Source organism: Enterobacter sp. BNK-29 (assembly GCF_048684785.1).
In the GTDB taxonomy this organism is placed as follows: domain Bacteria; phylum Pseudomonadota; class Gammaproteobacteria; order Enterobacterales; family Enterobacteriaceae; genus Enterobacter; species Enterobacter cloacae_M.
Window position 1 is genome coordinate 3,027,533 of record NZ_JBLQTU010000001.1, and the last position, 55,806, is coordinate 3,083,338.

General features: G+C 55.8%; 55 protein-coding genes, 1 other RNA gene and 1 pseudogene (2 of these 57 only partly in view). 33 read left to right on the top strand and 24 right to left on the bottom strand.

Features of this window, described 5'->3' with window-relative positions; translation table 11 throughout:
* Positions 1 to 327: the 3' portion of a helix-turn-helix transcriptional regulator gene (locus ACMGGX_RS14425; RefSeq protein ID WP_420298523.1), read on the top strand. 354 nt of this gene lie to the left of the window's left edge; the window shows 327 of its 681 coding nt (coding positions 355-681); its start codon lies beyond the left edge, outside the window; its stop codon occupies positions 325 to 327.
* 145 nt (positions 328 to 472) lie between these two features.
* Here the strand turns inward: ACMGGX_RS14425 and ACMGGX_RS14430 are convergent, their stop codons facing one another.
* Positions 473 to 1,357 (bottom strand): nucleoside-specific channel-forming protein Tsx, encoded by an 885-nt coding sequence (locus ACMGGX_RS14430; RefSeq protein ID WP_025756198.1) that lies wholly within the window; start codon positions 1,355 to 1,357, stop codon positions 473 to 475.
* A 267-nt stretch (positions 1,358 to 1,624) separates the two neighbouring features.
* Positions 1,625 to 2,164, bottom strand: coding sequence for a DUF3251 domain-containing protein (locus tag ACMGGX_RS14435; RefSeq protein ID WP_081248113.1), 540 nt, complete (start codon positions 2,162 to 2,164; stop codon positions 1,625 to 1,627).
* A 152-nt stretch (positions 2,165 to 2,316) separates the two neighbouring features.
* On the opposite strand from ACMGGX_RS14435, the gene nrdR reads away from it, so the two are divergent.
* The 5 genes from nrdR to thiL all read left to right on the top strand — a co-directional run bounded on the left by nrdR (position 2,317) and on the right by thiL (position 5,922).
* Positions 2,317 to 2,766, top strand: a complete 450-nt coding sequence (gene nrdR / locus ACMGGX_RS14440) for a transcriptional regulator NrdR (RefSeq protein ID WP_008503337.1) — start codon at positions 2,317 to 2,319, stop codon at positions 2,764 to 2,766.
* A 4-nt stretch (positions 2,767 to 2,770) separates the two neighbouring features.
* The gene (ribD, locus tag ACMGGX_RS14445) at positions 2,771 to 3,874 is read left to right on the top strand and encodes a bifunctional diaminohydroxyphosphoribosylaminopyrimidine deaminase/5-amino-6-(5-phosphoribosylamino)uracil reductase RibD (protein ID WP_420298524.1); all 1,104 of its coding nucleotides are present in this window, start codon (positions 2,771 to 2,773) and stop codon (positions 3,872 to 3,874) included.
* An 87-nt stretch (positions 3,875 to 3,961) separates the two neighbouring features.
* Complete coding sequence (ribE, locus tag ACMGGX_RS14450) at positions 3,962 to 4,432, top strand: 6,7-dimethyl-8-ribityllumazine synthase (protein WP_006176874.1); 471 nt, start codon at positions 3,962 to 3,964, stop codon at positions 4,430 to 4,432.
* A 21-nt stretch (positions 4,433 to 4,453) separates the two neighbouring features.
* The gene (gene nusB, locus ACMGGX_RS14455; RefSeq protein ID WP_006809908.1) at positions 4,454 to 4,873 is read left to right on the top strand and encodes a transcription antitermination factor NusB; all 420 of its coding nucleotides are present in this window, start codon (positions 4,454 to 4,456) and stop codon (positions 4,871 to 4,873) included.
* A 77-nt stretch (positions 4,874 to 4,950) separates the two neighbouring features.
* The gene (thiL, locus tag ACMGGX_RS14460) at positions 4,951 to 5,922 is read left to right on the top strand and encodes a thiamine-phosphate kinase (RefSeq protein ID WP_420298525.1); all 972 of its coding nucleotides are present in this window, start codon (positions 4,951 to 4,953) and stop codon (positions 5,920 to 5,922) included.
* A gap of 101 nt (positions 5,923 to 6,023) precedes the next feature.
* Here thiL and ACMGGX_RS14465 read toward each other — a convergent pair.
* The 4 genes and pseudogenes from ACMGGX_RS14465 to xseB all read right to left on the bottom strand — a co-directional run bounded on the left by ACMGGX_RS14465 (position 6,024) and on the right by xseB (position 10,090).
* Positions 6,024 to 6,997: pseudogene (locus ACMGGX_RS14465) on the bottom strand (aldo/keto reductase).
* 63 nt (positions 6,998 to 7,060) lie between these two features.
* The gene (gene dxs / locus ACMGGX_RS14470) at positions 7,061 to 8,923 is read right to left on the bottom strand and encodes a 1-deoxy-D-xylulose-5-phosphate synthase (protein WP_126796937.1); all 1,863 of its coding nucleotides are present in this window, start codon (positions 8,921 to 8,923) and stop codon (positions 7,061 to 7,063) included.
* A gap of 24 nt (positions 8,924 to 8,947) precedes the next feature.
* Positions 8,948 to 9,847 (bottom strand): (2E,6E)-farnesyl diphosphate synthase, encoded by a 900-nt coding sequence (gene ispA / locus ACMGGX_RS14475; RefSeq protein WP_008503332.1) that lies wholly within the window; start codon positions 9,845 to 9,847, stop codon positions 8,948 to 8,950.
* Entirely contained in the window at positions 9,848 to 10,090 is a 243-nt protein-coding gene (gene xseB, locus ACMGGX_RS14480) for an exodeoxyribonuclease VII small subunit (protein ID WP_045328337.1), read from the bottom strand. It lies immediately after the preceding gene.
* Between the two features lie 190 nt (positions 10,091 to 10,280).
* Between xseB and thiI the strand changes: the two genes are divergently transcribed.
* Positions 10,281 to 11,729, top strand: a complete 1,449-nt coding sequence (gene thiI / locus ACMGGX_RS14485) for a tRNA uracil 4-sulfurtransferase ThiI (protein WP_045887927.1) — start codon at positions 10,281 to 10,283, stop codon at positions 11,727 to 11,729.
* Positions 11,730 to 11,796: 67 nt separating this feature from the next.
* Here the strand turns inward: thiI and yajL are convergent, their stop codons facing one another.
* The gene (gene yajL / locus ACMGGX_RS14490) at positions 11,797 to 12,396 is read right to left on the bottom strand and encodes a protein deglycase YajL (protein WP_420298526.1); all 600 of its coding nucleotides are present in this window, start codon (positions 12,394 to 12,396) and stop codon (positions 11,797 to 11,799) included.
* Positions 12,359 to 13,270 carry a 2-dehydropantoate 2-reductase gene (gene panE, locus ACMGGX_RS14495; protein WP_023310564.1) on the bottom strand — a complete coding sequence of 304 codons (912 nt, stop codon included), beginning with the start codon at positions 13,268 to 13,270 and terminating at the stop codon, positions 12,359 to 12,361. The genes yajL and panE overlap by 38 nt, the downstream gene beginning before the upstream one ends.
* 121 nt (positions 13,271 to 13,391) lie before the next feature.
* On the opposite strand from panE, the gene ACMGGX_RS14500 reads away from it, so the two are divergent.
* Positions 13,392 to 13,883: a YajQ family cyclic di-GMP-binding protein gene (locus ACMGGX_RS14500; RefSeq protein WP_023334701.1), complete on the top strand. Its 492-nt coding sequence runs from the start codon at positions 13,392 to 13,394 to the stop codon at positions 13,881 to 13,883.
* 31 nt (positions 13,884 to 13,914) lie between these two features.
* Here the strand turns inward: ACMGGX_RS14500 and ACMGGX_RS14505 are convergent, their stop codons facing one another.
* From ACMGGX_RS14505 to ACMGGX_RS14540, 8 genes are all read right to left on the bottom strand, one after another.
* On the bottom strand, positions 13,915 to 15,276 hold the full coding sequence (locus ACMGGX_RS14505; protein ID WP_023310566.1) for an MFS transporter: 1,362 nt from the start codon (positions 15,274 to 15,276) through the stop codon (positions 13,915 to 13,917).
* A 148-nt stretch (positions 15,277 to 15,424) separates the two neighbouring features.
* Positions 15,425 to 16,312, bottom strand: a complete 888-nt coding sequence (cyoE, locus tag ACMGGX_RS14510) for a heme o synthase (RefSeq protein ID WP_013095848.1) — start codon at positions 16,310 to 16,312, stop codon at positions 15,425 to 15,427.
* 11 nt (positions 16,313 to 16,323) lie between these two features.
* Positions 16,324 to 16,650 (bottom strand): cytochrome o ubiquinol oxidase subunit IV, encoded by a 327-nt coding sequence (locus ACMGGX_RS14515; protein ID WP_006176899.1) that lies wholly within the window; start codon positions 16,648 to 16,650, stop codon positions 16,324 to 16,326.
* Positions 16,650 to 17,264 carry a cytochrome o ubiquinol oxidase subunit III gene (locus ACMGGX_RS14520; protein ID WP_023334703.1) on the bottom strand — a complete coding sequence of 205 codons (615 nt, stop codon included), beginning with the start codon at positions 17,262 to 17,264 and terminating at the stop codon, positions 16,650 to 16,652. Before ACMGGX_RS14520 ends, ACMGGX_RS14515 begins: the two co-directional genes overlap by 1 nt.
* On the bottom strand, positions 17,254 to 19,245 hold the full coding sequence (gene cyoB, locus ACMGGX_RS14525; RefSeq protein WP_014168864.1) for a cytochrome o ubiquinol oxidase subunit I: 1,992 nt from the start codon (positions 19,243 to 19,245) through the stop codon (positions 17,254 to 17,256). The genes ACMGGX_RS14520 and cyoB overlap by 11 nt, the downstream gene beginning before the upstream one ends.
* A gap of 16 nt (positions 19,246 to 19,261) precedes the next feature.
* A complete protein-coding gene (cyoA, locus tag ACMGGX_RS14530; protein WP_014882770.1) occupies positions 19,262 to 20,209 on the bottom strand; it encodes a cytochrome o ubiquinol oxidase subunit II in 948 nt (315 codons plus the stop codon).
* A gap of 477 nt (positions 20,210 to 20,686) precedes the next feature.
* Complete coding sequence (gene ampG, locus ACMGGX_RS14535; protein WP_420298527.1) at positions 20,687 to 22,162, bottom strand: muropeptide MFS transporter AmpG; 1,476 nt, start codon at positions 22,160 to 22,162, stop codon at positions 20,687 to 20,689.
* Positions 22,163 to 22,208: 46 nt separating this feature from the next.
* Positions 22,209 to 22,787 (bottom strand): lipoprotein, encoded by a 579-nt coding sequence (locus ACMGGX_RS14540; protein WP_023310568.1) that lies wholly within the window; start codon positions 22,785 to 22,787, stop codon positions 22,209 to 22,211.
* 305 nt (positions 22,788 to 23,092) lie between these two features.
* Here ACMGGX_RS14540 and bolA point away from each other — a divergent pair, with 305 nt between their 5' ends.
* The 11 genes from bolA (at position 23,093) to ACMGGX_RS14595 (ending at position 34,173) form a co-directional block, all read left to right on the top strand.
* The gene (gene bolA, locus ACMGGX_RS14545; protein WP_021241655.1) at positions 23,093 to 23,410 is read left to right on the top strand and encodes a transcriptional regulator BolA; all 318 of its coding nucleotides are present in this window, start codon (positions 23,093 to 23,095) and stop codon (positions 23,408 to 23,410) included.
* 330 nt (positions 23,411 to 23,740) lie between these two features.
* Positions 23,741 to 25,039, top strand: a complete 1,299-nt coding sequence (tig, locus tag ACMGGX_RS14550; RefSeq protein ID WP_023310569.1) for a trigger factor — start codon at positions 23,741 to 23,743, stop codon at positions 25,037 to 25,039.
* Between the two features lie 260 nt (positions 25,040 to 25,299).
* The gene (gene clpP, locus ACMGGX_RS14555) at positions 25,300 to 25,923 is read left to right on the top strand and encodes an ATP-dependent Clp endopeptidase proteolytic subunit ClpP (RefSeq protein WP_010428105.1); all 624 of its coding nucleotides are present in this window, start codon (positions 25,300 to 25,302) and stop codon (positions 25,921 to 25,923) included.
* A gap of 126 nt (positions 25,924 to 26,049) precedes the next feature.
* Positions 26,050 to 27,324 (top strand): ATP-dependent protease ATP-binding subunit ClpX, encoded by a 1,275-nt coding sequence (gene clpX, locus ACMGGX_RS14560; RefSeq protein WP_023310570.1) that lies wholly within the window; start codon positions 26,050 to 26,052, stop codon positions 27,322 to 27,324.
* Between the two features lie 182 nt (positions 27,325 to 27,506).
* Entirely contained in the window at positions 27,507 to 29,861 is a 2,355-nt protein-coding gene (gene lon, locus ACMGGX_RS14565; RefSeq protein WP_126543958.1) for an endopeptidase La, read from the top strand.
* A 210-nt stretch (positions 29,862 to 30,071) separates the two neighbouring features.
* A complete protein-coding gene (hupB, locus tag ACMGGX_RS14570) occupies positions 30,072 to 30,344 on the top strand; it encodes a nucleoid-associated protein HU-beta (protein ID WP_002444653.1) in 273 nt (90 codons plus the stop codon).
* A 212-nt stretch (positions 30,345 to 30,556) separates the two neighbouring features.
* On the top strand, positions 30,557 to 32,428 hold the full coding sequence (ppiD, locus tag ACMGGX_RS14575; protein WP_033144773.1) for a peptidylprolyl isomerase: 1,872 nt from the start codon (positions 30,557 to 30,559) through the stop codon (positions 32,426 to 32,428).
* A gap of 148 nt (positions 32,429 to 32,576) precedes the next feature.
* Complete coding sequence (locus tag ACMGGX_RS14580; protein ID WP_126796944.1) at positions 32,577 to 32,957, top strand: helix-hairpin-helix domain-containing protein; 381 nt, start codon at positions 32,577 to 32,579, stop codon at positions 32,955 to 32,957.
* Positions 32,958 to 33,056: 99 nt separating this feature from the next.
* A complete protein-coding gene (locus ACMGGX_RS14585) occupies positions 33,057 to 33,455 on the top strand; it encodes a YbgC/FadM family acyl-CoA thioesterase (RefSeq protein ID WP_181594501.1) in 399 nt (132 codons plus the stop codon).
* Between the two features lie 48 nt (positions 33,456 to 33,503).
* Positions 33,504 to 33,857, top strand: coding sequence for a type II toxin-antitoxin system RelE/ParE family toxin (locus ACMGGX_RS14590; protein ID WP_181594502.1), 354 nt, complete (start codon positions 33,504 to 33,506; stop codon positions 33,855 to 33,857).
* The gene (locus ACMGGX_RS14595) at positions 33,844 to 34,173 is read left to right on the top strand and encodes an addiction module antidote protein (RefSeq protein WP_181594503.1); all 330 of its coding nucleotides are present in this window, start codon (positions 33,844 to 33,846) and stop codon (positions 34,171 to 34,173) included. The genes ACMGGX_RS14590 and ACMGGX_RS14595 overlap by 14 nt, the downstream gene beginning before the upstream one ends.
* Before the next feature lie 2 nt (positions 34,174 to 34,175).
* Here the strand turns inward: ACMGGX_RS14595 and queC are convergent, their stop codons facing one another.
* Together queC and ACMGGX_RS14605 are read right to left on the bottom strand one after the other, a co-directional pair.
* On the bottom strand, positions 34,176 to 34,871 hold the full coding sequence (gene queC, locus ACMGGX_RS14600; RefSeq protein WP_023310577.1) for a 7-cyano-7-deazaguanine synthase QueC: 696 nt from the start codon (positions 34,869 to 34,871) through the stop codon (positions 34,176 to 34,178).
* Between the two features lie 66 nt (positions 34,872 to 34,937).
* Positions 34,938 to 36,638: an SgrR family transcriptional regulator gene (locus ACMGGX_RS14605; RefSeq protein ID WP_420298528.1), complete on the bottom strand. Its 1,701-nt coding sequence runs from the start codon at positions 36,636 to 36,638 to the stop codon at positions 34,938 to 34,940.
* Positions 36,639 to 36,739: 101 nt separating this feature from the next.
* Between ACMGGX_RS14605 and cof the strand changes: the two genes are divergently transcribed.
* Positions 36,740 to 37,558, top strand: coding sequence for an HMP-PP phosphatase (gene cof / locus ACMGGX_RS14610; protein WP_420298529.1), 819 nt, complete (start codon positions 36,740 to 36,742; stop codon positions 37,556 to 37,558).
* Between the two features lie 40 nt (positions 37,559 to 37,598).
* Here cof and ACMGGX_RS14615 read toward each other — a convergent pair whose 3' ends face one another.
* Positions 37,599 to 38,648: a PLP-dependent cysteine synthase family protein gene (locus ACMGGX_RS14615; RefSeq protein WP_231106094.1), complete on the bottom strand. Its 1,050-nt coding sequence runs from the start codon at positions 38,646 to 38,648 to the stop codon at positions 37,599 to 37,601.
* A gap of 112 nt (positions 38,649 to 38,760) precedes the next feature.
* On the opposite strand from ACMGGX_RS14615, the gene ACMGGX_RS14620 reads away from it, so the two are divergent.
* The 5 genes from ACMGGX_RS14620 (at position 38,761) to amtB (ending at position 44,680) form a co-directional block, all read left to right on the top strand.
* On the top strand, positions 38,761 to 39,219 hold the full coding sequence (locus tag ACMGGX_RS14620) for an Lrp/AsnC family transcriptional regulator (protein WP_023310581.1): 459 nt from the start codon (positions 38,761 to 38,763) through the stop codon (positions 39,217 to 39,219).
* A 30-nt stretch (positions 39,220 to 39,249) separates the two neighbouring features.
* Positions 39,250 to 41,022: a SmdA family multidrug ABC transporter permease/ATP-binding protein gene (locus ACMGGX_RS14625; protein WP_420298530.1), complete on the top strand. Its 1,773-nt coding sequence runs from the start codon at positions 39,250 to 39,252 to the stop codon at positions 41,020 to 41,022.
* Positions 41,015 to 42,796 carry a SmdB family multidrug efflux ABC transporter permease/ATP-binding protein gene (locus tag ACMGGX_RS14630; protein WP_063439857.1) on the top strand — a complete coding sequence of 594 codons (1,782 nt, stop codon included), beginning with the start codon at positions 41,015 to 41,017 and terminating at the stop codon, positions 42,794 to 42,796. Before ACMGGX_RS14625 ends, ACMGGX_RS14630 begins: the two co-directional genes overlap by 8 nt.
* Before the next feature lie 220 nt (positions 42,797 to 43,016).
* On the top strand, positions 43,017 to 43,355 hold the full coding sequence (gene glnK / locus ACMGGX_RS14635) for a P-II family nitrogen regulator (RefSeq protein WP_008503304.1): 339 nt from the start codon (positions 43,017 to 43,019) through the stop codon (positions 43,353 to 43,355).
* A 35-nt stretch (positions 43,356 to 43,390) separates the two neighbouring features.
* Positions 43,391 to 44,680, top strand: coding sequence for an ammonium transporter AmtB (amtB, locus tag ACMGGX_RS14640; protein WP_023310584.1), 1,290 nt, complete (start codon positions 43,391 to 43,393; stop codon positions 44,678 to 44,680).
* A 95-nt stretch (positions 44,681 to 44,775) separates the two neighbouring features.
* Here the strand turns inward: amtB and tesB are convergent, their stop codons facing one another.
* Entirely contained in the window at positions 44,776 to 45,636 is an 861-nt protein-coding gene (tesB, locus tag ACMGGX_RS14645) for an acyl-CoA thioesterase II (protein ID WP_348560682.1), read from the bottom strand.
* A 200-nt stretch (positions 45,637 to 45,836) separates the two neighbouring features.
* Here tesB and ACMGGX_RS14650 point away from each other — a divergent pair, with 200 nt between their 5' ends.
* A complete protein-coding gene (locus tag ACMGGX_RS14650) occupies positions 45,837 to 46,364 on the top strand; it encodes a YbaY family lipoprotein (protein ID WP_008503301.1) in 528 nt (175 codons plus the stop codon).
* 33 nt (positions 46,365 to 46,397) lie between these two features.
* Here ACMGGX_RS14650 and ACMGGX_RS14655 read toward each other — a convergent pair whose 3' ends face one another.
* Positions 46,398 to 46,709 (bottom strand): MGMT family protein, encoded by a 312-nt coding sequence (locus ACMGGX_RS14655; RefSeq protein ID WP_029741631.1) that lies wholly within the window; start codon positions 46,707 to 46,709, stop codon positions 46,398 to 46,400.
* A 170-nt stretch (positions 46,710 to 46,879) separates the two neighbouring features.
* Between ACMGGX_RS14655 and ffs the strand changes: the two genes are divergently transcribed.
* From ffs to ACMGGX_RS14670, 3 genes are all read left to right on the top strand, one after another.
* Positions 46,880 to 46,976: signal recognition particle sRNA small type (gene ffs / locus ACMGGX_RS14660), an RNA gene on the top strand.
* Positions 46,977 to 47,236: 260 nt separating this feature from the next.
* On the top strand, positions 47,237 to 47,488 hold the full coding sequence (locus ACMGGX_RS14665) for a hypothetical protein (RefSeq protein ID WP_029741630.1): 252 nt from the start codon (positions 47,237 to 47,239) through the stop codon (positions 47,486 to 47,488).
* Entirely contained in the window at positions 47,485 to 47,700 is a 216-nt protein-coding gene (locus tag ACMGGX_RS14670; RefSeq protein ID WP_023310588.1) for a hypothetical protein, read from the top strand. The genes ACMGGX_RS14665 and ACMGGX_RS14670 overlap by 4 nt, the downstream gene beginning before the upstream one ends.
* A gap of 81 nt (positions 47,701 to 47,781) precedes the next feature.
* Here the strand turns inward: ACMGGX_RS14670 and ACMGGX_RS14675 are convergent, their stop codons facing one another.
* Entirely contained in the window at positions 47,782 to 49,203 is a 1,422-nt protein-coding gene (locus ACMGGX_RS14675) for a PLP-dependent aminotransferase family protein (protein ID WP_420298531.1), read from the bottom strand.
* Between the two features lie 86 nt (positions 49,204 to 49,289).
* Here ACMGGX_RS14675 and ACMGGX_RS14680 point away from each other — a divergent pair, with 86 nt between their 5' ends.
* The 3 genes from ACMGGX_RS14680 (at position 49,290) to ACMGGX_RS14690 (ending at position 54,241) form a co-directional block, all read left to right on the top strand.
* Positions 49,290 to 49,901, top strand: coding sequence for a YczE/YyaS/YitT family protein (locus tag ACMGGX_RS14680; RefSeq protein WP_047173818.1), 612 nt, complete (start codon positions 49,290 to 49,292; stop codon positions 49,899 to 49,901).
* A 77-nt stretch (positions 49,902 to 49,978) separates the two neighbouring features.
* A complete protein-coding gene (locus ACMGGX_RS14685; RefSeq protein WP_420298532.1) occupies positions 49,979 to 51,049 on the top strand; it encodes a LacI family DNA-binding transcriptional regulator in 1,071 nt (356 codons plus the stop codon).
* 102 nt (positions 51,050 to 51,151) lie between these two features.
* Positions 51,152 to 54,241, top strand: coding sequence for a beta-galactosidase (locus ACMGGX_RS14690; protein WP_420298533.1), 3,090 nt, complete (start codon positions 51,152 to 51,154; stop codon positions 54,239 to 54,241).
* A gap of 39 nt (positions 54,242 to 54,280) precedes the next feature.
* On the opposite strand, the gene ACMGGX_RS14695 is transcribed toward ACMGGX_RS14690, so the two are convergent.
* A complete protein-coding gene (locus tag ACMGGX_RS14695) occupies positions 54,281 to 55,102 on the bottom strand; it encodes a nickel/cobalt efflux protein RcnA (protein WP_420298534.1) in 822 nt (273 codons plus the stop codon).
* Between the two features lie 134 nt (positions 55,103 to 55,236).
* On the opposite strand from ACMGGX_RS14695, the gene ACMGGX_RS14700 reads away from it, so the two are divergent.
* A complete protein-coding gene (locus ACMGGX_RS14700; protein WP_023310594.1) occupies positions 55,237 to 55,509 on the top strand; it encodes a metal-sensing transcriptional repressor in 273 nt (90 codons plus the stop codon).
* On the opposite strand, the gene ACMGGX_RS14705 is transcribed toward ACMGGX_RS14700, so the two are convergent.
* Positions 55,502 to 55,806, bottom strand: the final stretch of a protein-coding gene (locus ACMGGX_RS14705; RefSeq protein ID WP_181594512.1) for an EAL domain-containing protein. Its footprint extends 1,261 nt past the window's final position; the window shows 305 of its 1,566 coding nt (coding positions 1,262-1,566); the start codon falls outside the window, past its right edge; it ends in the stop codon at positions 55,502 to 55,504. The two genes, ACMGGX_RS14700 and ACMGGX_RS14705, sit on opposite strands and share 8 nt — an antisense overlap.

Here is a 55,806-nt window from a genome sequence, read left to right on the forward strand (position 1 = left end):
GAGCAGACGCGGATCTACGCCCCGGATTTTTGCATGCAAAGCCACTCCCGCAGCGATTTTGACAGGATCCATCAGGCGATTTCCGCCCAGCGCGTGCTGGCGCTGCATTACCGTGATGAAGCCGGGCAGCTCTCAAACCGCGAGGTTCAGCCGCTGGGCTTGTTCTTCTGGGGAGAGCGCTGGCTGCTGGCGGCGTGGTGCGAACGGCGCGATGACTATCGCTGTTTCCGGCTCGACCGCTGTCTCAACATTGTGCAGACGGAGAGGCGGTTTAGCGAGAGTGCGGACAGGTCTCTGGCGGATTTTTTGCGGAAGGTTCAGCAGTAAAAAGCCAGCTCTTGAGCTGGTTTTTTTTGCCCGGCGGCGAGGTAAAAGCAAAACGGCAACGTATGTTGCCGTTTTTAGTATTTGTTCCCTCTCCCTGTAGGAGAGGGGCAGGGTGTGGGCATCAGCCCGCACAGTCCCGCACAGGTTAGAAGTTATAACCCACAACCAGGTAACCACCCCAGCCGGTAGAGCGGACGCTGAAGTCGCCGTTGCCGAAGTTCAGGCTCGCGTCGTCGTTCCACTGACCACCGTTGTGCCAGTAACGCGCAACAACAGAGTAGTGCCAGTGATCGTAGTTCAGCGCCAGGATGTGGCTGGAGGCGATGGAGTCGTTGGTGCGCGCTTTCTTACCGTTCAGGTCGCGGAAGTCGTTGTCGCCCAGATCTGAACCCCAGTCAAAGTTGGTGAAGCCGATATAGCTCAGGTTACCGCCCCACAGCTGGGTAATTGGCACAAAGTATTTCACTTTGAAACGGTAGCCATCCCACTCGTTTTCGTTCGCGGCACCGTAGTTCTGCCACTGGTACTTAGCATACACGTTCAGAGACAGGCTCATTGGCAGGCCGGTATCGATGTCCGTACCCAGACCCATATACCAGGTGCTCTGACGACCGGACTTGTTGCGGCCCATGTCGTAGATGTAGTTGTTCGCGAAGTACCACTCTTTGAACGGACCAAACGCCAGGCTGGTACCGGTCAGTTTATCAATAGAGAAGCGAGGTTCAATTTCCATGAACAGTGGGGAACCGTGGTTCCAGATACCTTTCGCGTCGGTGTTACCGCCGAAGAATACCGGTGCATCCATATAGCCGTAGAAATCAAACCAGTCTTTCTTGGCGAACGCTTCGTACTCCAGGTAGGTATCGTTGCGGATCTGAGGCCCGAAACGGGTGTGGTAGCTGCCGACTACGTTAACGCTCTGGTGCCACCAGTCGGAGAGGTATTGTGGTTTATCGTTTTCCGCTGCGTTAACAGTGAAAGAGGAAGAAAGTGCCAGCACGGCGCCAGCTGCGAGTAATGTTTTTTTCATAATCATGCCACTGATTGAAATTCCCTTCCGGGAGTGAAAAATGCGCGAATTGCGTTTCTAAATATTTCGTGTTTCTGCGGTGCCTATTATAGGAATCCCTGCTCACAAAAATATGTGTTGTTTCACATATCTCTCACACGCGTAATCGATTGCGTTCACGTTTGCGTACTTTAAACGGCCGGGATTGTAGCGGCAATCATTTATGTTGCCAATCCATACGAAATGTAAATGTTAGCGGAGTGACATTGCACTCCGCTGAAGGGAGGGTTATTGCGCGGCGGGCTGGATATCGTGAATGCGGATGAAACCTAACCGATCCGGAGTCAGTCCGTTAAGCTGCAGCGGAATGTCAACGTCGCTCGGAGCCAGCACGCTGGCCGGTGCGGTGAACAGCTGACTGTTAACATTCACCTCCTGGTAGCTCTCAGTGGTGCCCTGGATCTGTCCCCATTCGACGGTGCCGCTAAAGGCAGGCAACGGATCGTTGGATTCACCCTGAATGCGTAATGTTGCACGAGTACCATCGGCATTCGCTGCAACATTCACCAGAGACATCTTTAACGTGCCAATCTGGCTGTTCAGGCGCGCGGGCGTGTTGGCTCCCGGCAGCAGATAGACGCCGCTGCTGGACTTCGCATTCAGCGCATTTTGCTGGGTGATCTTCACGGTCTCTTTGTTCAGTTTGTCCATCGCCGCATTGAGCGTGTTCACGCTCTGTTTCATCTGACGGACTTCGGTTTGCTGTGCACAGGCGCTAAGGGTGAAGAGGCTCCCCACCAGCAAAATTTTAAGGTAACGTCTTGTCATTGCGTTTATTTCCTTGAAATAACGGATCGCCTTAATGGTAGCCAGCCTCGACGTGTCAGACATAGATCCTTTGTCTCAAAAAGCTCTTCCTTTGTTGTCAGGCCAGATCAGGGTAAAATGAAAATTAGTTAACCACATAACAGGGATACCGTATGCATTGCCCATTCTGCTCCGCTGTGGATACCAAAGTCATCGACTCTCGTCTTGTGGGCGAAGGGTCATCCGTACGCCGTCGTCGGCAGTGTCTGGTGTGCAACGAGCGTTTCACGACCTTTGAGGTTGCAGAGCTGGTAATGCCGCGCGTGGTGAAAAGCAACGACGTGCGCGAGCCGTTTAACGAAGAGAAACTGCGCAGCGGGATGCTGAAGGCCCTGGAAAAACGCCCTGTCAGCGCGGACGACGTTGAGATGGCGTTAAACCACATAAAATCTTACCTTCGTGGTTTGGGTGAGCGTGAAGTGCCGAGCAAAATGATCGGCAACCTGGTGATGGAGCAGCTGAAAAAGCTCGATAAGGTCGCCTATATCCGCTTCGCCTCGGTCTACCGCAGCTTCGAAGACATCAAAGAGTTTGGCGAAGAGATCGCCCGCTTACAGGATTAAGCTCATGCAGGATGAGATTTACATGGCGAGAGCCATGAAGCTGGCGCAGTGCGGTCGTTTTACCACCCATCCCAACCCGAACGTCGGGTGCGTTATCGTTAAAGATGGCGAGATCGTAGGGGAAGGATTTCACTATCGTGCCGGCGAGCCGCATGCCGAGGTCCATGCGTTGCGCATGGCCGGTGAGAAGGCGCGCGGCGCCACAGCCTACGTCACGCTGGAGCCCTGCAGCCATCACGGACGTACGCCGCCGTGCTGCGAAGCGCTGATCGCGGCGGGCGTTTCACGCGTGGTCGCCTCGATGCAGGACCCGAATCCTCAGGTTGCCGGACGCGGTCTGTATCGCCTGCAGCAGGAAGGCATCGACGTCAGCCATGGGCTGATGATGCAGGACGCGGAAGCGATCAACAAAGGCTTTCTGAAGCGCATGCGCACGGGGTTCCCGTATATTCAGCTCAAGCTGGGCGCCTCGCTGGACGGTCGTACGGCGATGGCAAACGGCGAAAGCCAGTGGGTAACCTCACCACAGGCAAGGCGCGATGTGCAACGTCTGCGCGCGCAAAGCCATGCTATTCTCACCAGCAGTGAAACCGTTCTGGCTGACGATCCGGCCATGACCGTGCGCTGGGACGAGCTGAATGCCGATACTCAGGCGCTGTACCCGCAGGAGAACCTGCGTCAGCCGCTGCGTATTATCATTGATAGCCAGAACCGCGTGACGCCGGAGCACCGTATTGTCCAGCAGCCGGGTGAAACCTGGATTGCCCGCACTAAAGAAGATACACGCGAATGGCCGGAAGGCGTGCGCAGTATTATGGTGCCGGAGCATAACGGTCATCTGGATCTGGTGGTGCTGATGATGCTGCTCGGCAAGCAGCAGGTGAACAGCATATGGGTTGAAGCGGGGCCAACGCTCGCCGGTGCGCTTTTACAGGCCGGGCTGGTGGATGAACTGATTGTTTACGTTGCGCCTAAACTGTTAGGGCACGATGCGCGCGGCCTGTTTGTGCTGCCTGGCCTTGAAAAACTGGTCGACGCACCGCAACTCAAATTCAGCGAGATTCGTCCGGTGGGTCCGGATGTCTGCCTCCATTTAACGACAGCGTAATTGCTCCTGAAATAGGGAAGCAGTGCGCAAAGTATTATGATAAAATCCGCCCCCCTGCGGGGCCAAATGAACCCGTAAAGGAAGAGTATGAACATTATTGAAGCTGCTGTAGCTACCCCGGACGCTCGCGTCGCCATCACCATTGCGCGTTTCAACAACTTCATCAACGACAGCCTGCTGGAAGGTGCGATTGACGCCCTGAAACGTATCGGCCAGGTTAAAGATGACAACATTACCGTTGTTTGGGTTCCAGGCGCTTACGAACTGCCACTGGCGGCGGGCGCGCTGGCGAAAACCGGTAAATACGACGCGGTGATTGCGCTGGGTACCGTTATTCGTGGCGGCACTGCGCACTTCGAATACGTTGCGGGCGGTGCAAGCAACGGTCTGGCACACGTTGCGCAGGATGCTGAAATCCCTGTCGCGTTCGGCGTGCTGACTACCGAAAGTATTGAACAAGCCATCGAACGTGCTGGCACCAAAGCCGGTAACAAAGGTGCAGAAGCTGCACTGACCGCGCTTGAAATGATCAATGTATTGAAAGCCATCAAGGCCTGATTTTTTTGTAAGGGGAATTCCGTGAAACCTGCTGCTCGTCGCCGCGCCCGTGAATGTGCCGTCCAGGCACTTTACTCCTGGCAGTTGTCCCAGAACGACATCGCTGATGTTGAATACCAGTTCCTGTCAGAACAGGACGTGAAAGACGTTGACGTTCTGTACTTCCGTGAACTGCTGTCGGGAGTGGCGACTAATAGCGCGTATCTCGATGGTCTGATGAAGCCTTACCTGTCCCGTCTGCTCGAAGAGCTGGGTCAGGTAGAAAAAGCAGTGTTGCGTATTGCGCTGTTTGAGCTGTCTAAACGTGATGATGTGCCGTACAAAGTGGCCATCAACGAAGCGATCGAACTGGCGAAAACCTTCGGCGCTGAAGACAGCCATAAGTTTGTAAACGGCGTACTTGATAAAGCAGCACCTGCGATCCGTCCCCACAAAAAGTGATCCGCAAACCGGAGTCCTGCATTGCCTGACGGGCAGTGTGGCTCCGGTTTTTTCTTTTATTTGCTGAGGCATAACGTATGGCATGCGGCGAATTCTCCCTGATTGCCCGTTATTTCGACCGTGTCAGAACCTCTCGTCTTGATGTTGAAACCGGCATTGGCGATGACTGTGCACTTCTCAATATTCCCGAAAAACAGACGCTGGCAATCAGCACCGACACCCTGGTGTGCGGCCGTCATTTCTTACCGGATATCGATCCTGCCGATCTGGCGTATAAAGCTCTGGCGGTTAACGTCAGCGATCTGGCGGCGATGGGTGCCGATCCCGCGTGGCTGACGCTGGCTCTGACGCTGCCTGAGGTAGATGAAGCCTGGCTGGAAGCCTTTAGCGATGCGCTGTTTGAGCAGCTTAGATATTACGATATGCAGCTGATTGGCGGCGACACGACTGCCGGTCCGCTGTCGATGACGCTGGCGATCCACGGCTACGTGCCGCTCGGCCGCGCGCTGAAGCGCTCGGGTGCAAAACCGGGCGACTGGATCTACGTAACCGGTACGCCGGGCGACAGCGCGGCCGGGCTGGCGATCCTGCAGAACCGTTTAGCGGTTGAAGACGCTGACGATGCGGCGTATCTGGTGAAACGCCACCTGCGGCCAACGCCGCGTATTTTGCACGGCCAGGCGCTGCGCGAGCGGGCAAGCTCGGCTATCGATCTCTCTGACGGGCTGATCTCGGACCTTGGGCATATCCTGAAGGCCAGCGGCGTCGGCGCGCGCGTTGACCTGGATCTGTTCCCCCTGTCTGAGCAACTGCTTCGCCATGTAGAGCCTGAGCAAGCCTTGCGCTGGGCGCTGGCCGGTGGCGAAGACTACGAACTGTGCTTCACGGTGCCTGAGCTCAACCGTGGAACGCTGGACGTGGCGTTAGCGCATCTCGGCGCGAAATTTACCTGCATCGGTCAGATCATGCCTGAGAGCGAAGGGCTGAAGTTTGTCCGTGAAGGTGCGCCGGTAACGCTCGACTGGAAAGGGTACGATCACTTCGCGTGAGTTTGTGCGCTCTGTATTGCCGGGTGGCGCTGCGCTTACCCGGCCTACAAATAGGGTGCGATCGTAGGCCGGGTAAGGCGAAGCCGCCACCCGGCAACTGTTTACTTAAACCCCACCACCGGATGCTGCTGATACGGCGTCTCCAGCTCGGCAATCTGCTCCGGCGTCAGCGTGATATCCACCGCATTCAGCAGCTCATCCAGCTGTTCTTCCCGCGAGGTTCCAATAATCGGCGACGCGACCCCGCGCTTGCCCAGCAGCCACGCCAGCGCCACCTGGGCGCGGGTTGCACCGGTATCGTCAGCGATCCCGGCTAAACGTTCGGCAATCAGTGCATCGCTGGCTTCTGTACCGGAATAAAGATTTTTTCCTACTTCATCCGATACCAGGCGAGCCGTGGTTTCCCCCATGGGCGGGTCAGGCGGCCGCGCGCCAGCGGGCTCCACGGGATCACCGCCACGCCCTCCTGATGGCACAGCGGCAGCATCTCGCGCTCTTCTTCACGATAGATCAGATTGTAGTGATCCTGCATGGTGACAAAGCGCGCCCAGCCATGCTGCGCCTGGAGATCCAGCGCCTGGGCAAACTGCGACGCGTGCATAGACGACGCGCCGATGTAGCGCGCTTTCCCGGCTTTCACCACGTCATTCAGCGCTTCAAGGGTCTCTTCAATGGGCGTGTTGTAATCCCAGCGGTGGATCTGCAGCAGGTCGACGTAATCCATGTTCAGGCGTCTGAGGCTGTCATCAATGGAGCGCAGGATCTGCGCGCGAGAAAGGCCCTCCGCCAGATCGCCCACCGGGTAGTAGACCTTGGTGGCGACGACGATGTCATCACGACGGGCAAAATCGCGCAGGGCGCGGCCGACAATCTCCTCGCTGCTGCCGTCGGAGTAGCTGTTGGCGGTGTCAAAGAAGTTAATGCCGCCCTCGATGGCGCGTTTGATAATCGGACGGCTGCTCTCTTCCGGCAGCGTCCAGGCGTGGTTTCCCCGATCGGGCTCGCCAAAGGTCATGCATCCCAGACAAAGTCGGGAAACCTTAAGGTCCGTTTTTCCTAATGTTGTGTATTGCACGGTTCCGCTCCTGCTGTTTAAACACCAGGTTTAAGCATAGCAGGAGCGGAAAGGGGGAAGGGGTCAGTCCAGCCAGGCGCGGATTTTGGCTTCGATACCGGCGGCGTCCAGGCCAATAGCCGCACGGGCTTCATCCTGGGTACCCTGAGGAATGAAATGATCCGGCAGGCCGAGGTTCAGCACCGGCACGGCTTTACGGTTCGCCATCAGCACCTCGTTCACGCCGCTGCCCGCGCCGCCCATGATGGCGTTTTCTTCCAGCGTGACCAGCACGCCATGCGTCTCAGCCATACTCAGGATCAGAGAGTCGTCGAGCGGCTTCACAAAGCGCATGTCCACCAGGGTGGCATTCAGCGCTTCAGCCGCTTTAGCCGCCTCTGGCATCAGCGTACCGAAGTTCAGGATCGCCACTTTTTCACCGCGACGCTTCACCAGACCTTTACCGATCGGCAGTTTTTCCAGCGGCTGAAGCTCAACGCCTACCGCATTGCCGCGCGGGTAGCGAACGGCGCTTGGGCCATCCTGATAGTGGTAGCCGGTAAACAGCATCTGACGACATTCGTTCTCGTCGCTTGGCGTCATGACAACCATATCCGGAATACAGCGCAGGAACGACAGATCAAACGCGCCCTGGTGGGTCTGGCCGTCGGCACCGACGATGCCCGCACGATCGATAGCAAACAGTACCGGCAGCTTCTGAATCGCCACGTCGTGGATCACCTGATCGTAGGCGCGCTGCAGAAAGGTGGAGTAGATAGCGACAACCGGTTTGTAGCCGCCAATGGCGAGGCCCGCTGCAAACGTCACCGCATGCTGCTCGGCAATGGCAACGTCAAAATACTGGTCAGGGTATTTTCTGGAGAACTCCACCATGCCGGAGCCTTCACGCATGGCAGGCGTCACCGCCATCAGCTTGTTGTCTTTGGCTGCGGTTTCGCACAGCCAGTCGCCGAAGATTTTGGAATAGCTCGGCATGCCGCCGCTGCTTTTTGGCAGACAGCCGCTCGACGGGTCAAATTTCGGTACCGCGTGGAAGGTGATCGGATCTTTTTCCGCCGGTTCGTAACCGCGCCCTTTTTTGGTCATGATGTGCAGGAACTGCGGGCCTTTCAGGTCGCGCATGTTCTTGAGCGTGGTCACCAGGCCCAGCACGTCATGGCCGTCAACCGGGCCAATATAGTTAAAGCCCAGCTCTTCAAACAGGGTGCCCGGCACGACCATGCCTTTGATGTGTTCTTCGGTACGCTTGAGCAGCTCTTTAATCGGCGGTACGCCGGAGAAGACTTTCTTGCCGCCTTCGCGCAGCGAGGAGTAAAGCTTGCCGGAGAGCAGCTGGGCCAGATGGTTGTTCAGCGCGCCGACGTTCTCGGAGATCGACATTTCGTTATCGTTAAGGATAACCAGCATGTCCGGCTTGATGTCGCCCGCGTGGTTCATGGCTTCGAAAGCCATCCCTGCGGTGATGGCGCCGTCGCCAATCACGCAGACGGTGCGGCGCTGCTTGTTCTCTTTCTCGGCGGCAACGGCAATCCCGATGCCCGCAGAAATGGAGGTGGAGGAGTGGCCGACGCTCAGCACGTCGTACTCGCTCTCACCGCGCCACGGGAACGGGTGCAGGCCGCCTTTCTGACGAATGGTGCCAATTTTATCGCGACGTCCGGTCAGAATTTTGTGCGGATAAGCCTGGTGGCCCACGTCCCAGATGAGCTGATCGAACGGCGTGTTATAGACGTAGTGCAGCGCCACGGTCAGCTCTACCGTGCCAAGCCCGGAGGCGAAATGGCCGCTGGAGCGGCTTACGCTGTCGAGCAGGTAGCGACGCAGCTCGTCGCACAGCTTCGGCAGGCTCTCTTTCGGCAGCAGACGTAGCTCCTGGGTGGAGTCAACTAACGCCAGTGTCGGGTATTTGGCAATATCAAAACTCATCAAAGGCTCATCGAGATATATAGTTTATTTATCACGCTGGATTATATAGTCCGCTAGCGCTTCCAGTGCCGAGGTATCCAGCGATTGCGCGGCCAGTTCATTTAGCGACTGGCGGGCATCGTCAATCAGATCCCGGGCTTTACGTTGGGCTTGCTCAAGGCCCAGCAGGGCGGGGTAGGTACTTTTGCCAAGCTGCTGGTCCGCACCCTGACGTTTACCCAATGTTGCAGTATCGCCCACCACATCCAGAATGTCATCCTGAACCTGGAATGCCAGACCGATACTTTCTGCGTATCTGTCCAGAATTGGCAGGGCTTTGCGCCCTTGTTCACCTGCGCTCAGCGCGCCCAGGCGAACAGCGGAACGAATCAACGCCCCGGTTTTATGGCGGTGAATACGCTCCAGCTGTTCCAGATTAACCTGACGTCCTTCCGCTTCAAGATCCAGCGCCTGTCCGCCGCACATGCCGGCCACGCCGCTGGCCATTGCCAGCTCGGAGATCATCGCCAGGCGGTCGCGGTCGGCCACTTCCGCCATCGGCGCATCGCTCAAAATCGAGAATGCCAGCGTTTGCAGGGCATCACCCGCCAGGATGGCATTCGCTTCGCCAAACTTGATATGGCAGGTGGGTTGACCCCGACGCAAATCGTCGTCGTCCATGGCAGGGAGATCGTCGTGGATCAGAGAGTAGGCGTGGATGCACTCCACGGCGGCTGCCGGGGCGTCCAGCGTGTTGTCGCTGATGCCAAACATATTGCCCGTGGCGTACACCAGGAACGGGCGCAGGCGCTTTCCACCCAAGAGTGCGCCATAGTGCATGGCTTCAACCAGTGGAGTGTTCTGAAAAGGCTGTGGCGCAATAAAACGGCGCAGGGCGTCGTTGGCGCGTACGACACGCGCCTGAAGCTCATTGGCAAAATCCATTTACTCGGCGTCCGGTGTAAAAGGCGTGGTTTTCGCGTCTTCGCTGTCGGAAAGCAGGATCTGCACGCGCTGCTCGGCCTGCTGCAGTTTGACCTGCCCCTGGCGCGCCAGCTGCACGCCACGCTCGAATTCGTTGAGCGCCTCTTCCAGCGGGAGATCGCCGCTCTCAAGACGGGTAACGATTTGCTCCAGTTCATTCAGCGCAGTTTCGAAACTGGCCGGTGCGTCGTTCTTCTTCGGCATAGTGAATTGACTCTTATATTCTCAGCCCCGACATGGTAACGGACTCAGGGCAATTATCAAATAACGCGCAATGTGCACAGGAGCGGCGCGATGGTGGTATACTTGCGCGCCTGGATGCAGCCACGGGTGTGGGCTGCTGTACTCTTTCCATTACAAGCCTTAATACGCTTGCCTAAGAAACATTGCCGCCATGAAGTTTATCATTAAATTGTTCCCTGAAATCACCATCAAAAGCCAATCTGTGCGTTTGCGCTTTATTAAAATTCTCACCGGGAACATTCGTAACGTATTAAAGCACTACGACGAAACCCTCGCCGTGGTGCGCCACTGGGACCACGTTGAGGTCCGTGCGAAAGACGAAAACAAACGTCAGGATATTCGCGACGCGCTGACCCGTATACCGGGTATTCACCATATCCTGGAAGTGGAAGATGTTCCGTTCAGCGATATGCACGACATCTTCGAGAAAGCGCTGGTCCAGTACCGCGACCAGATCGAAGGCAAAACCTTCTGCGTGCGCGTGAAGCGTCGCGGCAAGCACGAGTTCAGCTCCATTGAAGTGGAACGTTACGTCGGCGGCGGTTTGAACCAGCACGTTGAAACGGCGCGCGTACGTCTGACCAACCCGGACGTGACCGTGAACCTGGAGATCGAAAACGATCGCCTGCTGCTGGTGAAAGGGCGCTATGAAGGTATCGGCGGCTTCCCGATTGGCACCCAGGAAGACGTATTGTCCCTGATCTCCGGCGGCTTCGACTCCGGCGTCTCCAGCTATATGCTGATGCGTCGCGGCTGCCGTGTGCACTATTGCTTCTTCAACCTGGGCGGCGCGGCGCACGAAATCGGCGTACGTCAGGTGGCGCATTATCTGTGGAACCGCTTCGGCAGCTCCCACCGCGTGCGTTTCGTGGCGATCAACTTCGAACCTGTGGTCGGCGAAATCCTCGAAAAAGTGGACGACGGCCAGATGGGCGTGGTGCTGAAACGCATGATGGTGCGTGCGGCATCCAAAGTTGCCGAGCGCTACGGCGTGCAGGCGCTGGTCACCGGTGAAGCGCTGGGCCAGGTATCCAGCCAGACGCTGACCAACCTGCGTCTGATCGACAACGTGTCTGATACGCTGATCCTGCGTCCGCTGATCTCCCATGATAAAGAGCACATCATCGATCTGGCGCGCGAAATCGGCACCGAAGATTTTGCCCGCACCATGCCGGAATACTGCGGCGTGATCTCAAAAAGCCCAACGGTGAAGGCGGTGAAGGCGAAGATCGAAGCGGAAGAAGAGAACTTCGATTTCAGCATTCTGGAAAAAGTGGTGGAGGAAGCCTCCAACATCGACATCCGCGAGATTGCCCAGCAGACCGAGCAGGAAGTCGTTGAAGTTGAAACCGTGAGCGGTTTTGGTGCCAGCGATGTGATTGTGGATATTCGTTCTATTGATGAACAGGACGCCAGCCCGCTGAACGTCGAAGGCGTGGAGGTGGTTTCTCTGCCGTTCTACAAGCTGAGCACGAAGTTTGGCGATCTCGACAAGAGCAAAACCTATCTGCTGTGGTGCGAACGCGGGGTGATGAGCCGCCTGCAGGCGCTGTATCTGCGCGAGCAGGGCTTTGCGAACGTGAAGGTGTATCGCCCGTAGTTTCTAGCCGGGGAGTGCGGCCTGATGCCCTCACCCCGGCCCTCTCCCACAGGGAAAGGGAGAACACCTATTCGTAATAATTATAAATCCCCGCAGGCATCACCAGCGATGACGCTACCTCGTACGCTTTCTCGCGCCCGACCAGCAGGTCAATAATCTTTAAGCCAAAATCAATCGCGGTGCCTGGCCCCTGGCTGGTCAGCAGGTTGACGCGCGGATCCCAGACGACGCGTTTATCCACCCAGTGCTCTTCCGGGATCGTATCCTTAAGCCCCGGGAAACCGGTCATGTTGCCAATGGGGAAGATTTCGTGCGGAATCAGAACCGTTCCGGCGGCGGCACAGATTGCCGCGACGATGCGGCCGGATAAATGAAACTGACGCACGGTCTCGACCAGCAGCGGGCTGTCGCGAAAACATTCCGCGCCTTTCAAGCCGCCGGGCAGCACGATGATGTCGTAATCGCCGTCAGCCACCTGAACAAGGGGGGCATCCGCAAGGATTTTTACCCCGCGCGAGCAGGTGATTGCCAGATTACCGTCGCTGGCGACGCTGGCGACGCTGGCGGTGGTGACCTTAATGCCGCCGCGCACCATCAAATCAATGGTGGTGACCGCTTCCATCTCTTCGCTACCAGGGGCGAGGCAGATCAGTGCTGACGCGCTCATATTCACTCTCCTTACGTTTAACCAGGTCATACAGACGGGCGTTTTCCGGCACGGCGATACCGTGCGCGCGGGCGCGTTTTAACAGATAGCCGGTGATGTAGTCGATCTCCGTGTGGCGTAATGCCCGAACATCCTGCAGCATTGAGGAGATGTTTTCTGCCGTGCTCTCAATGACCTGCTCGACATAGCAGCGCAAATCGTCGGCCGAGGTATGCAGGCCTTCCCGCTCAACGACCGCCGCGACTTCCGCACACAGCATGGCAACGTCCTGCGGATGATTTTTCAGCTCTCCGTTCGGGCAGTTCCACAGCGCCGTCAGCGGATTGATTACGCAGTTTACCGCCAGCTTGCGCCACAGCTGAGGGCGGATGTTGTTGTGCCAGGCGACGTCCGGCAGCACCTTCTGCAGCACATCGGCAAGATAGCTGTAATCTCCATCCTGAGTTCTGGCGGGCCCGATGTGCGTCACGCCGCTGGCGACATGCACGATGATGTTGCCGTCGCGACGCGCAGCGTGCGTGGTTGTCGCCATCAGCAGGGGCTGCGGGACGTTTTTCAGCTCATCAAGCGTCCCCATGCCGTTATGCAGCAGCAGAATGGGGGAAGTGGAGGGGAGCTGCGCGGCCAGCGTTTTTACCGCGTCTGAGACCTGCCACGCTTTGAGCGTCACCAGTAAAAGGTCGCTTTGCGCCAGGAAATCAGGATCGTTCGCGGTGAGGGATTCGTTAAAGATGCTTCCGTCTTCACCAATCAGGTTTACACTGCAATAGGGCTGGGGCACGCGCAGCCAGCCCTGAACCTCATGTCCGTGCTTGCACAGCGCGGTCAGCCACAGCTGACCAAGCGCTCCGCATCCGAGCACCGTAATTTTCATTGTTCCTCCTCACCTGCAACTGCGCCAGGTGTTACAGCTTAATTATACAGCTAAGCTTCTGTTGAGTTATGCCTCGTAGCGGGTATTATGCAACGCAACAAAAGTGAAGGGAGAAGAAAAGATGCCATCTTTCGATATTGTTTCCGAAGTTGATATCCAGGAAGTTCGCAACGGCGTTGAGAACGCAACCCGCGAAGTTGAGTCACGTTTCGATTTTCGCGGCGTTGAGGCGTCGTTTGAGCTGAACGACGCAAATAAGACCATTAAGGTGCTGAGCGAGTCTGATTTCCAGGTGAATCAGCTGCTCGACATTCTGCGCGCCAAGCTGTTAAAACGCGGCATCGAAGGGACGTCTCTGGACGTGCCGGAAGAGTTTGTGCACAGCGGTAAAAACTGGTTTGTTGAAGCCAAGCTGAAGCAGGGCATCGAGAGCGCGGTGCAGAAGAAGATCGTTAAGCTCATTAAAGACAGCAAGCTGAAGGTGCAGGCGCAGATCCAGGGCGAAGAAATTCGCGTGACCGGTAAGTCTCGTGATGACCTCCAGTCCGTAATGGCGCTGGTGCGCGGCGGCGATCTGGGGCAACCGTTCCAGTTTAAAAACTTCCGCGATTAATATAAAAAAGCCCGGTTTAACCGGGCTTTTTTTACGCTTTGAGTGCCTGCTCGACTTCGAAGCGGTTGGTCATTTTACTGTCTATTTTGACGTAAGCGCTGCGCTCTTCCGGGACGATGAGCACTTCTGTCACACCCTCTTTGGCTTCCAGACGCTGCTTCAGCATATCGCTGATTTCCACATCATCCGGGATTTCCACGCGCAGGCTGCTCACGTAGCGCGGCTCTTTCATGGTGCTGGCGACCAGCAGCCAGACTGTTGCCAATAGCGCACCGGCGAGGAACACGGTTTGTGAATCAAACAGGCCGTCCACCCAGCCGCCGAGCGAGCCGCCGATCGCCACGCCGAGAAACTGGCTGGTGGAGTAGATGCCCATCGCGGTGCCTTTATATCCGGCCGGGGACTCTTTGCTGATCAGCGACGGCAGCAGCGCTTCCATCAGGTTAAAGGCCAGGAAGAACAGCTGTACGCCGGCAATCAGCTCCCAGAAGTGCGGACCGGCACCCCAGAGCACAATTTCGGCAATCAGCAGGACCGCCACGCAGCCCACGAAGACGCGCTTCATTTTGCGCTTCACTTCGGCGTAGATGATGAACGGCACGACGGAGACAAACGAAATCAGCATCGTGACCAGATAGATTTTCCAGTGCTCAGCCGCAGGGAAACCCGCAGCGGCAAGCTGGCCGGGCAGGGCGACAAAGGTCGACATCAGCAGGATGTGCAGACACATAATGCCAAAGTTCAGCTTGAGCAGGCGCGGTTCGACAATCACTTTGCTGAAGCAGCCTTTTACCATCCCCGATTCACGGTTCAGAACGTGGTTCTTGCTGTCCGGCACGACCCACAGGGTTAAGGCAATACCGATGGTCGCCAGCACGGCAATCATCCAGAACAGGGCGTGCAGACCCAACGTGTGCGTAATGATGGGGCCCAGCACCATGGCAATCGCAAACGTCACGCCAAAGCTCACGCCGATGAACGCCATCGCTTTGGTGCGGTTCTGCTCGCGGGTTAAGTCGGACAGCAGCGCCATCACCGCGGCGGCAATCGCGCCGGAGCCCTGCAGGGCGCGGCCGAGAATAATCCCCCAGATGGAGTGGGAGAGGGCGGCAATCACGCTTCCGAGCACAAAGACCAGCAGCCCGCCGACGATCAGCGGCTTTCGGCCCACCCGATCAGACAGCAGGCCAAAGGGGATCTGGAAAACCGCCTGCGCCAGGCCGTAGATGCCGATCGCGAGTCCAATCAGCGCCTCGCTGGCCCCCTGCAGCGCCATACCGTACGTGGTCAGAACAGGCAGGACCATAAACATGCCAAGCATCCGTAGCGAGAAGACAGTCCCTAAGCCCCAGGTCGCGCGTAGCTCGCCTGGCGTCATTTTATAATCGTTCATTACCACCTCAGTTCAAAAGCAGGCCATAGTGTAGTGCGGGGAAGGGGCGGGGTAAATAAAGGGTTATTTAACAAATATTACATGCGTTATTAGTAGATTCAGTGAATAAAAAAGGGTGCCGAAGCACCCTTTTATTGACCTGTTTGGCTTACCAGACGTAAGTCAGCAGGTTGTGTGAATCTGGCACCATGAAGTCCACGGACATCATCACGGACAGCGAGGTGATGGCCACAATCGAGAACACAAACAGCTTGCGCGCCCAGACTTTGTCATCTTCCACTTTGTAACCGCGCAGCGCCATACCGAGCCACCAGACGCTCACCGCGGCCGCTACCGCCAGATATTTATATCCAGCGTAACCACCCAGAGAGAGCATCAGCGTTGCCACGGCAAAGGCGATGATGTACAGCGTGATGTGGTTCTTGGCAACCGAAATGCCCTTCACGACCGGCAGAACCGGGATGTTCGCTGCCTGATAATCCTTAAAGCGGAAAATCGCGATGGCATAGGAGTGCGGCATCTGCCACAGGCTAAAGATAGCCAGCAGGATCAGCGCACCGCTGTCGAACTCGTTCGTGACCGCGCAGTAGCCAATCACCGGCGGTGCAGCGCCGGAGAGAGAACCAATCAGCGTGCCGTAGACGGAGTGGCGTTTCATATACAGGCTGTAGACGCCCACATACACCACGAACCCCATCACCCCCAGCCAGCAGGCCAGCGGGTTAGCACCAAACCACAGCAGCATAAAGCCAGCAATACCCAGCAAGGTGGCGTACACCAGCGAGACGGAAGGGGCGATCAGGCCTTTCACCAGCACCCGATTTTTGGTCCTTTCCATCTTCTTGTCGATATCCATGTCGATGTAGTTGTTAAATACACAACCGGACGCAACAACCAGTGACACACCGACCAGCGTGTAGATAAAGAGGGTGTAATCAATGCTGCCCTTAGAGGCCAGCAGGAACCCTCCGATCACGGAGATCAGGTTGCCAAAGATGATGCCTGGTTTCGTTACTTGCAGGTATTGCTTAAACATACTCGCCGCTCTTAGTGAACCATCATGTTGTAGTTGAGGTTCCACATAATCCAGATGGAACCGACTACCAGGATAGCGATGATAATCACGGTAAAGATAAAGGCGGTCATATTCCAGCCTTCATCGGACTTGGTGTTCATGTGCAGGAAGCAAACCAGATGCACCAGAATCTGAATCACCGCGGTCACCAGGATTGCACCCAGAATAACCGGCTTAGACGCAGAACCGCTCATCACCATCCAGAACGGGATCACCGTCAGGATGATCGACAGGATGAAACCTGTCATGTAGGTTTTTACGCTACCGTGGGAAGCGCCATGATCGTTTGAATGACTCATTACATCGCCCCCATCAGATAAACAACAGAGAACACACAGATCCACACCACGTCCAGGAAGTGCCAGAACAGGCTCAGGCACATGATACGGGTACGGTTAGTGCTGGTCAGGCCGCGACGGGATACCTGGAACATCAGTACCGCCATCCAGATCAGACCAGAGGTGACGTGCAGACCGTGGGTACCGACCAGCGCGAAGAACGCTGACAGGAAGCCACTGCGATCCGGACCGAAACCTTCCAGAATCAGGTGATGGAATTCATAGATTTCCATCCCGATAAATCCAGCACCAAACAGCCAGGTCAACGCCAGCCAGGACACAACCTGGCTCTTGTTGTTTTTGTACATGGCGATAGCCGCCATGCCGTAGGTGATGGAGCTGAATAACAGCAGTGCGGTTTCAACCAGAACGAACGGCAGTTCAAAGATGTCCTTGCCAGCCGGGCCGCCCGCCGTGCCGTTCACCAGAACGGCATAGGTCGCGAACAGACAGCAGAACAGAATGCAGTCGCTCATCAGGTAGATCCAGAAACCGAAGACTTTGGTCGGTCCTGTATCGTGGTGCGCATGCTCATGCGCGTGGGCAGTTGAGTGCGCCAGAGTATCAGTTGCCATTTTTCAGCCCCGCTTTAGAAATCTCGTCGAAATGCTGATTTTCCAGCTTCTCAACTTCACGGACTGGTACGTAGTAGTCCACGTCCTCGTCAAAGCTCTTCACAATCCAGCTGATTACGATGCCGGCGAAGCCAACAATCGCCATCCACCAGATGTGCCAGATCATTGCGAAACCAAATACCGTTGCGAAGGCGGCAATCACAATGCCCGCACCGCTGTTTTTCGGCATGTGGATTTCTTCGTAATGAGCAGGTTGCTTGTACGCTTCACCTTTTTCTTTCATTTCCCAGAATGCGTCGCGTTCATGAACCTGCGGCACGATGGCAAAGTTATAGAAAGGAGGTGGAGAAGAGGTTGCCCACTCCAGCGTACGGCCACCCCATGGGTCACCGGTCAGGTCACGGTTCTGGTCGCGGTCGCGAATAGACACGTAGAACTGAATCAGCTGAGACGCGATACCACAGGCAATCAGCACGGCACCGCCCGCTGCAACCATCAGCATTGGGTGGAACTGCGGATCGATCTGCTGGCTCAGACGACGGGTCATACCCATGAAGCCCAGCACGTACAGCGGCATAAATGCTACGAAGAAGCCGATGATCCAGAACCAGAACGCGCGTTTACCCCATTTTTCGTTCAGCGTGAAGCCGAACGCTTTTGGCCACCAGTAGGTTACGCCAGCGAAGCAGCCGAAGACCACGCCACCGATGATAACGTTATGGAAGTGCGCGATCAGGAACAGGCTGTTGTGCAGAACGAAGTCAGCGCCTGGTACCGCCAGCAGTACGCCGGTCATCCCACCTACGGAGAAGGTCACGATGAAGCCGATAGTCCACAGCATCGCTGAGTGGAACACGATGCGGCCCTGGTACATGGTGAACAGCCAGTTGAAGATCTTCACCCCGGTAGGGATGGCGATAATCATGGTGGTAATACCGAAGAAGGCGTTTACGTTCGCGCCCGCACCCATGGTGAAGAAGTGGTGCAGCCAAACGATGAACGACAGAACGGTAATACACACGGTTGCCCACACCAGAGAGGTGTAACCAAACAGACGTTTACGCGAGAAGGTTGCCGCGATTTCGGAGAACACACCGAACACAGGCAGAACCAGAATGTACACTTCCGGGTGACCCCAGGCCCAAATCAGGTTGATGTACATCATCATGTTGCCACCCATATCATTCGTGAAGAAATGGGTGCCCAGGTAGCGGTCCAGGGTCAGCAGCGCGATGGTGACGGTCAGAATTGGGAAGGAGGCAATAATCAGGATGTTGGCGCACAGAGATGCCCAGGTAAATACCGGCATCTTGAACATGGTCATGCCAGGGGCACGCATCTTGATAATGGTCACGAAGAAGTTGATACCGGTCAGGGTAGTACCGACACCGGAGAGCTGAAGCGCCCAAATCCAGTAGTCGACGCCAACGCCCGGACTGTACTCAATTCCTGACAGCGGCGGGTAAGCCAGCCAGCCGGTCTGCGCGAATTCGCCCACACCCAGTGACAGGTTAACCAGGATAACGCCGACAACCGTGAACCAGAAGCTCAGGTTGTTCAGGAACGGGAACGCCACGTCGCGCGCGCCGATTTGCAGCGGAACGACAACGTTCATCAGACCGATAACCAGCGGCATCGCCACGAAGAAGATCATGATAACGCCGTGGGCGGTAAAGATCTGATCGTAGTGGTGCGGTGGCAGGAAGCCGGCTTCACCCGCAGAAGCGAGTGCCTGCTGGCTACGCATCATGATCGCATCCGCAAAGCCACGAATTAACATGACGATACCGACGATGCAGTACATGATACCGAGTTTTTTGTGGTCAACCGAAGTCAGCCACTCGTTCCACAGGTAGCTCCACTTACCGAAGTAAGTGATCAGGGCCAGTAAGGCCGCGCCACCAATGATAATTGCAGCCACCGTAACCACGATAATCGGTTCATGGTAGGGCACTGCATCCAGTGTCAATTTTCCGAACATTTTCTTCCTCGGCCCCTTAGTGAGCGGTTTCCGCGTGGCTCATGTCCATGCCTTCCATACCTTCGTGCGCGCTGTGCTCGCCTTCAGGCTGGGTCATGTCCATGCTCTTGCCGTGATCCATAAATTTGCCAATAACGTCTTTGAACAAATCTGGTTTCACATTAGAGAAGTACTCCACCTTGTTATATTCGCTTGGTGCAGCCACTTTTTCGAACGCCGCCATGTCAGACATGGTGTTTGGAGACTGCTTCGCTTTTTCAACCCACTGGTCGAAAGCGGCACGGTCTGGCGTCGCAATAGCTTTGAACTTCATACCTGAGAAGCCCGGGCCGCTATAGCTGGCGGAGATACCATCATAGGTGCCTGCTTCATTCGCGATCAGGTGCAGGTTGGTCTGCATACCGGCCATCGCGTAAATCTGGCTACCCAGACGTGGGATGAAGAAGGAGTTCATTACGGAGTTGGAGGTCACTTTGAACTGAACCGGAGTGTTCGCCGGGAAGGCGATTTCATTCACGGTAGCAATACCCTGCTCTGGATAGATGAAGAACCATTTCCAGTCCATGGAGACCACTTCAATGGTAATAGGTTTCTCATCGTGAACCAGCGGTTTGCTTGGCTCAAGTGCGTGAGTGGTTTTCCAGGTCAGTACGGCAAGGAACAGGATGATCAGAATAGGAACCGTCCAGACCACAGCTTCCACTTTATTGGAGTGTGACCAGTTAGGGCTATACTTCGCATCTTTATTGCTCGCACGATACTTCCAGGCGAAACCAACAGCCATCAAAATGGCAGGAATAACCACAATCAACATCAGGCCAAAAGCCGTCAATATCAGTGAACGTTGTTCCAGTCCAATCTGTCCTTTGGGGTCTAGTAGTGCAGAATCGCAGCCACTGAGTAATACAGTGCCCGCGAATAATGACAACCATCCCAAACTTTTATTGTATTTCCCGAGTCTCATTTAACGACCTCAATTCCACGGAGTCTGGTGGCGTTTAAAGTGTGCGGGCATTTTACGGGAAGGTTACATTACTGTAAACATCATTAGGCCTGTGTCAGGAAGGTGTTACCGGGTTCTGCCGCACGTGTCACAAGTGTTGCAAATTATGTCGGTTTTTATGACCGAAGCCGCACGGCATGGGCTTTATAACGAAAGGACCCCCAAGCATACCCTAAAAGGGGCAATTGGTATAACCATTGTTAAAAATAAACAAAAAATTAACAATTAATTATCAATAAAAAGACATCTGAAAAACGAAAAATCAAACTCTCTTATGCTGAATCGTTTAATGAAAAATAGTGTTTTGGAATGGGAGCCAATAATTTCCAAATCCTATCCCGCACAAATCAACAAATATTTTTTTTGCGGTTGGCGGCTATTTCACCGTTATAATTTCAGTTAGTGATTACAACGGGAAATAACCTTTCGCATTTTTCTTCAGGTCATCTGCGTTTTACGCAACGCCATGAAATCGAGCAGACCTCCGATCAGGATCCCGGCGCTAGCCAGCAGGGCGCCTGCGTCCAGCAGAAGGGCTTCGAAAGGGAGTGCCAGAGATGTGCTGGCATTGATAATAAGCACCACAAGCCAGAGCGCCAGAGCGATGCAGCCCGCCATTAACAGACGTAGCGCAAAACGGTAGGCGCGGCGATATTCGGTGCGCGGCATAAAATGTTCTGTCCGCTGGGTATATTCCAGCGTCTGACGGCAGACCAGCAGCAATAAAATTCCCGGCACGGCAGCCACGACCGAGAAGAGATAAAATGTTGGCCAGCCGTGGGCTTCCACGAACCAGCCGGCAATCGGGCCAACGTACACCCGGCCAACGGCGGAGAGCGCCGAGAGCAGCGCGAACTGGGTAGCGGAAAACGACTTATTGCACAGGGTCATCAGCAGGGCGACAAACGCCGCTGTTCCCATGCCGCCGCAGAGGTTTTCGAAGAACACCGCCGCGGCCATGCTGATCGTATGTTTGTCGGTAATCGACAGCAGCCAGTAGCCTGCGTTAGAGGCGCCCTGAAGGATGCCGAAAATCAGCAGCGCGCGAAACAGCGTCAGGCGCTGCATCAGCACGCCGCCATAAAGCGCGCCGACAATCGTCGCAAACAGCCCCAGCGTTTTATTCACCACGCCCACTTCACCGGCGTCAAAACCGACGCCCCGGATCAGGAAGGTGGTGGTCAAACTCATGGCAAAGGCATCGCCCAGCTTATAAAGGACGATGAGCAGCAGGATCAGCCAGGCGTTGTTGCGGCCAAAGAAGTCACGAAGCGGTTCGGCGACGGCCTGCTCCAGCGAGCTGGGTACCGGGATAACGTCACTCGGTTCGGGCGCGAACAGCGTCGCAATAATGCAGGGGATCAGCAGGGCGGCCATCAGCCAGTACATGCCCTGCCAGCCGAGGTAGCGGTCGGCGAGCCACAGCGCCAGCCCGCCGGAGACCAGCATCCCGAGGCGATAGCCCAGCACGCTGATTGCCGCACCGGCGCCGCGCTCTTCCGCAGGTAACACGTCCGTCTTCCAGGCGTCGAACACGATATCCTGAGAGGCGGAACAGAAGGCAATCACCACCGCAAGCGCGGCCATCCAGCGAAGCTGGGTGGTGGGTTCAAGAAAACCCATCGCCGCAATGGCCAGCAGCAGCAGGATCTGCGTCATCACTAACCAGCCACGTCGACGCCCGAGGAAAGGCGGCGTATAGCGATCCATGACCGGAGACCAGAGGAACTTAAAGACATAGGCCTGGCCGACAAGCGAGAAGAAACCAATCGTTTTAAGATCGATGTTCTCAACCGTCATCCATGCCTGAAGCGTACCGGAGGTGAGCGCGAGGGGTAAACCCGAGGCGAAGCCGAGGATCAGCAGGATAGCTGATTTCGGTTGCTGGAAAATGCGTAAGTAATGGCTGGACATGTTTTTATAAAACTGACCCGGTGATACACCGGGTCAGAGAGCGGGATTAACGCGCGTTCTGCTTGATGAAGTCGTGAATGCTGGTGTCCTGCGCCATATCGGCGATGGTGTCGGTCAGCACGCTGTTCACGGCGTTAGCTATGTTCTGGTTAGAAGCCTGGAAGGCACCTTCAACAGAGTAGCTGGCGCGGTAGTTTTTGGTCATCTTGTTGCCATTCTTCGCGGTGGCAATGATGGCGATATCCGCTTTGGTCGCGATGTTGTAGCGCACGTTGCCCTGAGACACGTCAGCGTACAGGTTGTTCACGATGATCTGCAGATCGACCGCGCCGCTTGGGCCAATCATATAGCCGCGAGCGGTCATCTGTTTCTCCAGCACTTCCTGGAGCAGGAAGCGCAGGTCGCGGGACGCGGTGAGAGTAACCTGCTGGTTATCGCGGGTCACTTTTGCCAGCGCCTGATCCTGACGCTGATCGGCACCGTTAATGCTCACGGTGACGCCCATCAGGCTTGGGTCCTGCTGAGGCAGGGTGATTTTTGGTGAGACATCAATAGTGGTTGGCGGAGTAGCGCAGCCTGCCAGCATAAAAAGGGCTACCAACGGAAAGAAGAGTTTTTTTAACATTTTCGGGTTCTCAACGAATCGTAAGCATATAAAGAGAAAAATTGCCGCCATCATAACATCGCCAACGGCGAGGGGAAGTGGTCAACGCATGTAAATTCATCGCCTTGTCCGAAAACTGACCAGATCACCCTTTTTCCCAATCCGTGTATGACAAAACGTATGAGTCTCACAGTGAACTTCATTCGTTTGAATGAGAAAATCAGACGAAAGCTAAATATTTGTTGTCAAGGTGTAATGGAAACGGTAAAAGCGGCTAACATTTAAAGGGATGGGTGACATCCTGGCGTTGTCGGAGGAGTAATTTCATGATGATACGTGAGCATATAGAAGATAAATTAAGGGCAGCGTTCAACCCTGTGTTCCTCGAAGTCGTCGACGAAAGCTATCGTCATAACGTGCCGGCAGGTTCTGAAAGCCACTTTAAAGTGGTTCTGGTTAGCGATCGCTTCACGGGAGAACGTTTCCTGAATCGACACCGCTTGATCTACAGCACCTTGACGGAAGAACTCTCCACGACCGTGCATGCGCTGGCACTGCATACCTACACCATTAAGGAATGGGAAGGCCTGCAGGATACGGTTTTCGCATCGCCGCCCTGTCGCGGTGCAGGCACTATCGCCTGATAAATCGGATTTGCAACGGCTGGAGCTTTTCCAGTATGTTGCTTACAGATTTCCTCAAAACGGCCTCCGGGCCGTTTTGTTTTGTTTGAGTTTTGAGCGAATGGTGCGATTTTAAGGCTAAAAATAGCCTTAAAGTGTGAAAAAAGCCGCAGCAACATGCCCCAACCGTTCTCGACTCACCTAAGTGATGCCGCTATAATGCCGCGTCTTATTGAATGTCTTCGGGATGATTCTGGCGACAGGGAATGTGAATCTGCACTAAGAGAGCATCCCGGTATAACAGACAGATTCAGAGTTGACCGAGCACTGTGATTTTTTTGAGGTAACAAGATGCAAGTTTCAGTTGAAACCACTCAAGGCCTTGGCCGCCGTGTAACGATTACTATCGCTGCTGACAGCATCGAAACTGCTGTGAAAAGCGAGCTGGTCAACGTAGCAAAAAAAGTACGTATTGACGGCTTCCGCAAGGGCAAAGTACCAATGAATGTTGTTGCTCAGCGTTATGGCGCTTCCGTGCGTCAGGATGTGCTGGGTGAACTGATGAGCCGTAACTTTATTGATGCGATCATCAAAGAAAAAATCAATCCGGCCGGTGCGCCGAACTACGTTCCAGGCGAATACAAACTGGGCGAAGACTTCACCTACTCCGTAGAGTTCGAAGTGTACCCGGAAGTTGAGCTGAAAGGTCTGGAATCTATCGAAGTTGAAAAACCAGTTGTTTCCGTGACTGACGAAGACGTTGACGGCATGCTGGATACCCTGCGCAAGCAGCAGGCGAACTGGAAAGAAAAAGAAGGCGCTGTTGACGCTGAAGACCGTGTCACCATCGACTTCACCGGTTCTGTAGACGGCGAAGAGTTCGAAGGCGGTAAAGCGTCTGACTTCGTACTGGCAATGGGCCAGGGTCGTATGATCCCAGGCTTCGAAGACGGTATCAAAGGCCACAAGGCTGGCGAAGAGTTCACCATCGACGTGACCTTCCCGGAAGAATACCACGCTGAAAACCTGAAAGGGAAAGCAGCGAAGTTCGCTATCAACCTGAAGAAAGTTGAAGAGCGCGAACTGCCAGAACTGACTGAAGAATTCATCAAGCGTTTCGGCGTGGAAGATGGTTCCGTAGCGGGTCTGCGTACCGAAGTGCGTAAGAACATGGAACGCGAACTGAACGGCGCGGTGCGTAACCGTGTGAAATCTCAGGCGATCGAAGGTCTGGTGAAAGCCAACGAAATCGACGTTCCTGCTGCCCTGATCGACAGCGAAATCGACGTTCTGCGCCGTCAGGCTGCACAGCGTTTCGGTGGCAACCAGCAGCAAGCGATGGAACTGCCACGCGAGCTGTTCGAAGAGCAAGCGAAACGCCGCGTTGTTGTTGGCCTGCTGCTGGGCGAAGTGATTCGTACCCACGAGCTGAAAGCTGACGAAGAGCGTGTGAAAGGCCTGATCGAAGAGATGGCTTCTGCATACGAAGATCCATCAGAAGTGATCGAGTTCTACGGTAAGAACAAAGAGCTGATGGACAACATGCGCAACGTTGCCCTGGAAGAGCAGGCTGTTGAAGCGGTACTGGCGAAAGCGAAAGTGACCGAAAAAGCGACCTCTTTCAACGAACTGATGAACCAGCAGGCGTAATTTCGCCCCAACGGTTTAAAGTTTGAACAGAAAACCCGTTGCCTTGCGGCAGCGGGTTTTTTTTATCGCAGCGATAGCCCAGGAAGAGTGCTAAAACGCCCTTTCGGTGTTAGCGTAACAACAAAAGGTTGTTATGCTTGAAATAGGGCACTGTGAACCCCATAAGTACGTAATCATGATGAATGAGACTGGCTGATAATCCGTCCGTAAGGTTACAATCAGTACAGCAGGTGTTTTCAATTTTGATCCAGGAGACGGAAATGTCATACAGTGGCGAACGAGATAACTTTGCACCCCATATGGCTCTGGTGCCAATGGTTATTGAACAGACCTCACGTGGTGAGCGTTCTTTTGATATCTATTCCCGTCTGCTCAAGGAACGCGTTATCTTTCTGACCGGCCAGGTGGAAGACCACATGGCTAACCTGATCGTGGCGCAGATGCTGTTTCTGGAAGCGGAAAACCCGGAAAAAGACATTTACCTGTACATTAACTCCCCGGGTGGCGTGATTACAGCAGGTATGTCCATTTATGACACCATGCAATTCATCAAGCCTGATGTAAGCACTATCTGTATGGGTCAGGCTGCATCTATGGGCGCGTTCCTGTTAACAGCAGGGGCGAAAGGTAAGCGTTTCTGCTTGCCAAATTCCCGCGTGATGATTCACCAGCCGCTGGGCGGTTACCAGGGGCAGGCGACGGATATCGAAATCCACGCCCGTGAAATTCTGAAAGTAAAAGCGCGCATGAATGAACTTATGGCGCAGCATACGGGTCAACCACTCGAGCAGATCGAGCGCGATACCGAGCGCGATCGCTTCCTCTCTGCTCCAGAGGCAGTTGAGTACGGCTTAGTCGACTCCGTGTTGACCCATCGTAATTGATGCCCGCGACGCGAGTGTGCCGCTATACTAAGGTAGGGCGGCACGCTGCTGATTGCAGCTTGCGTCTTAGAATGGCATTTGCGTCGTCATGTGCGGCACAAAGAACTTAAAAAGAGGTTTGGACTCATGACAGATAAACGCAAAGATGGTTCGGGCAAACTGCTGTACTGCTCTTTTTGCGGCAAAAGCCAGCATGAAGTGCGTAAACTGATTGCCGGGCCGTCCGTGTATATCTGCGACGAATGTGTCGATTTATGTAACGACATCATTCGCGAAGAGATTAAAGAAGTCGCACCGCACCGTGAGCGCAGCGCGCTGCCAACGCCGCATGAAATTCGTCATCACCTTGACGACTACGTCATCGGACAAGAGCAGGCCAAGAAAGTGCTGGCAGTAGCGGTCTATAACCACTACAAACGTCTGCGTAACGGCGACACCAGCAATGGCGTAGAACTGGGTAAAAGTAACATTCTGCTGATCGGCCCAACCGGTTCCGGTAAAACGCTGCTGGCTGAAACCCTGGCGCGCCTGCTTGATGTTCCGTTCACGATGGCGGATGCCACCACCCTGACCGAGGCCGGTTATGTGGGTGAGGACGTCGAAAACATCATTCAGAAACTGCTGCAGAAGTGCGATTATGACGTACAGAAAGCCCAGCGCGGGATTGTTTACATCGATGAGATCGACAAGATTTCCCGTAAATCAGACAACCCGTCCATTACCCGTGACGTATCGGGTGAAGGCGTACAGCAGGCGCTGCTGAAGCTAATCGAAGGTACGGTTGCCGCCGTTCCGCCACAGGGTGGTCGTAAACATCCGCAGCAGGAGTTCCTGCAGGTTGATACCTCCAAAATCCTGTTCATCTGTGGTGGCGCGTTTGCTGGTCTGGACAAAGTCATCTCCCACCGTGTTGAAACCGGCTCCGGCATTGGTTTTGGCGCAACGGTGAAGTCGACATCGGAAAAACCAAACGAAGGCGAACTGCTGTCTCAGGTTGAACCGGAAGATCTGATCAAATTCGGTCTGATCCCTGAATTCATCGGCCGTCTGCCGGTTGTGGCAACGCTGAATGAGCTGAGCGAAGACGCGCTGATTCAGATCCTGAAAGAGCCGAAAAATGCGCTGACCAAGCAGTATCAGGCGCTGTTCAATCTGGAAGGTGTTGATCTGGAATTCCGCGACGAAGCGCTGGATGCTATTGCCAAGAAAGCGATGGTTCGTAAAACCGGTGCCCGTGGTCTGCGTTCAATTGTCGAAGCGGCACTGCTCGACACCATGTACGATCTGCCTTCGATGGAAGACGTTGAGAAAGTGGTGATTGACGAGTCCGTGATTAGCGGCCAAACCAAGCCGCTGCTGATTTACGGCAAACCGGAAGCGCAGCAGGCATCTGGCGAATAATTAACCAAATCATACAAGCAGTTAATCAAAAAGGGGGGATTTTATCTCCCCTTTACTTTTTCCGTATTCATAGCGTTGAATGTGTGGGAAACATCCCCATATACTGGATACATGTTAATGGTTATGTGAAGCACAGTGACATGACCAGCTTACCTGGCGGACACTAACTAAGAGAGAGCTCTATGAATCCTGAGCGTTCTGAACGCATTGAAATCCCCGTATTGCCGTTGCGCGATGTGGTGGTTTATCCGCACATGGTCATACCCTTATTTGTAGGGCGGGAAAAATCTATCCGTTGCCTCGAAGCCGCCATGGATCATGATAAAAAAATCATGCTGGTAGCTCAGAAAGAAGCATCAACGGATGAGCCGGGTGTAAACGATCTTTTCACCGTCGGGACCGTGGCCTCTATTTTGCAGATGCTGAAGCTGCCTGACGGCACCGTAAAGGTGCTGGTAGAAGGCCTGCAGCGTGCGCGTATTACCACTCTGTCAGATGACGGCGAGCACTTCTCTGCGAAGGCAGAGTACCTTGATTCGCCTGAGCTTGATGAGCGTGAACAGGAAGTGCTGGTTCGCACCGCGATTAGCCAGTTTGAAGGCTATATCAAGCTGAACAAGAAAATTCCACCAGAAGTGCTGACGTCGCTGAACAGCATCGACGATCCTGCGCGTCTGGCGGACACCATCGCTGCACATATGCCGCTGAAGCTGGCTGACAAACAGTCCGTGCTGGAAATGTCCGACGTTAACGAACGTCTGGAATACCTGATGGCGATGATGGAGTCTGAAATCGATCTGCTGCAGGTTGAGAAGCGCATTCGCAACCGCGTGAAAAAGCAGATGGAGAAATCTCAGCGCGAGTACTATCTGAATGAGCAAATGAAGGCCATTCAGAAAGAACTGGGCGAGATGGACGACGCGCCGGACGAAAACGAAGCGCTGAAGCGTAAGATCGACGCGGCGAAGATGCCGAAAGAGGCGAAAGAGAAGGCTGAAGCAGAACTGCAGAAGCTGAAAATGATGTCTCCAATGTCGGCTGAAGCGACCGTTGTACGCGGCTACATTGAGTGGATGGTGCAGGTTCCGTGGAACGCCCGCAGCAAGGTCAAAAAAGACCTGCGTCAGGCGCAGGAAATCCTGGATACCGATCACTACGGTCTGGAACGCGTGAAAGACCGCATTCTTGAGTACCTCGCGGTACAAAGCCGTGTAAACAAAATCAAGGGCCCAATTCTGTGTCTGGTTGGACCGCCGGGGGTAGGTAAAACCTCTCTGGGTCAGTCCATCGCCAAAGCGACCGGACGTAAGTATATCCGTATGGCGCTGGGGGGCGTACGCGATGAAGCGGAAATCCGCGGTCACCGCCGTACCTACATCGGTTCTATGCCGGGTAAACTGATCCAGAAGATGGCGAAAGTGGGGGTTAAAAACCCGCTGTTCCTGCTCGATGAGATCGACAAGATGTCGTCGGACATGCGCGGTGACCCTGCGTCTGCACTGCTGGAAGTGCTTGATCCAGAACAGAACGTGGCGTTCAGCGATCACTACCTGGAAGTGGACTACGACCTGAGCGATGTGATGTTCGTGGCGACCTCCAACTCCATGAACATTCCGGCCCCGCTGCTGGACCGTATGGAAGTGATCCGTCTCTCCGGTTATACCGAAGATGAGAAGCTGAACATCGCTAAGCAGCACCTGCTGCCGAAACAGATTGAGCGTAACGCGCTGAAAGCCAACGAGCTGACCGTCGAGGACAGCGCGATTGTCGGCATCATTCGCTACTACACCCGTGAAGCGGGCGTGCGTAGCCTTGAGCGTGAAATCTCTAAACTGTGTCGTAAAGCGGTGAAACAGCTGCTGCTGGATAAGAGCCTGAAACACATTGTGATTAACGGCGACAATCTGCATGCGTACCTGGGCGTTCAGCGCTTTGACTACGGTCGCGCGGACAACGAAAACCGCGTTGGTCAGGTAACTGGCCTGGCATGGACGGAAGTGGGCGGCGATCTGCTGACCATCGAAACCGCCTGCGTGCCGGGTAAAGGTAAACTGACCTACACCGGCTCGCTGGGTGAAGTGATGCAGGAATCCATCCAGGCGGCGCTGACCGTGGTGCGCGCGCGCGCGGAGAAACTGGGTATCAACCCTGATTTCTACGAAAAACGCGACATCCACGTGCACGTTCCTGAAGGTGCGACGCCGAAAGATGGCCCAAGCGCGGGTATTGCCATGTGTACTGCTCTGGTTTCCTGCCTGACAGGGAACCCGGTGCGTGCCGATGTGGCAATGACCGGTGAAATCACGCTGCGTGGTCAGGTTCTGCCGATTGGTGGTTTAAAAGAAAAACTGCTGGCGGCACACCGCGGTGGGATCAAAACCGTATTGATCCCTTACGAAAACAAACGCGATCTGGAAGAGATTCCAGACAACGTGATTGCCGACCTGCAGATCCATCCTGTGAAGCGAATTGAGGAAGTTCTCAGTCTCGCATTGCAGAATGAACCCTCCGGAATGCAGGTTGTAACCGCAAAATAGTGACCTCGCGCAAAGAGCGTCAATAAAAACAAGGCTGGTAAGTCATTTCGCACTTGCCAGCCTTTTTTTGTATAGCTAATTTAGATTGCTGATTAGGTCAGCCATCAACAACGGGTGTTGTAAGGTCATGGCAGGCCTGATATAACTGCTGCGCGGTCGCGTTGTGAAGGATTCAGGCGCGATATAAATTATAAAGAGAGGAAGAGAACAGTGAATAAATCTCAACTGATTGACAAAATTGCTGCGGGTGCTGATATTTCTAAAGCTGCAGCTGGACGTGCGTTAGATGCTTTAATTGCTTCTGTTACTGAATCTCTGCAGGCTGGGGACGACGTTGCACTGGTAGGTTTCGGTACTTTTGCTGTTAAAGAGCGTGCTGCCCGTACTGGCCGCAACCCTCAGACCGGTAAAGAGATCACCATTGCTGCTGCTAAAGTGCCGGGTTTCCGTGCAGGTAAAGCGCTGAAAGACGCAGTAAACTGATTGCTTTCCCGTTTCAGGGAAGCCGGAAAGTACAAGGGCGCATCATTTGATGTGCCTTTTTTGTTTGTCCAGACCTGATTTGTGCGAGTTTATGCGAGTTGTGGGCTGACAATCGCCCCGTTTTCTTGTCACAATACGCCTTCACGCGCGACGGGCAGGATTTTCCGTCAGCGTCAGGTAACCAGTCACCTACAGCGGAGTGTTGTTACACCATGATGGACAGCTTACGCACGGCTGCTAACAGTCTCGTGCTCAAGATTATTTTCGGTATCATTATCGTGTCGTTCATATTGACCGGCGTGAGCAGTTACCTTATTGGCGGTGGCGCAAACTACGCCGCAAAAGTGAATGGCCAGGAAATCAGCCGTGGTCAGTTCGAGAATGCTTTTGCCGGTGAACGTAACCGTATGCAGCAACAGCTGGGCGACCAATTCTCTGAACTGGCGGCGAACGAAGGGTACATGAAGACCCTGCGCCAACAGACACTGAACCGTCTTATCGACGAAGCGCTGCTTGATCAGTATGCCAAAAAACTGGGCCTTGGCATCAGCGATGAGCAGGTGAAAAAAGCCATCTTCTCCACGCAAGCCTTCCAGTCTAACGGTAAATTCGACAACGCGCGTTACAACAGCATCGTCAATCAGATGGGTATGACGGCCGACCAGTACGCTCAGGCGCTGCGTAACCAGCTGACCACCCAGCAGCTCATCAATGCCGTTGTGGGCACCGATTTCATGCTCAAAGGTGAAACGGACGAACTGGCCGCGCTGGTGGCGCAGCAGCGTGTTGTACGCGAAGCGACTATCGATGTTAACGCCCTGGCGGCGAAACAGCAGGTGAGCGATGCTGACGTTAACGCTTACTACGAGCAGAACAAGAACTCCTTTGTTTCTCCAGAGCAGTTCCGCGTGAGCTATATCAAGCTGGATGCGGCCGCGCTGCAGGAAACCGCGTCTGATGCTGAAATCCAGTCTTACTACGATCAGCATCAGGATCAGTTCACTCAGCCGCAGCGTAACCGCTACAGCGTGATTCAGACGAAAACTGAGGCCGATGCTAAAGCGGCGCTGGATGAGCTGAACAAAGGCGCTGATTTCGCGACCGTTGCGAAAGCGAAATCCACCGACATTATCTCTGCAAAAAACGGCGGTGATATGGGCTGGCTGGAAGACGCGACCACCCCTGACGAGCTGAAAAATGCCGGTCTGAAAGAGAAAGGTCAGCTTTCAGGCGTTATTAAGTCTTCCGTTGGTTTCCTGGTCGTGCGTCTGGACGACATCACCGCGGCGAAAACCAAGCCGCTGGCTGACGTTCGCGATGATATCGCGGCGAAAGTGAAACAGGAAAAAGCGCTGGATGCCTATTACGCGCTGCAGCAGAAGGTGAGCGATGCTGCCAGCAACGACAACGAATCTCTGGCAGGTGCAGAGCAGGCGGCGGGCGTGAAGGCGGTTGAGACGGGCTGGTTTGGTCGTGACAACCTGCCGGAAGAGCTGAACTTCAAACCGGTTTCTGATGCTATCTTCAACGGTGGTCTGGTGGGTGAGAACGGCACGCCGGGCAGTAACTCTGACATCATTACCGTCGACGGCGATCGTGCGTTTGTGTTGCGCGTCAGCGAACACAAGCCAGAAGCGGTCAAACCGCTGGCGGAAGTGAAGGATCAGGTTGTCGCTCAGGTTAAGCACAACAAAGCGGAACAGCAGGCGAAGCTGGATGCTGAGAAGATTCTGTCCGATCTGAAAGCGGGTAAAGAAGACGCGCTGAAAGCGGCTGGCCTGAGCTTCGGTGAAGCGAAAACGCTGAGCCGTACCGGCCAGGACCCAATCAGCCAGGCCGCGTTTGGTCTGACGCTGCCTGCGAAGGACAAGCCAAGCTTCGGTACCACCACCGATACGCAGGGTAACGTCGTTCTGCTGGCGCTGGATGAAGTGAAAGCCGGTACCCTGCCAGAAGCGCAGAAGAAAGCTATGGTTCAGGGAATTACCCAGAACAATGCCCAGATTGCCTTCGAAGCCATGATGAGTAACCTGCGCAAAGAAGCCAAAATCAAGCTGGGTGATGTGATGACTCAGCAGCAGTAATTACGTGTCTGCTCGCAGATTTTCGTAACGCTCTGCAAAAACTAAAGGCCGCTTTCGCGGCCTTTTCCATTTCTGCAATCTGCTGTTTGTGCCGGTTATAACTCGCGGCTATTGTGACCTGGCTGTCAACAAACAAGGAGATAACAGCATGAAATGTGGAATCAAAGCACTGTTAATTACGCTGGCTATTGCCACCACCGGGATGAGTGCGGGTGCGATGGCGTCGGCCCCCGCCGCCAAAACACAAGCTACCCAGAACAGGTCCGACGCGGCAGCGCCGGTGCAAGGGCAAACCAAAGCGACAGACGCCGGTAAAAGTGCGGATGATGACGGTACGCGGGTCAGTATCAATTCGGCCTCAGCGGAAGATCTCGCCCGTGCGATGAATGGCGTGGGCCTGAAAAAAGCGCAGGCCATCGTCAGCTACCGCGAAGAGTATGGTCCTTTCAAAACGGTCGACGATCTCAAGCAGGTGCCGGGCATGGGCAGCGCGCTGGTTGAGCGCAACCTCTCACACCTGACGTTGTAATTACGCAATTTCTTGCACTGCGGCAAAATTTTGCCAGGATAAAGAGGTCATACCAGTTATGACCTCTCTTCCTACAATAACAGTAAAGGCTATTGCGCTATGCAGACAAAAATCAAAGTACGCGGTTTTCATCTCGACGTTTATCAGCATGTGAACAATGCTCGCTATCTTGAGTTTCTTGAAGAAGCGCGCTGGGACGGGCTGGAAAATAGCGAAAGCTTTCAGTGGCTGACCGCGCACAACATCGCGTTCGTGGTCGTCAATATCAACATCAACTACCGCCGTCCGGCCGTGCTGGGTGATGTGCTCACGGTCATCAGCCAGGTGCAGCAGATCAATGGCAAAAGCGGGGTCTTAAGCCAGGTGGTGACGCTCGATCCAGAAGGGCAGGTGGTCGCAGATGCGTTGATCACCTTTGTCTGTATCGATCTGAAAACGCAGAAAGCGCTACCGCTGGAAGGGGAATTGCGGGAAAAGCTGGAGTTGATGATCGCTTAGAAAGTTTGTCTTTTATAAAAGACAAAAGGATTTTTCAGGGATAGAATAATGGACAGGGACTATGTCGTTGAACGCTACCGGACCCGTGACGGAAAAGTACCGTTTGAGGAGTGGGTAGCCAGAATGAATCGAAGGGATCCGGATATGGTTTTCCGGATCCTTATGCGGATTAACCGCGCGATAAAACGTAATTTTGGCGATTACAGGTATCTCAGGGAAGGTGTTTGGGAGATGCGAGTCGACAGTGGCCCCGGCTACAGAATCTATTTTTCAGTAGAGAATCGGCAGGTTTTATTGTTACTGATCGGTGGTGACAAAAAGAGCCAAAAAGCGGATATCAAACTGGCAATAGATTACTGGAAAGATCATCAAACAAAAGGACATTCCTATGAGCGCCAATGAACGAAAATATTCGAGTTCCGTTAGCCACCATGATGCTGTTGTGAAAATGCTGCGAGAGAATCCTTCCTACGCTCAGCGTTATTTGCAAACAGCCCTGGAAGAGATCTATGAAGATCAGGGGATCCCCGCCTATCTCATTGCACTCCGTCAGGTCATTGAAGCGCGAGGCGGTATCGGAGAAATTTCTGCCAAAGCAGGTCTGTCCCGTCAGCAGCTATACCGAACCCTATCAGACAACGGCAACCCAACGCTGACAACGCTGATGAAAGTCACCCGTGCTGCCGGTGTGAAACTGTTCGACAGCACGGTCAAGTAGCCCTATTTAAGTCCGGTTTTTTTCTGCATCGCGGCCATCACGCCAGATTTATCGGCAAGATAGTGGTTTAGCCCGTTAGCGCGCAGATTACAGGCCGCACACTGGCCGCAACCGTCGCCTTTGATACCGTTATAGCAGGTGAGCGTTTCGCTGCGAACAAGGTCCAGCTTGCCCCAGTAGTCCGCCAGCGCCCAGGTTTCGGCTTTATCCAGCCACATGAGCGGAGTTTCAAAGCGCGTCTCTTTCGCCATCCCCAGATTTACGGCGTGGTTTAACGCTTTCACGAACTCATCGCGACAGTCCGGGTAGCCGGAGAAGTCGGTCTCGCACACGCCCGTGATCACCGCTTCGGCCTTTACCTGATAGGCATAGATCGCCGTCAGGGTCAGGAAGAGGATATTACGGCCCGGCACGAAGGTATTCGGAATGCCGCTGGCATCGGGTTCATAGTCTGGCACAGGAATACTGTCGCGGGTGAGGCTGCTCACGGCCAGTTCATTTAACAGCGTAACGTCCAGCACCTTGTGCGCGCGTGCGCCCAGTTTCAGGGCTAGTTCACGAGCAACGTCGATTTCAGCGCGATGACGCTGACCATAATCGAAAGTGACACAGTGAACTTCATCGTACTGATGAAGGGCCTGGACCAGGCAGGTAGTAGAGTCTTGTCCTCCGCTGAACACGACGACGGCACGTTTCATAAATCATCTCGACTGTTACGGTAAAAACGTTATGTTACCGTCTGACCACGACGGCGACCAGCTTCTTCACGATTTGGGAGCGGGCAGCCAGGCTTCGGTAAAGTCAAACCAGCCGCGGGTGTTGAGGCGTATACCATTCACGCCAGGCGGAGCACTGATTTGGTATTGATAATTAAAGAGTGGCGTCAGCACCGCACTCTCCATTAACCGGTTAAAGATGGCTTGCAGTCCCGCGTGTCTATCCCGAGCCTGGGCCTGAGTCTGTACCGCATCCAGCGTGGCTTGCAGATGAGCGTAAGCCGGAGCGCTAAGAACGTGCGGCCAGAGGGCATCGCAGCGCAGCCACTGTTCAAGCGTATATTCCGGCGCTTCGCCAATCAGCCTGTCCCCCATCATGATGTCTGCATCGGCAAGCTCCAGGCATCCGTCCCACGTCTTGGCGTCGTGAAAGATGACGGTCAGTTGACACCCCTGCAGCGCCAGGTATGCCTTCAACTGGCTGGCCATGGTGTGAAGCTCAACAGGGAGATGGTAAACCAGCGTCAACGTTTCAGGGAGGGTTACGTCCGATAAATCAGGCCATTCGGGGATTGCCCAGTCGGGAAGCAGTTCCTGGGTGGGCGTGATGAGCCCTTCGTTTAGCGGAAGTGTGTGAAGAAGCCTGGAGAGATGAATGATATTGATAAGCCGCTTTGCCTGGATCTCACTCAGGCGCGCGCTCTGTTTAAGCGTGAGGTAGCAGAACCCCAGGCTGGTGCTGCTGCTTACCAGCCGCAGACTTTCCAGCTCGTCAGCTTCGCCGATCGCGATTTGCACCGGGTGACGACAGCTGGTGCCCAGGCTGTAATCAAAAAGCTGGGGAGTGATCCAGTATTCGATGGCTTTGAGCAGCGGATGGCTCAGGTGATACTGCTCATGGCTTTCCAGACGAACCAGGTCGGGCTCAAAGGCGGCCAGCCGAAAGGGGCCACTGCCAACCGCAGGATGGTCGGGATGCGCCAGACGGCTACAGTAGGTTGCCAGCCTGTGCGGCAGCCAGTAGTCCGGTTGATGCAGCGTAAACGTCAGACACTGAGGATGCGTTGTTTCAATACATAAGACGCTCTGAAACAGAGTGCGCAGGGCGGGAAGCGTCAACAGCGCTGTCAGACTTCGCTGGAGTTGCGCCGTTTCTATTTTATCGCCGTTATGCCAGTGAAGGGTGGAGCGAATGTAGAAATGCCAGCGCAGGCCGTCATCAGAGACATCCCAGTGATGCGCCAGATCGCCCGCGGGTTCACTGCTGTTACCGTTAAAACGCGTCAGGCCTGAGAACACCTCTCCCGCCAGATGCTGCTCTGCCCGGCCCGGTAAAAAACCCGGCTGAAGCGGTTCCAGCGAGCGATAGTAGGGGATGCGCAGCGTCGGCGTGTCGTTTTGCCACTGCCCGCCCAAAAAAGGATGCAGTAATGAACGCAGCGCTTCAGGGGCAAGCTGGGCCAGTTCCAACGCGTTATGCTGCTGCCCGCTTTTCAGCGCCTCTTCCATCATCGCATTGCGCAGTGACTCCGGGGCGACATGGAACGTTAGCTCACCGCGCTTACCGCGGCCAGACTGCGCTCGCCAGCTGAGCCAGCCCGCCTCCTGGGCCTGGCGCAGTAAGGTTCGGACATGCCGCTCGCTACAAAAACAGCGGGCGGCCAGCTCGCTGATGGTGACCTGTTGCGTTGCACCCTGAGAAGGCTGCCAGAGGCGGTGATACTGGTTGAGTCGATTGAGCTGGCGCATAAGAAACCCGGAACAATAATTTTCATCTATTCACTATTACTTCCGTATATCTCACACGATACTGTTGCACAAGTTAACCGCATCACATTTCGGGAGTAATCATGGCTCAGCTCGCTGCATTTGATATGGACGGTACGCTGTTAATGCCGGATCACCGTTTAGGGGAAAAAACCCTGAACACGCTGAAGCGCCTGCGCGAGCGTGATGTCACCCTGACGTTTGCCACCGGGCGCCATGTGTTGGAGATGCGCCATTTGCTGGGCGCGTTTTCCCTCGACGCCTTTCTGATCACCGGCAACGGGACGCGAATTCACTCCGTAGAAGGAGATGTGCTGCACCGGCAGGATCTCAACCCGGAAGTCGCGGATATCGTGCTGCACAGCACCTGGGACACGCAGGCCAGCGTCCACGTCTTTAACGATCGGGGCTGGTTCACCGGAAGCGAAATCCCGGAATTATTGCATGCGCATGTTTACAGCGGTTTCAAATACCAGCTTATCGATCTGCGTCGGATCCCCGCCCATGCGGTAACCAAGATCTGCTTCTGCGGCGATCACGACGATCTGTGCCGCTTAAGGATTCAGCTGAATGAGGCGCTGGGCGACCGGGCGCACCTGACCTTCTCGGCGGTGGATTGTCTGGAAGTGCTGCCGGTGGGCTGTAACAAAGGCTCCGCTCTGGCGGTGCTGAGCGACCACCTGGGCTTAACGCTGCAGGAGTGTATGGCGTTTGGTGACGCCATGAACGACCGCGAAATGCTCGGTAGCGTAGGTCGCGGTCTGATCATGGGGAATGCGATGGCGCAGCTGAAAGCTGAACTTCCTCATCTGCCGGTTATTGGCCACTGCCGCAATGAAGCAGTGTCCCATTTTTTGACGCATTGGCTGGACAACAACAATCTCCCGTATTCCCCCGAATAGTGAGACCCTTCCAGCAAGCCAGACTTCGGTCTGGCTTTTTTTATTTCACCAGGTCTGCAATCTGCGCTTTCCACGGGGCGATGTCGCCGATGTTGGCCTGCACCCACTCCGCGTTGTAGTAGGTCTCGAGATAACGCTCGCCGCTGTCGCACAGCAGCGTGACGATGGAACCGGTGCGGCCTTCTTCGCGCATACGTGCGGCAAGCTGCAGTGCGCCCCACATATTTGTGCCCGTCGATGCACCCACTTTGCGGCCCAGCTGCGTTTCCAGCCAGTGCGCCGTTGCCACGCTTGCGGCATCTGGCACGCGCATCATCTCATCCACGACGTCGGGGATGAAAGAGGGCTCCACGCGCGGGCGGCCAATACCTTCAATTTTACTGCCCACCGGGCTGCGCAGTTCCGCATTGCGGTTTTGCCAGTAGTCGAGGAACACGGAGTTCTGCGGGTCAACCACCATTAGTTGGGTATCGTAGCCCTGACAGCGGATGTAGCGCCCAATCGTGGCTGACGTGCCGCCGGTACCGGCGCTCATGACGATATAGGACGGAACCGGATGCGGTTCGTGGGTCATCTGGCGGAAAATACTGTCGGCAATGTTGTTATTGCCGCGCCAGTCCGTCGCGCGCTCGGCGAAGGTGAACTGGTCCATATAGTGACCGTTCAGCTCGCGGGCCAGCATTTCGGAGGCGGCGTAGATTTCGCAGGCGCTTTCCACGAAGTGGCAGCGTCCGCCGTAAAATTCGATCTGTTCGATTTTGCGTTTTGCGGTGCAGGACGGCATTACCGCGATAAAAGGCAGGCCCAGCAGGCGGGCGAAATAGGCTTCGGACACCGCCGTTGAACCGGACGAAGATTCAATAATAGTGGTGCCTTCTTTAATCCAGCCGTTACATAAACCGTATAAAAACAGCGAGCGCGCCAGGCGATGCTTCAGGCTACCGGTGGGATGGGTGCTTTCATCCTTCAGATAGAGCTGAATGCCGTCAAATCCCGGCAGGGAAAGGCGAATCAGGTGCGTATCCGCCGAGCGCTGATAGTCGGCATTGATTTCGCTGATCGCATGTTTAACCCAGGTGCTATTCATCATCGTTATCCGTTTGTCATTTTGTGCCTAGGATAGCGAAAAGCACAGAAAAAATTGTTGCTATCTGGCCTTTAAAATAGAATGAAGAGAGAAAAATTTTCTCTGTGAGGTGGGTATGCTAGATAAAATTGACCGCAAGCTCCTTTCATTGCTGCAAAATGACTGTACCCTCTCTTTGCAGGCGCTGGCAGATGCCGTTAATCTGACCACCACCCCGTGCTGGAAGCGCCTAAAGAAGCTGGAAGATGACGGCATTCTTCTGGGGCGCGTCGCGTTGTTAGATCCCGAAAAGCTGGGGCTTGGGCTGACGGCATTTGTGCTGATAAAAACCCAGCATCACAGCAGCGAGTGGTATTGCCGCTTCGTTACTCAGGTGTCTGAGATGCCCGAAGTGCTCGGTTTCTGGCGTATGGCCGGAGAGTATGATTACCTGATGCGCGTCCAGGTGGCCGACATGAAGCGCTATGATGATTTCTACAAGCGGCTGGTGAACAGCGTCCCGGGTTTGTCGGACGTCACCTCAAGCTTCGCCATGGAACAGATTAAATACACCACAGCATTACCCATTGAATAACTTCGTAAAATACCTTCAGGAACAAACCGCGTGCGATTATTTGCCCAATTAAGCTGGTACTTTCGTCGGGAGTGGCAACGCTACCTCGGTGCAGTCGCCCTGCTTATTATTATTGCCATCCTGCAGCTGATCCCGCCGAAAGTGGTGGGGTACGTCGTGGATGGCGTCACCGAACAGCATTACACCACCGCACGGGTGTTGATGTGGGTCGGCACGCTGGTGCTGACGGCGGTCATTGTTTATCTGCTGCGCTACGTCTGGCGCGTGCTGCTGTTTGGTGCGTCCTATCAGCTGGCCGTTGAGCTGCGTGAAGATTTTTACCGCCAGCTGAGCCGACAGCATCCCGAATTTTATCTTCGTCATCGCACCGGGGATCTCATCGCCCGCGCGACGAACGACGTCGATCGTGTGGTCTTTGCCGCCGGGGAAGGGGTGCTGACGCTGGTGGACTCGCTGGTGATGGGCTGTGCGGTGCTGATCGTGATGTCCACGCAGATCAGCTGGCAGCTGACCCTGCTCGCCCTGCTGCCGATGCCGATCATGGCGCTGGCGATCAATCGCTATGGTGAACAGCTGCACGAGCGCTTCAAGCTGGCGCAGGCGGCGTTTTCATCTCTGAACGATCGCACCCAGGAGAGCATGACCAGCATCCGCATGATCAAAGCGTTTGGTCTGGAAGACCGGCAGTCTGCGCTGTTTGCCGCCGATGCGGCAGACACGGGGTCGAAAAACATGCGCGTCGCGCGTATCGACGCCCGTTTTGACCCGACGATTTATATCGCAATCGGCATGGCAAATATGCTGGCCATTGGCGGCGGAAGCTGGATGGTGGTGCAGGGCACGCTTACCCTGGGGCAATTGACCAGCTTTGCGATGTATCTGGGTCTCATGATCTGGCCGATGCTGGCGCTGGCCTGGATGTTTAACATCGTGGAGCGTGGGAGCGCCGCCTACAGCCGCATTCGCGCCATGCTGGCCGAAGCGCCGGTGGTCATCGACGGTAGCGAAGCCTTACCGGAAGGGCGCGGCGTCATGACCGTCGACGTCCGCAAGTTTGTCTACCCGCATACGGAGCATCCGGTGCTGGAGAACGTCAGCTTTACCCTGCAGCCAGGGCAAATGTTGGGCATCTGCGGCCCGACGGGATCCGGCAAAAGTACCGTGCTCTCTCTGCTGCAGCGCCACTTTGACGTCACCGAGGGCGATATCCGCTTCCACGATATTCCCCTGACCAGACTGCTGCTGGACGAGTGGCGCGGTCGCCTGGCGGTCGTCAGCCAGACGCCGTTTTTATTTTCGGACACCGTGGCCAACAACATTGCCCTGGGACGCCCCGGTGCGACGCAGGACGAGATTGAACATGTGGCGCGTCTGGCCAGCGTACATGATGATATTTTGCGTCTGCCGCAGGGGTACGAAACGGAAGTCGGGGAACGCGGCGTTATGCTGTCCGGCGGGCAAAAGCAGCGTATATCGATTGCCCGCGCGCTGCTGCTGAATGCTGAAATCCTGATCCTGGATGATGCGCTTTCCGCCGTGGACGGCCGTACCGAGCATCAGATCCTGCATAACCTGCGCCAGTGGGGCGACGGACGCACGGTGATAATCAGCGCCCACCGCTTGTCGGCGCTCACTGAAGCCAGCGAAATTGTGGTCTTACAGCACGGGCACATTGCGCAGCGCGGGCAGCATGAAACGCTTGCCGAGCAGCCGGGCTGGTATCGCGATATGTACCGCTATCAACAGCTTGAGGCGGCGCTGGACGATGCGCCTGAGCAGGATGAGGAGGCCGCCAATGCGTAAGCTCGGAACGATGTGGCCGACGCTCAAACGTCTGCTGGCCTACGGCTCGCCGTGGCGTAAACCGCTCTCCGTGGCCGTGCTTCTACTCTGGATTGCGGCGATTGCTGAAGTGAGCGGTCCGCTGCTCATCAGCTATTTTATCGACAACATGGTCGCCAAAAGCTACCTTCCGCTGGGGCTGGTGGCGGGCTTAGGCGTGGCCTACGTGGGCCTGCAGCTGGCGGCGGCAGGGCTGCACTATGCGCAGTCGCTGCTGTTTAACCGTGCAGCCGTGGGCGTCGTTCAGCAGCTGCGTACGGATGTGATGGACGCGGCGCTTCGCCAGCCGCTTAGCGAGTTTGATATCCAGCCGGTCGGGCAGGTGATTTCGCGCGTGACCAACGATACCGAGGTGATCCGCGATCTGTACGTTACCGTGGTCGCGACGGTGTTACGCAGCGCGGCGCTGATTGGCGCGATGCTGGTGGCGATGTTCAGCCTCGACTGGCGCATGGCGCTGGTGGCGATCACCATCTTCCCGGCGGTGCTGATTGTCATGGTCATTTACCAGCGCTACAGCACGCCAATCGTGCGTCGGGTGCGTGCTTACCTGGCCGACATCAACGATGGCTTCAACGAAGTGATCAACGGCATGAGCGTCATCCAGCAGTTCCGCCAGCAGGCGCGCTTTGGCGAACGCATGGGGGAAGCCAGCCGTTCGCACTACATGGCACGTATGCAGACGCTGCGGCTTGATGGTTTCCTGCTGCGTCCGCTGCTGAGCCTTTTCTCGGCGCTGGTGCTTTGCGGGCTGCTGATGCTCTTCGGGCTGAGCTCAAACGGTACGATTGAAGTGGGCGTGCTGTACGCGTTTATCAGCTATCTCGGGCGTCTTAACGAGCCGCTGATCGAGCTTACCACCCAGCAATCGATGCTGCAGCAGGCGGTTGTCGCCGGTGAGCGCGTGTTTGAGCTGATGGACAGGCCGCGGCAGGCCTACGGCAATGACGAGCGGCCTCTGCAAAGCGGGACTATTGCCTTTGATAGCGTCTCGTTTGCCTATCGTGAAGACCGGCTGGTGCTGCAGGACATCACGCTTGACGTTCCGTCGCGTGGTTTCGTGGCGCTGGTGGGGCATACCGGCAGCGGTAAGAGCACGCTTGCCAGCCTGTTGATGGGCTATTACCCGGTCACGCACGGCGAAATCCGCCTCGACGGGCGCCCGCTCGCGTCTCTCAGCCACACCGTGTTGCGTAAAGGCGTTGCGATGGTGCAGCAGGATCCGGTCGTGCTGGCCGATACCTTCTACGCGAACGTGACCCTGGGGCGAGACTACTCCCAGGAGCAGGTCTGGGACGTGCTGGAAAAAGTGCAGCTGGCAGAGCTGGCGCGCGGGTTTAGCGATGGGATCAATACCAAACTGGGCGAGCAGGGGAACAATCTCTCCGTCGGGCAAAAGCAGCTCCTGGCGCTGGCGCGGGTGCTGATTGAAACCCCGCAAATTCTGATTCTGGATGAAGCGACGGCCAGTATTGACTCCGGTACCGAGCAGGCCATCCAGCAGGCGCTGGCCGCGGTCCGCGACCATACGACGCTAGTGGTGATTGCCCACCGTCTTTCCACTATCGTCGATGCCGATACCATTCTGGTGCTACATCGCGGACAGGCAGTTGAACGCGGTACGCACCGTGAACTGCTGGAAGCAAAAGGCCGCTACTGGCAGATGTACCAGCTGCAGCTGGCGGGCGAAGAGCTGGCGGCCAGCGTGCGCGATGAAGAGTCGCTTAGCGCCTGATGCACCAAAATGAGGCGCCGCGCTAACAGTCATTCCTGTTGGTGCAAAACTGAAACGCACCCTGCACCGGCATGGTGCGTTTTTTTTCGCCTGTTCGTTTATTACGGCCGCGTAATGCTCTGTGCGCCGCCGTTCCCCCTCGTTTTCATTTCTGGCACATCCCTTGCAATACCTTCTGCGTAAGCTACGGCCATTACCGAATTCTGACTGGAGGGGATCTATGAAGCTGGTTACGGTTGTAATCAAACCATTCAAACTCGAAGACGTGCGTGAAGCATTGTCTTCAATGGGTATTCAGGGACTGACTGTCACCGAAGTGAAAGGCTTTGGTCGTCAGAAGGGTCATGCCGAGCTTTATCGCGGGGCGGAATACAGCGTTAACTTTCTGCCAAAAGTAAAAATTGATGTCGCGATTGCTGACGATCAGCTTGATGAAGTCATTGATGTCATTAGCAAAGCGGCCTATACCGGCAAAATTGGCGACGGCAAAATTTTCGTTGCCGAACTGCAGCGCGTCATTCGCATCCGTACCGGCGAATCTGACGAAGCGGCATTGTAAATAACGCCTGGCACACAGTGATAGGGATCGAGAAAATGAAGATAGCAACACTTAAAACGGGTCTGGGTTCGCTGGCACTGCTGCCGGGCCTGGCGCTGGCTGCTACCCCTGCGGTGGTCGACAAAGCCGATAACGCCTTTATGATGATCAGCACCGCGCTGGTGCTGTTCATGTCAATTCCGGGCATTGCGCTGTTCTACGGCGGTCTGATCCGTGGCAAAAACGTTCTCTCCATGCTGACGCAGGTTGCCGTGACGTTTGCACTGGTCTGCGTGCTGTGGGTGGTTTACGGTTACTCGCTGGCGTTCGGTACGGGCAACGCGTTCTTTGGTAACTTCGACTGGGTGATGCTGAAAAATATTGAGCTGACCGCGCTGATGGGCAGTTTCTATCAGTACATCCACGTTGCGTTCCAGGGCTCCTTCGCCTGTATTACCGTCGGGCTGATTGTGGGCGCGCTCGCCGAGCGTATCCGTTTCTCTGCCGTGCTGATCTTCGTGGTGGTCTGGATGACGCTCTCCTATGTGCCGATTGCGCACATGGTCTGGGGGGGCGGTTTGCTGGCAACGCACGGCGCGCTGGACTTCGCGGGCGGTACCGTTGTACACATCAACGCCGCGGTAGCGGGCCTGGTGGGTGCCTACCTGATTGGCAAACGCGTGGGCTTCGGTAAAGAAGCGTTCAAACCGCACAACCTGCCGATGGTGTTTACCGGTACTGCTATCCTCTACTTTGGCTGGTTTGGCTTCAACGCCGGCTCGGCAAGTGCAGCAAACGAAATCGCCGCGCTGGCCTTCGTGAACACCGTTGTGGCCACGGCGGGTGCAATCCTCTCCTGGGTATTTGGCGAGTGGGCCGTACGCGGTAAACCGTCACTGCTGGGTGCCTGTTCGGGGGCCATTGCCGGTCTGGTTGGCATTACGCCAGCGTGTGGTTATGTCGGCGTGGGTGGCGCGCTGCTGGTCGGCCTGGTCTCCGGTCTGGCGGGTCTGTGGGGCGTGACCGCACTGAAACGTGTGCTGCGCGTTGACGACCCATGCGATGTGTTTGGTGTTCACGGCGTGTGCGGCATCGTGGGTTGTATCATGACCGGTATCTTCGCCGCGAAATCGCTCGGTGGCGTGGGCTACGCAGAAGGCGTGACCATGGTTCATCAGGTGCTGGTGCAGCTGGAAAGTATTGCTATCACCGTTGTCTGGTCTGCCGTTGTGGCCTTCATTGGCTATAAGCTGGCGGATATGACGGTGGGTCTGCGCGTACCGGAAGAGCAGGAACGCGAAGGTCTGGACGTCAATAGCCACGGCGAGAATGCGTATAACGCCTGATAAACAGCAAAACGGCAACTTCGGTTGCCGTTTTAAGTATGTATTCCCTCTCCCGGAGGGAGAGGGGCAGGGTGAGGGCATCAGGCCGTACACAATCACCCGCGATTACGCATTACCCCTTCCTGCACCGTAGACGCGACCAGCACGCCGTCCTGAGTATAAAACTCCCCGCGCACAAATCCGCGCGCGCTCGACGCTGACGTACTCTCCACGCTGTAAAGCAGCCACTCATTCATGTTGAACGGACGGTGGAACCACATGGAGTGATCGATCGTCGCGACCTGCATCCCTTTTTCAAGGAAACCAACCCCGTGCGGCTGCAGCGCCACCGGCAGGAAGTTGAAATCTGACGCATAGCCCAGCAGATACTGATGCACGCGGAAATCTTCCGGCACGGTCCCGTTGGCCCGGATCCAGACCTGGCGCTTCGGTTCGGCGGTATGGCCTTTCATCGGGTTGTGGAACTCAACCGGGCGGATCTCCAGCGGCTTATCGCAGAGAAACTTCTCTTTGACCTGCGGCGGAAGCAGATGCGCCAGCGCGCGAGCGATATCCGTCTCTGACTTTAAAGAGTCGGGTGACGGAGCCGTGGGCATCACTTTTTGATGTTCGTAGCCGGGTTCCGGCGCCTGGAAAGAGGCGGTCATGTAAAAGATCGGCTTGCCGCTCTGAATGGCCGCTACGCGGCGCGCGCTGAAGCTGTTGCCGTCTCGCAGGACTTCAACGTCATATACAATCGGTTTTGCGCTATCGCCAGGGCGTAAGAAGTAGCTGTGGAATGAATGCACCAGACGGTCTGCCGGGACAGTCTCCTTTGCTGCGTACAGTGCCTGTCCGACGACTTGCCCCCCGAAGACCTGGCGTAAGCCGAGATCTTCGCTCTGTCCGCGAAAGAGTCCTTCCTCAATTTTTTCCAGATTCAGTAATGTCAGCAGATTGTTCAGTGCCTGACTCATAGTTGTCCTCAATAAACGCCGTAGCGAAAGATAGGCAGAGTATAACGCAGAAATGAAAGTGGTCCGATGGGTAGAATAATCTGAATATCGGCACGTTTTCAGGCATAAATCGGTGATCTGTGCCACACTTGGATACGTTATGTGATTGAAACGACATCGGATGGGATCGATCCCGCTGGTGCATTGATAAGGAGACTTCAATGAAACTCGTGCCCATGCTAAGTGGTGTAGCTATTGCGGTGGCGTTGTCCGCCTGTGCCGGTAAGAGTGCCCAGGTGCCGGTACCAGCAGCCGACCCGAACGGGATTAATACCCTTTCACAGCAATCCATTCAGCAGCCTAATGTTTCCGGTACCATCTGGATTAAACAGAAAGTTGCGCTGCCGCCGGATGCGGTATTAACCGTAACGCTGTCTGATGCTTCTCTGGCCGACGCACCGTCGAAAGTTGTGGCCCAGCGTGCCGTTCGTACTGAAGGCAAGCAGGCGCCGTTTAGCTTCGTGTTGCCGTATAACCCGTCGGACGTGCAGCCTAACGCCCGTATCCTGCTGAGCGCAGCGGTAACCATTAACGGCAAGCTGGTGTTTATCACCGATACGGTCCAGGAAGCGATCAACAACGGTGGGACAAAAATCGACCTGAACCTGGTGCCGGTGCAGCAGACCGAAGTGCCGGTCGCACCGCAGACCAATCAGCCGTCCCTGCCAACCCCACCGACTCAGATGTAATTTCTTCATTTCCCCTCTCCTCCGGGAGAGGGGTCAATACACCCAGCGAAACTTCTGCAAATCGATCTGACCCGACCCTGACACCTGCACACCCTCTGAAAGTAACGCCTGACGCTGACGCTGAAGATCCGGCCCGGTGAGCGAAATGGCGCCATGACGATTCACCACCCGATGCCAGGGAAGCGTACTGCCTTCCGGCAGCCGTTTCAGGACGCCGCCAACCTGTCGCGCCGCGCGCGGGGAACCGGCCAGACGTGCGACATCACCATAGGTGGTGACGTAGCCTTCCGGGATTGAGGCCACGATTTGCCATACGCGCTGTGGAAAGGAGTCGTGTTCGTCCATACCTTTACCTGTGGAGAGTGTCTGGAAAGCTATGGTAAACGAAGATCTTCATGATTGCTGCGCCTGTTTGCGCAAGAAACCAGCATCCGGTTGCTGGTCGCTTGCAATTGGGTCTTAGCACAGGGATAATGCGCCAGCGCGTTGGTTATCAACGCTCTCAATGGGGGCTCTGTTGGTTCTCCCGCAACGCTACTCTGTTCACCAGGTCAGGTCCGGAAGGAAGCAGCCAGGGCAGACGACGTGTGTGCCGGGATGTAGCTGGCAGGGCCCCCACCCATTTGTGGCCTCATAAGATTCTTCAGCTTCACCTCTCCCTCAAATCATTACTCCACAATAAAACTACGCCTATATTGTGTAATATATATTTCATTGCACTGAAATATTATTGTCATAAACCTGTAATAATAGACTGTCATTTTATAATCGGACGATTATTTTCTTCCATAACTCAAAAAAATATATATCTGGATAACATTGTTAAGTTCGTGTATTAAATAAAGTACTTATTCCGAAGGGAAGTGACAAACATGGCTACAGCGGTGTTAAACGTTAAGATTGATGACGCGCTAAAAGAAAGACTTCGCCACTATGCGGAAGTCAATAACGAGAATTTAAGCGTGACGACAGAGAAACTGCTGCTGCTGGCGTTCGAAGCAGTAGAAGAGGCGGGAGTATCGGAAGAGGATATTGATAATCAGCATACGGAAGAAGAGAGTGTTTCTCCATTTACTCCTAAAGAAATCAAGGCTCTACGTAAAATTCTGAAGAAGAGAAAATGAAACAACAACTGTCAACCGCCAGTGACTACAACGAGGCCTGCGATCTGTTGCGTTCAGGCTACGTGAAGCATGTACGTCTTGGCTGGAATGTTGGAAGCGATGAGTTCTTTCGAATTGCGTCTGACTGGTGTGATACCGGTGCAAAAATTAAGAAAGACGGTGATAACTTCGTTATTTCACTAAAAGGCTTTCCTATTCCTCCTCAGCATTAAACCCTGACCAGTGAAAACTGCTGACTGCATATATTACAGTCAGCAGTTTTTATTTTATGACCTGCTTCAAATATTTTAATATTAGATCACGCTGCGTTTTAACGATGGCACGTTTTTATTCAGGGCGAGCCATAACGGTTTGATCCTCAGCAACGCCTGCTCAAGCTCTGTCGATTCCAGCGAGAAGGGCATACGTAAATAGCGGTCAAACGCCCCTGATAAACCAAATCGCGTCCCGGTTCCCAGGTTAATCCCGATTATTTCTGCCCGCGCTGCAAGCTGTGTCGCCAGCATGCCCGGAAGCTCTATCCAGTAAGAGAGCCCGCCTTCCGCCTCGTGGAATTTCCACTCCGGGAAATGTTCGCGCAGCAGGTCACCACATCTATCGCGCCGTTCCGCCAGCATCTTCCGGCGAGCGGGCAGAAACGTCTCGCTGTTGTTAATAAGCCACTGCATTGCCAGCTGTTCCAGCAGCGGCGAGCCTAAATCCAGAGTATCCCGCGTCTGGGCAAGGGTGGCGATGATGCGCGATGAGGCGCGGATCCAGCCGAGACGCAGCCCTCCCCAGAAGCTTTTTCCGGCAGAGCCTAAGGTGATGACGGTGGCCTGCGGGTTAAAGGCGGCCAGCGGCGGCGGGGGAGGCGCATCAAACCAGAGATCCACCATCGTTTCATCCACCACCAGCGCCGTGCGGGTTTGGGCTGCAATATCCGTGATGGCATGACGGGTGGGGATATCCATACAGCGCCCGGTCGGATTATGAAAATCTGGCATCAGGTAGGCCAGGCGCGGCGCCGTCTGGGCAAGCGTTGCGGCAAAGCCATCCATATCCCAGCCGGTTTCCGGCAGCGACACCCCGACTGGCCGACACTGCGCCCCCTGAATGGCGGCAATCGCCAGCGGATAGGTGGGATGATCGACCACGACGCGGTCCCCCGGCCCGGTCATCATCCGCAGTACCAGCGCAAAGCCGCTGACTGCGCCATTAACGACCATCACTTCGTCTGCACGGGTGGGAAGACCCCGCGTGGTGTAGCGCGCAGCGATGGCCTCCCGCAGCGTCGGCAGCCCAAGCTGATCGTAGCCCGTCAGCGAGAGATGCGGGGTAATGGCCGTGAGCGCATGGGCATAAGCCTGATGGATCTCCGGCCCGGCATTCAGGGCGGCAGTAGAGAGATCCAGTGCGGCGCTCGCCGCTGAAAGGGTAGGAACGGCGCGCGTGTCAGGAAGAATGACCCGCGACCCGCTGCCGTGGCGGCTTTCAAGGTACCCCTCCTCGCGCAGGTGGGCGAGGGCGCTGCTGACGGTGGTCCGGCTCACGTCCAGCGCCGTGGCCAGCTCACGCTCGCCCGGCAGCCGCGTATTCAAAGCCAGACGTCCATCGAGGATTAACAAACGCAGCGCGTCGGCCAGCTGTCGCCAGAGCGGGGTGCGGGATGAGGCTTGCTGCCAGTGGCCTAAAAGGCGTACCAGAGACTGGCTTCCGAAGCGACGTGATGACATATGCAGTCCACTATTTGAAAACTGGACATTAATCATAGTGCCATTTTAGGTCAGGATGAAAGCCTGGTTCACTGGAGAAGATAAAAATGGTACGTCGTCTGCTACAACTCTATGTCGGTTTAGGACTGTATGGCCTTTCCACCGCGATGTTTATTCGTTCCGATTTGGGTGTCGATCCCTGGGATGTGTTTCACCTCGGGGTGGGGATGCAGCTGGGGATGACTATCGGGACGGTGATCATTGTGACCGGCGCTGCGGTGCTGCTGCTGTGGATCCCGCTGCGCCAGATGCCGGGCCTTGGCACGATCAGCAACGTGATTTGTATCGGCCTGGCGGCGGATGCCAGCATGGCGCTTATTCCGGAACTGGATTCGCTAGCCGTTCGAATCGCTTTCCTGGTGTCGGGCATCGTGATGAACGCGATTGCGACAAGCATGTACATCGGGGCCGGTTTCGGGCCTGGCCCGCGCGACGGCCTGATGACCGGCATTCACGCCCGGCTGGGGTGGTCCATTCGCAGCGTGCGTACCTCAATTGAAGTGTCCGTTCTGCTGATTGGGTGCGTGCTTGGCGGCACGTTTGGGGTGGGAACCGTACTGTATGCTCTGACCATTGGCCCGCTTATCCAGCTCTGTCTGCCCTGGTTCCGCCAGAAGCCACGCATTGCGGAAATACCCCAGCCGGAGCGGGTTGTTTAATTTTGCGAAGCGCTCACATGTTTTAACGGCGTCGCTGTGCCAGAATAGACGCTTCGAAAATCGCGATGCCAGAAAGCATGAAAGCAATCACTCTCTATGATGTCGCCCTCCTTGCGGGGGTTTCTTATCAGACCGTTTCCCGCGTCATTAACGACGCGGAACATGTATCTGCCCGCACGCGAGAAAAGGTGCAGCAGGCGATGGCGGAGCTGCACTACGTTCCTAACCTTCGGGCGCAGCAGCTGGCGGGGAAACGCACCCGTACGCTGGGACTCATCACCACCGACCTGGCCCTGCACGCGCCTTCGCAAATTGTGTCGGCGGTCAAATCGCGTGCGGCGGAACAGGGGGCGAGCGTCCTGATTTCCATGGTGGAGCAACCTCTGCAGTGTCAGGCCGCGCTTCAGACGCTGCTGGCACAGCGGGTGGACGCGCTGCTGGTGAATGTGCCGCTTGACGATCCGCACGCTGAAGAACTCAGGGCGCTGGCGTCGCCCGTCCCGGTGCTGTTCCTCGATGTGGCGCCCTCAGCGCGGGTAAACAGCCTCGTGTTTAACGCAGAGCAGGGGGCGCGTCTGGGCGTTGAGCATCTGCTTTCGCTGGGGCACCAGCGCATTGCCCTGCTGAGCGGGCCGGAAAGCTCGGTCTCTGCGCGGGCGCGCCTGACGGGCTGGAAAGCGACGCTGGCGCAGGCGGGTCTTAACGCAGCGGCTGTGGCCTATGGTGACTGGAGCGCGGCCAGCGGCTATGAGAAGGGACACGTGCTGCTGTCGGGTGCGGCATTACCGGAGGCGATTCTGGTGGCGAACGATCAGATGGCGCTCGGGGTGATGCGCGCCTGCGCGGAAAGAGGGATCGCGATCCCTGGCCAGCTTTCGGTGGTTGGGTTTGACGATACTGCCGACAGCGCCTGGTTTTCCCCGCCGCTGACGACCATTCGTCAGGCGTTTCGCGAGGCGGGCGAACGCAGCGTGGAGTGGCTGCTGGCACCTTCCGGGGGAGAATCGTGCCGGCAGGTTCAGCTGCCGGTGACGCTGGTTACCCGTCATTCCAGCGCGCGCCGCAATCCGAAGCAGGCCGAACGCGAGGATCTGGCGCAGCAGCTCAGAAGCCTGGCACTGCTTGCCGAGCAGATTGCCCGCAAATAAAACTTTGTGATCGGACTCGCTACCCCGCGATTGAACGCTTTACCGTTGCCCGGTGCCAGGGCATGTTAACCAAAATTGTGAGCGCTTCGCAAAGAGGTTACTATGTCCACCACTTCACCGCTGACCCTCAGCGCCATTCTGGCCCGTCGGGACTGGGAAAATCCTGGCGTCACCCAGTGGAACCGTCTGGCCGCACACGCGCCGTTGCACAGCTGGCGTAATGAGCCCTCTGCCAGAGAGGACGCTGGATCCATCAGCAGGCACTCTCTCAACGGGCTATGGCGGTTTAGCTATTTTTCTGCGCCGGAGCGGGTTCCTCAGGCATGGGTAACCGAAGATTGCGCCGATGCCGTTGCGATGCCCGTGCCGTCTAACTGGCAGATGCAGGGGTTCGACACGCCCATCTATACCAATGTCACCTATCCCATTCCCGTTAACCCGCCTTTCGTGCCGCAGGAAAACCCGACTGGTTGTTACTCGCTCACATTTGAGGTGGATGACGCCTGGCTTCATAGCGGGCAGACCCGCATCATCTTCGACGGCGTGAACTCGGCGTTCCATCTGTGGTGCAACGGTCAGTGGATGGGCTATTCCCAGGACAGCCGATTGCCCGCTGAATTTGACCTCTCGGCGGCATTACGCCCCGGGCAGAACCGCCTGGCGGTCATGGTATTGCGCTGGTGCGACGGCAGCTATCTTGAAGATCAGGACATGTGGCGCATGAGCGGCATCTTCCGCGATGTGACCTTGCTGCATAAACCGGAGACGCAGATTGCCGATTATCACGTAGTGACGGACCTGAATGCGGAGCTGGACCGCGCGGTGCTGAAGGTGGATGTCGCGCTGGCAGGCGCTGGCTTTGCGGACTGCGAGGTGGTCATTACCCTGTGGCGCACGGGTGAAAAATGCGCCAGCGTTTCCCGGCGTCCAGGATCGGCCATCGTCGACGAGCGCGGCAGCTGGGCAGAGCGCTTAACGGCGGCGATCCCCGTTGACCAGCCCGCGCTCTGGAGCGCTGAAACGCCAGAACTGTATCGCCTGACGATTGCGCTTCTTAACCCGCTGGGTGAGGTGCTGGAGGTTGAGGCGTGCGACGTGGGCTTCCGCCGCGTTGAGATTAGCAATGGCCTGCTGAAGCTTAACGGTAAACCGCTGCTGATCCGCGGGGTTAACCGGCACGAGCATCACCCGGAAAACGGCCAGGTGATGGACGAAGCGACCATGCGCCGCGATATCGAAATCATGAAGCAGCACAACTTCAACGCCGTGCGCTGCTCGCACTACCCGAACCATCCCATGTGGTACAGGCTTTGCGACCGCTACGGGCTGTACGTCGTTGACGAAGCCAATATCGAAACGCACGGCATGGTGCCGATGAGCCGCCTTGCTGACGATCCGCGCTGGCTGCCCGCCATGAGCGAGCGCGTGACCCGCATGGTGCAGCGCGATCGTAATCATCCCTCGATTATCATCTGGTCCCTGGGCAATGAGTCTGGGCACGGCGCGAATCACGATGCGCTGTACCGCTGGCTGAAAACCACCGATCCTACGCGTCCGGTGCAGTATGAAGGCGGCGGCGCGAACACGGCGGCGACCGATATTGTCTGTCCGATGTACGCCCGGGTCGATCGGGATCAGCCCTTCCCGGCAGTGCCTAAATGGTCAATCAAGAAATGGATCGGCATGCCGGACGAAACGCGCCCGCTGATCCTCTGTGAATACGCCCACGCGATGGGAAATAGCTTCGGCGGGTTTGCGAAATACTGGGAAGCGTTTCGCAGCCATCCTCGCCTGCAGGGCGGGTTTGTCTGGGACTGGGTCGATCAGGCCCTGACGAAACGGGATGAAAAGGGCAACGCGTTCTGGGCCTACGGCGGAGACTTCGGGGATAAGCCGAACGATCGGCAGTTTTGTCTTAACGGGCTGGTGTTCCCCGATCGCACGCCGCATCCGGCGCTGTACGAGGCGCAGCGTGCCCAGCAGTTCTTTACCTTTACGCGGGTCAGCACCTCTCCGCTGGTGATTGAGGTGCAAAGCGGCTACCTGTTCCGCCACACCGATAACGAAGTGCTGAACTGGACGGTTGCCCGGGACGGGGACGTGCTGGCCGCGGGCGAGGTGACGCTCTCGATGGCGCCTGAAGGCACCCAGCGTCTGGAGATTGACCTGCCGGAGCTGAACGCCGGGCCGGGTGAGGTCTGGCTGAACGTTGAAGTGCGCCAGCCGCGGGCAACGCCGTGGTCTCCGGCTGGTCATCGCTGCGCGTGGGAGCAGTGGCCGCTTCCGGCTCCGCTCTTTATTGCTCCGCCAGTCCCGGCGGGCGAGCCGCCGGTGTTAACGCAAAACGATCGCATCCTGGAGATCGCCCATCGTCAACAGCGCTGGCAGTTCGATCGCGCAACCGGAAACCTGTCCCAATGGTGGCGAAACGGCGTTGAAACGCTCCTTTCACCTCTGACGGACAACGTCAGCCGCGCGCCGCTGGATAATGACATTGGCGTGAGTGAAGCGACGCAGATCGATCCGAACGCCTGGGTTGAACGCTGGAAAGCGTCGGGCATGTACGAACTCACCTCGCGCGTTCTGCACTGTGAGGCACAGCAGCACGCAGGCGACGTGGTGGTCACAACCCAACACGTACTTGAGTATCGCGGCAAAGCCCTGTTCATGACCCGTAAAGTCTGGCGGGTGGACGATCGGGGCGTTCTGCATGGCGATATTCAGGTCGATATGGCATCTGATATCCCTGAACCCGCGCGCGTTGGCCTGAGCGTTCATCTTGCCGAAACGCCGGAAAACGTTCACTGGCTGGGTCTGGGGCCGCATGAAAACTACCCGGACAGAAAGCTGGCGGCGCAGCAGGGGCGCTGGACGTTACCTCTCGAGGCCATGCACACGCCGTATATCTTCCCGACGGAAAATGGTTTGCGCTGCGATACCCGGGAGCTTGTGGTGGGAACGCATCAGCTGAATGGCCGGTTCCATTTCTCGGTGAGCCGCTACGGCCAGCAGCAGCTGCGTGAGACAACCCATCATCATCTGCTGCGCGAAGAGCCGGGATGCTGGCTCAATCTCGATGCGTTTCATATGGGCGTGGGCGGCGACGACTCCTGGAGTCCCAGCGTCTCGCCGGAATTCCTCCTGCAGACACGCCAGCTTCGCTATACCTTCAGCTGGCAGCAGAACCCTTAACTGACCATGAAGATGCGGCCACAGAGCGTGGCCGCAGTCTTACGCCAGAATGCCGCTCAGGCCATGCAGGCTCATGTAAATCCCTACTACGGTAATCAGCGCAGCGGAGATCCACGGCGCTTTACGGGAGAATTCGCTAAACCCGGGCCAGCGTTTGGTCGCGTGCTTGAGGCTTAAGGCGGCAATCGCGCCGGAAGCGACCAGCGTTAACGCCAGACCTATACTGAAGCTGAACACCAGCGTTGCGCCAAGGGCGAAATGCTTCAGCTGCAGACAGATCAGCAGCACGGTGATGGACGCCGGACAGGGAATAAGCCCGCCGGTCAGGCCAAACATCACGATCTGTCCGGTGGTGACATTTTGACCGCTGAAGCGCCGGTTAATATCCTGCGCGTGAGCGCGCTGGTGGGCATCCTGCCACTCTTCTTCAACCAGCGAGTGTTCGTGGTGATGATGATGATCATGATGGTGGTCATGGTCATGGTCATGGTGGTGGTGATCATGATGATGATCGTGCGGCTGGCTCTCTTTCCAGGTTCGCCACGCCATCCACAGTGCGATCGCAACGATCAGCACCCCGGAGATCAGCTGAAACCAGGGTTCGGACGTGTGTGCATCCCAGCCCCGACCAAACCATAATCCCGCCATCGCAACGAGCCAGACCACCGCCGTATGGGAGAGGGTTGCCGCCAGGCCGAGCAGCACCGCCTGTTTCAGCGTGCCGCGGATGGCAACAATAAAGGCGGCCATCATTGTTTTTGAATGGCCCGGTTCCAGGCCATGTAGCGCACCGAGCAGGATAGCGCTGGGAAGAAACAGCCAGGCATTGCCCTGCTGAAGGAGTGAAGCAAAATCGGTCATGGGAAATTCCGGAGTGGAAAGCGTGCGGAGATACTACTCCCCCCCAGTAGTTCAATACTACCCCCCAGTAGAAAAATACTCAGGGGGAGTAGAGCGTGATATGCTTTAAAAGCCAAAAAATAAGGGATACAGAGATGTCACATACCGTTCGAGACAAGAAGATGTTACTGACTCGCCTGAAGAAAATTCAGGGACAGAGCACCGCGCTGGAAAAAATGCTCAACAGCGATCACGAATGCGCCGAGGTGTTACAGCAGCTGGCGGCGATCCGCGGGGCGGTTAATGGCATGATGATGCAGGTGATCGAAGGGCATTTAACCGATCATGTGGTGAAAGAGCCTGAAGAAGCACAGCGTGAAGCCGATCTTGGCGTGGTGTTGCGGGTGATGAAATCCTATCTTAAGTAGAATGCATGCCGAGGTTATTTTCTGCCCAAAGAATAAATTCCGTCTTTGGCAGCGCTTTACTGTAAAACCATCCCTGACCGTACTGCACGCCGTGGCGGTGTAGCCAGGCGAGCTGCCCTGCGGTTTCGACGCCCTCCGCCACCATCGCCAGCTTCAGCGACTTCGCTATTTCAATGATGTGCGGCGTCACGTTTTTATACTCCAGCGCATCCACGAACGATTTATCAATTTTTAGCGTGTCGACGTCCAGATCCTGCAGATAGCTCAGGCTGGAATAGCCCGTGCCAAAATCATCAA

Excerpts from the sequence above, each read along its gene's own strand:
- ACMGGX_RS14430 (WP_025756198.1), bottom strand. The coding sequence starts at position 1,357 with ATGAAAAAAACATTACTCGCAGCTGGCGCCGTGCTGGCACTTTCTTCC.
- ACMGGX_RS14435 (WP_081248113.1), bottom strand. The coding sequence starts at position 2,164 with ATGACAAGACGTTACCTTAAAATTTTGCTGGTGGGGAGCCTCTTCACC.
- nrdR (WP_008503337.1), top strand. The coding sequence starts at position 2,317 with ATGCATTGCCCATTCTGCTCCGCTGTGGATACCAAAGTCATCGACTCT.
- ribD (WP_420298524.1), top strand. The coding sequence starts at position 2,771 with ATGCAGGATGAGATTTACATGGCGAGAGCCATGAAGCTGGCGCAGTGC.
- ribE (WP_006176874.1), top strand. The coding sequence starts at position 3,962 with ATGAACATTATTGAAGCTGCTGTAGCTACCCCGGACGCTCGCGTCGCC.
- thiL (WP_420298525.1), top strand. The coding sequence starts at position 4,951 with ATGGCATGCGGCGAATTCTCCCTGATTGCCCGTTATTTCGACCGTGTC.
- dxs (WP_126796937.1), bottom strand. The coding sequence starts at position 8,923 with ATGAGTTTTGATATTGCCAAATACCCGACACTGGCGTTAGTTGACTCC.
- ispA (WP_008503332.1), bottom strand. The coding sequence starts at position 9,847 with ATGGATTTTGCCAATGAGCTTCAGGCGCGTGTCGTACGCGCCAACGAC.
- xseB (WP_045328337.1), bottom strand. The coding sequence starts at position 10,090 with ATGCCGAAGAAGAACGACGCACCGGCCAGTTTCGAAACTGCGCTGAAT.
- thiI (WP_045887927.1), top strand. The coding sequence starts at position 10,281 with ATGAAGTTTATCATTAAATTGTTCCCTGAAATCACCATCAAAAGCCAA.
- yajL (WP_420298526.1), bottom strand. The coding sequence starts at position 12,396 with ATGAGCGCGTCAGCACTGATCTGCCTCGCCCCTGGTAGCGAAGAGATG.
- panE (WP_023310564.1), bottom strand. The coding sequence starts at position 13,270 with ATGAAAATTACGGTGCTCGGATGCGGAGCGCTTGGTCAGCTGTGGCTG.
- ACMGGX_RS14500 (WP_023334701.1), top strand. The coding sequence starts at position 13,392 with ATGCCATCTTTCGATATTGTTTCCGAAGTTGATATCCAGGAAGTTCGC.
- ACMGGX_RS14505 (WP_023310566.1), bottom strand. The coding sequence starts at position 15,276 with ATGAACGATTATAAAATGACGCCAGGCGAGCTACGCGCGACCTGGGGC.
- cyoE (WP_013095848.1), bottom strand. The coding sequence starts at position 16,312 with ATGTTTAAGCAATACCTGCAAGTAACGAAACCAGGCATCATCTTTGGC.
- ACMGGX_RS14515 (WP_006176899.1), bottom strand. The coding sequence starts at position 16,650 with ATGAGTCATTCAAACGATCATGGCGCTTCCCACGGTAGCGTAAAAACC.
- ACMGGX_RS14520 (WP_023334703.1), bottom strand. The coding sequence starts at position 17,264 with ATGGCAACTGATACTCTGGCGCACTCAACTGCCCACGCGCATGAGCAT.
- cyoB (WP_014168864.1), bottom strand. The coding sequence starts at position 19,245 with ATGTTCGGAAAATTGACACTGGATGCAGTGCCCTACCATGAACCGATT.
- cyoA (WP_014882770.1), bottom strand. The coding sequence starts at position 20,209 with ATGAGACTCGGGAAATACAATAAAAGTTTGGGATGGTTGTCATTATTC.
- ampG (WP_420298527.1), bottom strand. The coding sequence starts at position 22,162 with ATGTCCAGCCATTACTTACGCATTTTCCAGCAACCGAAATCAGCTATC.
- ACMGGX_RS14540 (WP_023310568.1), bottom strand. The coding sequence starts at position 22,787 with ATGTTAAAAAAACTCTTCTTTCCGTTGGTAGCCCTTTTTATGCTGGCA.
- bolA (WP_021241655.1), top strand. The coding sequence starts at position 23,093 with ATGATGATACGTGAGCATATAGAAGATAAATTAAGGGCAGCGTTCAAC.
- tig (WP_023310569.1), top strand. The coding sequence starts at position 23,741 with ATGCAAGTTTCAGTTGAAACCACTCAAGGCCTTGGCCGCCGTGTAACG.
- clpP (WP_010428105.1), top strand. The coding sequence starts at position 25,300 with ATGTCATACAGTGGCGAACGAGATAACTTTGCACCCCATATGGCTCTG.
- clpX (WP_023310570.1), top strand. The coding sequence starts at position 26,050 with ATGACAGATAAACGCAAAGATGGTTCGGGCAAACTGCTGTACTGCTCT.
- lon (WP_126543958.1), top strand. The coding sequence starts at position 27,507 with ATGAATCCTGAGCGTTCTGAACGCATTGAAATCCCCGTATTGCCGTTG.
- ppiD (WP_033144773.1), top strand. The coding sequence starts at position 30,557 with ATGATGGACAGCTTACGCACGGCTGCTAACAGTCTCGTGCTCAAGATT.
- ACMGGX_RS14580 (WP_126796944.1), top strand. The coding sequence starts at position 32,577 with ATGAAATGTGGAATCAAAGCACTGTTAATTACGCTGGCTATTGCCACC.
- ACMGGX_RS14585 (WP_181594501.1), top strand. The coding sequence starts at position 33,057 with ATGCAGACAAAAATCAAAGTACGCGGTTTTCATCTCGACGTTTATCAG.
- ACMGGX_RS14590 (WP_181594502.1), top strand. The coding sequence starts at position 33,504 with ATGGACAGGGACTATGTCGTTGAACGCTACCGGACCCGTGACGGAAAA.
- ACMGGX_RS14595 (WP_181594503.1), top strand. The coding sequence starts at position 33,844 with ATGAGCGCCAATGAACGAAAATATTCGAGTTCCGTTAGCCACCATGAT.
- queC (WP_023310577.1), bottom strand. The coding sequence starts at position 34,871 with ATGAAACGTGCCGTCGTCGTGTTCAGCGGAGGACAAGACTCTACTACC.
- ACMGGX_RS14605 (WP_420298528.1), bottom strand. The coding sequence starts at position 36,638 with ATGCGCCAGCTCAATCGACTCAACCAGTATCACCGCCTCTGGCAGCCT.
- cof (WP_420298529.1), top strand. The coding sequence starts at position 36,740 with ATGGCTCAGCTCGCTGCATTTGATATGGACGGTACGCTGTTAATGCCG.
- ACMGGX_RS14615 (WP_231106094.1), bottom strand. The coding sequence starts at position 38,648 with ATGATGAATAGCACCTGGGTTAAACATGCGATCAGCGAAATCAATGCC.
- ACMGGX_RS14620 (WP_023310581.1), top strand. The coding sequence starts at position 38,761 with ATGCTAGATAAAATTGACCGCAAGCTCCTTTCATTGCTGCAAAATGAC.
- ACMGGX_RS14630 (WP_063439857.1), top strand. The coding sequence starts at position 41,015 with ATGCGTAAGCTCGGAACGATGTGGCCGACGCTCAAACGTCTGCTGGCC.
- glnK (WP_008503304.1), top strand. The coding sequence starts at position 43,017 with ATGAAGCTGGTTACGGTTGTAATCAAACCATTCAAACTCGAAGACGTG.
- amtB (WP_023310584.1), top strand. The coding sequence starts at position 43,391 with ATGAAGATAGCAACACTTAAAACGGGTCTGGGTTCGCTGGCACTGCTG.
- tesB (WP_348560682.1), bottom strand. The coding sequence starts at position 45,636 with ATGAGTCAGGCACTGAACAATCTGCTGACATTACTGAATCTGGAAAAA.
- ACMGGX_RS14650 (WP_008503301.1), top strand. The coding sequence starts at position 45,837 with ATGAAACTCGTGCCCATGCTAAGTGGTGTAGCTATTGCGGTGGCGTTG.
- ACMGGX_RS14655 (WP_029741631.1), bottom strand. The coding sequence starts at position 46,709 with ATGGACGAACACGACTCCTTTCCACAGCGCGTATGGCAAATCGTGGCC.
- ACMGGX_RS14665 (WP_029741630.1), top strand. The coding sequence starts at position 47,237 with ATGGCTACAGCGGTGTTAAACGTTAAGATTGATGACGCGCTAAAAGAA.
- ACMGGX_RS14670 (WP_023310588.1), top strand. The coding sequence starts at position 47,485 with ATGAAACAACAACTGTCAACCGCCAGTGACTACAACGAGGCCTGCGAT.
- ACMGGX_RS14675 (WP_420298531.1), bottom strand. The coding sequence starts at position 49,203 with ATGTCATCACGTCGCTTCGGAAGCCAGTCTCTGGTACGCCTTTTAGGC.
- ACMGGX_RS14680 (WP_047173818.1), top strand. The coding sequence starts at position 49,290 with ATGGTACGTCGTCTGCTACAACTCTATGTCGGTTTAGGACTGTATGGC.
- ACMGGX_RS14685 (WP_420298532.1), top strand. The coding sequence starts at position 49,979 with ATGAAAGCAATCACTCTCTATGATGTCGCCCTCCTTGCGGGGGTTTCT.
- ACMGGX_RS14690 (WP_420298533.1), top strand. The coding sequence starts at position 51,152 with ATGTCCACCACTTCACCGCTGACCCTCAGCGCCATTCTGGCCCGTCGG.
- ACMGGX_RS14695 (WP_420298534.1), bottom strand. The coding sequence starts at position 55,102 with ATGACCGATTTTGCTTCACTCCTTCAGCAGGGCAATGCCTGGCTGTTT.
- ACMGGX_RS14700 (WP_023310594.1), top strand. The coding sequence starts at position 55,237 with ATGTCACATACCGTTCGAGACAAGAAGATGTTACTGACTCGCCTGAAG.